The organism is Sphingomonas sp. 2SG (genome assembly GCF_005503285.1).
GTDB lineage: Bacteria > Pseudomonadota > Alphaproteobacteria > Sphingomonadales > Sphingomonadaceae > Sphingomonas > Sphingomonas taxi.
The window spans coordinates 1-55,983 of record NZ_SCMZ01000019.1 but is presented as its reverse complement, the minus strand read 5'-3'; the positions used below and the strand labels follow the sequence as shown (position 1 = coordinate 55,983).

The following is a 55,983-nucleotide window of genomic DNA, read 5'->3' as shown; positions in this document are numbered from 1 at the left end:
GCGGCTTCAGGATGACGAAAGTGTCGGTCGCGTTCGGCGGCATCGGGTCCGAGGCGATCTCCGACGTCCCCGTCCGCGAGAAAGCGAAGCGCACCTCGGGCTGGCGGGCGAGCATCTTCTCGATCCGAAACTGCATCGCCTGGCTCTGGTCGACCGAGGTGCCGGGGATGCGCACCGCCTGAACGAGGATGTTGCCCTCGTCGAGCTGCGGCAGGAATTCCTGTCCCAACGTGGTGAAGGCGACGCCGGCGAGCGCGAGCGTACCGATGGCGACGCCGAGCGTGGCCCCCGGTCGCCCCATCGCCTTGCCGAGGCCCGGCTCGTAGCGGCGACGCAGCCAGCCGATGATCCGGCTCTCCTTCTCGTCGACCGGTCGGCCGAGCAGACAAGCGATCGCCGCCGGTACGAAGGTCATCGACAGGATGAACGCGAAGACGAGCGCGATCATGACGGTGAGCGCCATCGGCTCGAACATCTTGCCCTCGACGCCGGTGAAGGTGAGCAGCGGCGCGTAGACGAGGATGATGATCGCCTGACCGTAGACGGACGGGCGGATCATCTCGCGCGCCGATGCCGCGACGAGGTCGAGGCGCTGCCGGAGCGGCAGCGGCGCGGGGCGGCCGTGCTGGGCATCGCCGAGCCGTCGCAGCGCGTTCTCGACGATGATGACGGCGCCGTCGACGATCAGGCCGAAGTCGAGCGCGCCGAGGCTCATCAGATTGGCCGAGACGCCGGCGCGCAGCATGCCGACGCTGGTCAGCAGCATGGTGATCGGGATCACCAGCGCCGCGATCAGCGCCGCGCGGACATTGCCGAGCAGCGCGAACAGCACGACGATGACGAGCAGCGCGCCCTCCGCCAGGTTGCGGGCGACGGTGGCGATGGTCGAATTGACCAACTCGGTGCGGTCGAGCACCGGCTTGACGACAACATCGACGGGCAGCGCCCGGCCGATCTGCTTCAGCCGTTCGCCGACCCCGGTGGAGACGGTGCGGCTGTTCTCGCCGATCCGCATCACCGCGGTGCCGACGACGACCTCGTGGCCGTTCTCGGATGCGGACCCCATGCGGAGCGCCTGTCCGGTACGAACTGTGGCGATCTGGCTGAGCAGGATCGGCACGCTTTCGCGCGTGGCGATCACCGTGCGCGCCAGTTCGTCGGCGTTGCGGACGCGCCCGTCCACGCGAACGGCAAGGCCTTCGCCGTTGCGGTTCACGACGCCAGCACCGGCGCTGCTGTTGTTGCGCTCCAGCGCGGTGGCGAGATCCTGCAGCGTGATCCGCATCGCCGCCATCCGCTGGATGTCGGGGACGACGAGATATTGCTTGGTGTAGCCGCCGAGACTGTCGACCCCGGCGAGGCCGGCGCTGCTCTTCAACTGCGGCGTGACGATCCAGTCCTGGACGGTGCGCAGATAGGTCGCCTTGTCGGCGGCCGTGACGAGGTGGTCGCCCTCGGGGGTGATGTAGCTGCCGTCCTTCTGGAGCCCGGGTTCGCCGTTGCGGTGATTGACCTCGTCGAGCTCGCGATACTCGACCGTCCACATGACGATGTCGCCGAGTCCGGTGGCGATCGGTCCCATCTCCGGGTTCACCCCGTCGGGCAGGGTCTCCGCGGCGGTGCGCAACCGCTCGGCGACCTGCGCCCTCGCGAAATAGATGTCGGTCCCCTCGTCGAAGACGGCGGTGACCTGCGCGAAACCATTGCGGCTGAGCGACCGGGTGTATGCGAGGCCGGGAATGCCGGCGAGCGCGGTCTCGACGGTGAAGGCGACCTGCTTCTCGATCTGGTCGGGCGAGAGGGCGGGCGCGACGACGTTGATCTGTACCTGATTGTTGGTGATGTCGGGGACGGCGTCGATCGGCAGCCGCTGGATCGCGAACACCCCGGCGAGTGCCGCGGCGACGGTCAGCAGCAGGACGAGCCAGCGCTTTTCGACGGCGAAGGTGACGATGCCGGCGAGGACGGGGCGGGCGACCATGGCCTAGTCCTCGTCCTTCGCTTGCGCCTTGCCGAGTTCGGCCTTGAGCGTGAACGAGTTGGTCGAGGCGATGCGCTCCTCCCCGGTCAGCCCGGCGGTGACGCTGACCGAGCCGCCGTTGGTGCGGCCGAGCGTCACCGGCATCGCCTTGAATCCGGACGGGGTCCGCACGAAGACGTGCGGCCTGTCGCCGATCATCTGCACCGAGGCCGACGGCACGGCGACGCTGCGATCGCTTTTGGCGGGCAGCAGCACGGAGACGCCGACGGTCTCGCCGACGCGCCAGGTGCCACCGACGTTGTCGATGGTGGCGATCACCGGCACGAGACGGGTGGTCTCGTCGAGGATCGGCGAGACGAAGGTCACACGGCCGTCCTGACGCCGTCCGGCAGACGTGACCTCGACGCGGGTGCCCGGCGCGACGTGACCGGCATCGGCCGGTACCAGCGACATGGTCACCGACACTCTGGCCAGGTCGGCGACCCGGAAGATCTCGGCGTCGGCGGCGATCTGCTGGCCGAGCGTCGCGGAGCGGGCGATCACCCGGCCGGAGATCGGCGAGCGCACCGTGATGCGGTTGAGGGCGTCACCACCCCCGCCGGTGGCCGACAGCTGCTGATTGGCGAGACGCAGCGCGATGTCCGCCTCGGTCGCGGCGGTGCGGGCGGCGACGAGGTCCTGTTCGGGCGATACGCGTTCGGCGAACAGCCGTTGCTCGCGGCGCAGATTCGATCGTGCGAGGGCGGAGCGAGCCCGCGCGGCTGCCACTTCGGCGTTGAGGCTTGCTGCCTCCCGGCTCTCGATGACGGCCAGCGTCTCGCCGCGGCGAACTGGCTGGCCAAGGTTGCGGGTCAGCGCGACCAGGCGGCCGCCGATCGCGGCCGACACGACCTGCACGCCTTGCGGGTCGCCCTCGATGGTTGCGGGAAGCTCGATCGCCCCGGCGACGCCGCCGACGGTCGGACGGGTGACCTCGATGCCGGCGTCGGCGATCTGCTGCGCCGAGAGTGTGGCGGTCGTCGGATCGCCGCTGGCCGCTCCCTTCGTCTCGCCTGCCTCACTGGCGTTCTCGGCGGGCTCGGCCGAGCGGCCGCAGCCGATGACGGCGAGGGTCAGGACCGCCGGCATCGCGGTCTTCAGGATGCGGTTCATCGGTGATCGTCCTTGGAAAGCGGCGCGGCGGCGGTCAGCCGTTCCAGCCGTGCCTGCGCATCGTGATGGGCGGAGAGCGCGTCGATCGCGGCCGTGCGGGTTTCGAGCAGCGTGCGCTCGGCATCGAGCAGGTCGAGCTGTCCGAACTTGCCCTCACGGTAGCCGATGCGAGCGATCCGGGCGGCCTCGGTCGCGGCGGCGAGCGCGGGTCCGGCGGCGTTGCGTGCCGTCGTCGCAGCGTTCTCCGCCTCGGCCTGGGCCGTGGCCACGTCCTGCTCGGCGTCGAGCAGCGCGACGCGCCGCCGTGCGTCCGACTGCTCGCGCTGCGCCTCGGCAAGGGCGATGCTCGCTCGCCCGTTGTTGAAGACGTTCAGCGGGATGGAGATGCCGAACACGGCCGCGACGTCGTTGGTCTGCTCCAGCCGGCGGGCACTGGCACTGACCGTCAGATCGGGCACGCGCTGGCTGCGCGCGAGGCGGACCTGCGCCGTGGCCGTGTCGAGGTCGGCACGCGCCGCGGCGACGGTCAGCGATGCCGACGGCGTCATGGACCGCGACGGGCCGACCGAAGGCACCGCGTCGAACCAGCCGCCATCGAGCCGGCCCACCGGCACGCCGACCAGTCGGGCGAGATTGTCGGAGGCCACCGCCGCCGACCGGCGTGCCCGTTCGAGCGTCCCCGCGGCGGCGATGCGCGCCACGTCGGCGCGCTGCTCCTCGAGCGGTGATGCGCGACCGGCCTGCACCCGGACGCGGGCGGCGCGCAGGACCTCGGCGGCGATGCCGACCTGATCCTCCGCAATGGAAACCCGACGCTGGGCGGCGGCGGCGGCGGTGTAGGTCTGCGTCACCCGCAACCGCAAATCGGCGCGCGCGATCTCGGCCTGCAGGCCGGCGCGTCCGATCTGCGCGTCGGCGACGGCGATGCGGGCGCCACGCTTGCCGCCGCGCTCCACCGGCAGCGCGAGGCCGAGCGTCGTCTCCGACGAGCGCAGTCCCCGATAGAGGCCGGTGCCCGCGACGTTCTCCGCCTCGCCGACGATCGACGGATTGGGTCGAAGGCCGGCGAGGCGGCGCTGCGCTTCGGCGGCGCGGATACCCGCCGCGGCCACGTCCCGGAACGGCGACGACGCGCCCGACCGGTCGATCGCTTCGGCTAGCGTGAGGACCGGCATTGCGGCGGCGGTCTGTTCGGTCTGGGCCTGCGACGACGATGCGCAGGCGCCGGCGGCCAGAACGGCCGCGATGATGCGATGCATGAATTGCTCCCGACGGTAGTGACCCGGACGCGCATGCGCGCGCGCTCGATCGACGCGTCAGGCCTGCGGCGGTCGGAGGCCGGCTTCCGTGTCGTGTCCGCTCAGCGCACGGTTGCGCACTGCGGGCGGTATCGTCGATGCGACGAGCGTCCGGCCGATCATCGTCCCGACGACGGGCGTGTCCACGTGGTGCTCGTGGCAGCTGGCGTGATGGTGGGGGTAGGCCTTGTCCGCGTCGGCAGGAACCTCGTCGCCATCGCCCGGTGCGTGGACGGCCGTCTCGGTCCTGCTCATCTCGATGCCGCCTGTTTCCGCGGCATGCGCCATCCCGGCCCAGGCCGCCAGGACCAGCATCAGGCACGCCAGGAGGGGCACGAGCTTGCGCATGGCTGTGCCTAGCATTCTGCCGGCACCGTGTAACCCCGTCCGGCAGCCACCCTCTCGTCCGAGGTTCTGCCGCAACCGCCGCAAGCCATGGCCGTCGTCCTTCGCGAAGTGCGTCCGACAGGCTATATGCACCCTGTAGCAGCTACAGGGTCAAGCGAATGATGTGGTTCGTCGTGAAGTCGCTGCTCTCGGGTGTGATCGTCGCCACTGTATCCGAGGTGGCGCGTCGCAGCCCGGGGTTCGGCGCTCTCGTCGCCTCGTTGCCGCTCGTCTCGATCCTCGGCATGATGTGGCTGTGGCACGACACAGGTGATCCCGATCGTCTGGCAGCCCATGCGAGCGCGACCTTCTGGTATGTGCTGCCGTCGCTGCCGATGTTCCTCGTCATCCCGTTCCTGATCCGCAGCGGCGTGCCTGTCTGGTGGGCTCTGGCCGCCGGGTGCGCGGTGACGGTGCTGCTCTACACGGCGATGACGGTGTCCGCCTCGAAGCTGGGGATCGCGCTGTGACCCATTTGACGATCGGCAAGCTCGCGAGGGAGACCGGTACGACGGTCGAGACGATCCGCTATTACGAGCGGGTCGGGCTGATCGCCGCCCCGGCGCGGACCGACGGAAACTATCGGTCCTTCCGTCCCGCTGATCTGGAGCGGCTCCGCTTTATCCGGCGGACACGGGACCTCGGCTTCTCGCTCGATGAAGTCCGCGCATTGCTGGACATGGCGATAGAGCGGGATCGGGATTGTGGCGAGGTCGACGAACTGGCCAAACGGCATCTGAACGCGATCGACCAAAAGATCGCGGACCTCGTCGCGTTGCGACGCGACCTCGCCAGCGTCATCGCGCGCTGCGCCGGGGGCACGGTGGCGGATTGCCAGATCCTCCAGACCTTCTTGCCACGGCTTCCCGGCAAGAGCGGGCCGGGCACGGCGAGTTGACCGTCGACTGTCCTGACATCTGTCGGAATATCGCCCGATCTCGAAACACCCTAACGCTTCGCCACGCCGGTCGATTGCCGGATGATGAGCTCGTGGCGATGGCTCCGACATAGGATCGGGGGCGTGTCCTTGAGCTGGGCTACGACCATATCGGCGGCGGCGACCGCCATGTCGAAAACCGGCTGGCGGACGGTCGTGATCGCCGGCCAGGCGATGCGCGCGACTTCCGAGTCATCGAAGCCGGTGATCGACACGTCGCCCGGCACCGTCAGCCCGGCCTCCAGCGCCGCGATCAACGCGCCGACCGCCATGTCGTCGTTCTGCGCGAGGATCGCGGTCGGCCGATCGGCGCGGGCGAGCAGCGTCGTCGCGGCGGCATGGCCGCTTTCATAGGTGTAGAAGCCCGTCGCGATCCGCTCCGGGGCGATGGTGATGCCGGCCGCGGCGAATGCCGCGGCGAAGCCCTGCATGCGCGCGTCGGCGGAGGCATGGGTGGGATCGCCGGTGATGATCGCGATGTCGCGATGGCCGAGGCCGATGACATGGGCGGCGATCTCGCGCGCGGCGGTGACGTCGTCGATCAGGTTGCTTGGTCCCGCCTCGATCAGGCGGGTGGGCGCGATCCGCGCGAAGCGGATGCTCGCCGCGGTCAGATCGGCCATGATCCGTTCGCTGTCGGAGGCCGGCGGCGCCAGCACGACGCCATCGAGCGCCGCCGAGCGGAGCAGCCCGACCACGTCCGCTTCGTGCGCCGAGATCGATGCGATCGGAATGACGACGAGCCGGTAATGTTCGTCACGCAACCGCTCGAGGACGCCCTTCTGCAGATCGACGACGTAACTGGGCGAGGGGTTTTCGTAGACAAGGCCGATCAGGTGCGAACGGCGCTGAACCAGCGCGCGGGCGAGCATGTTGGGATGGTAGTTGACCGCCGCCGCGGCTTCCTTGACCCGGCGGATGATGTCTTCGGTCACGTGCGGCTGGCCGTTTAGCACGCGCGATACCGTCTTGATCGACACGCCGGCGTGGCGGGCGACGTCGACGATCGTCGTGCGGTGATGTCCCTTGACCATGAGGCGGTGTACGTAGCGTCGTCGCTTTGGTCCACTCTGGATGGCGCCGCTTGATTAGCGGCATGCTGTTGACAACGTCGGACAAATTGTATCGAATTGTCTCTGCCGCCAACGAGCGGGACGGGGAGAGAGACCATCCACTACGTCGACTTGCAGACGTTGCAGCGGACGCCGACGCTCGGCGCGACCTGGTATGAGGAAGTCGTCCGCCGCAACCCGATCGTATGAGGCGTGGTATGGCATTCGCCATCGCGGACGACGCGCGGCTGACCGCCTCGGCGATCGGCGCAGAGCGCGAACCGCTGCTCGATGCCGCGGGACTGCTCGCCGATCCCGCCGCGCTGGTCGATGTCGCGGCGGCGAGCCGCTTCACCCCGGCTTATGGCCCGACCGGCGGCTATCCCGGCCTGCGGGCGGCATTGCCTGATGCCTATATCCAGTCGGTCGTCGACGTGCTGGTCGGCCCGATCGCCGAGGCGTTCGGGCTCGGGGCGGTTCGTCCGAACCGCGCACAGGGGGCGTTCTCGCTGGTGACGCTGGCGCCGACGGCCCTGGCACCACCGCAGCGTTCGCCGCACGTCGACTCGGTCGACCCGGCGCAATTCGCGATCCTCCACTATCTGTGCGACGCCGGCGCCGGTGGCACCGCCTTTTATCGCCATAAGGCGACGGGGTTCGAGCGGCTCGATGACTGCCGGCTTGCCTCCTATCGGGCGGCACGCGCGACCGAGGCCGCCCCGCACGGCTATGTCGACGACGGCGCACCCTGGTTCGAGCGGACGATGCAGGTCGGCGCCACGTTCAACCGAGTGATCGTCTATCGCAGCTGCATCCTCCATTCGGGAACGGTGCCGACGCCGGATCGGTTGACCGCCGATCCACGCAGCGGAAGGCTCACCGCCAACATCTTTTTGACTCTGGCTTCGGGCTGATCCGTCCGCGAGCCGATGACGCCCAATGTTGTTTTGTCGCACATAACAAAAGCGCAACAAAACGTCGCAATTTGGTATACTTTTATTGCTATTGACAACGTAGGACACGACAGTAGGTCTTGGCCCCGAGGCAAGCCAGGGTCGCCGACGACAGGCGGCTGCTTGACCATAAGGGGAGGAAGCATGAGGGGATTTTCGCCATTGAGGGCGCTCGTCTGCACGACATCGGTCGGCGCGATCGCATTGTGTCTCACCACGCCCGCATCGGCCCAGGTCGTCGGCGGCGGTGACGACAGCAATGCGCCCGCCACCAATGCGCAGCCGGGGTCAGAAGACGCGCCACGCGCCGCGCAGGACGGTGCCACCACCGCCACCGCGGAAGGGTCGGGCGAGGACATCGTCGTCACCGGTATCCGCGCGTCGCTCAATCGCGCGATCGACATCAAGCGCAACTCGAACGGCATCGTCGACGCGATCTCGGCCGAGGACATCGGCAAGTTCCCGGACACTAACCTCGCCGAATCCCTGCAGCGGGTCAGCGGCGTGTCGATCAACCGCGTCAACGGCGAGGGCGCCGAGGTGACCGCCCGCGGCTTCGGCGGTGGCTTCAACCTCGTGACGCTCAACGGCCGGCAGTTGCCCGCGACCAATTTGCAGGGGGTCGGCGGCGACCAGAGCGTCGACTTCGCCACCGCGACCGGCCGTTCGTTCGACTTCGGCAACCTCGCGTCGGAAGGCGTCAGCACGCTCGAAGTCTACAAGACCGGGCGCGCCGCCATCCCGACCGGCGGTATCGGCGCGACGATCAACGTCATCACCCGCAAGCCGCTCGATTCGCGGCAGTCGGGCCTGTCGGGATCGATCGGCGCCAAGGCGTCGTACGATACCAGCATCTCCAAGGACGAAGACGGCCTGGCGAAAGTCACGCCGGAAGTGTCCGGTCTTCTGAACTGGAAAAATGATAGCGATACCTTCGGTGTCGCGCTGTTCGGAAGCTACCAGAAGCGCAACTCCGCCGCCGCCAGCTCGACGTCGAACGCCTGGAACATCCGGACGATCGACAATCCCGGCGACATCTTCGGCGCCAATACGGTGATCAACAACCGCCCGCCCGCGGGCAGCCTGATCGCCTTCCCGAACGATGCGCGCTACCATTTCTCCGAATCGACTCGCGAGCGCATCAACGCCTCGGGCGTCATGCAATTCCGCCCGGTGGAAAGCCTGCTGCTGACCGCGGATGTGCTGTGGGCGCAGAACCGCCAGAACGAGGCGCGGCAGGATCAGACGAACTGGCTCAACCGGCCGTTCGGCACCGTCACCTTCGACAACAGCCCGGTGCCGACCGCGACGGTCATCTCGCAGGCGGTGCCCGATCCCAAGGACACCGGCTACGAGCAGCAGTTCCGCGCCACCAAGGACAAGCTGGAGGAATATGGCCTCAACGCGGCGTGGGACGTCAGCGACAAGTTCAAGCTGGTCGCCGACATCCAGCATTCCAAGTCGCAGGCGCTGCCCGACGCGTCGAACGGCGCGAGCTCGACCCTGTTCTCGATGGGGGCGAACGTCGTCAATGGGCAGACGATCGACTGGTCGCGCGGCTTCCCGCAGGTCAGCGAGACGATAAACGACTGTAACGCATTGTCCTCGAACGCCGGACCGGGCCGCGTGATCGGCAATTGCAACGGCCAGCTCGACGCCGGCGATCTCGGCACCCAGGTCGCCCGCACCAACTCCGCGCGGCAGATCCAGACGATCAATCAGGCGCAGCTCGGCCTCGGCTGGGATCTCGGCGGCGGCAGCAAGGCCGAATTCGGTGGCAGCTACATCGATTCGAAGCTTCGTTCGACGCGGACCCAGACCACGCAGACGCTGGGTGACTGGAGCATCAGCAATCCCGGCGAGGTCGAGGCGCAGGCCGCAGGCCTGATCAAGACCTTCTGCCTCGTCTGCAAGTTCGATCACTTCAAGCCCGGCGTCACCGGCCCCGGCCTCAATGCCTTCCGCGGCAATGCAGTGGCGCTGAACAACATTTTCTCGCCGCTTTATGCCGCGCGCGGCAATCCCGTCACCGCCGGCTCGGCGAATGACGACAGGATCGAGGAGAAGATCGCCTCGGCCTATGGCCAGCTGACCTGGAAGGGCCAGATCGCCGGTGCGGATGCGACCATGGTCGTCGGCGCACGCTACGAAGTCACCAAGGTGAGGGCGTTCTCGCTGGTCAACGGACCGTCGGCGATCATCTGGACGTCGGACAACGACTTCAACGTGCCGGGCTCGTCGGCGGCGACGCCGCTGTCCGGCCGCGGCAGCTACGACAATCTGTTGCCCGCGATCGATTTCCAGATCTCGCCGTTCGAGAACGTCATCACCCGCGTCTCGTTCAGCAAGACGATCGCACGCCCGTCCTACGGCGATCAGTTCGTCAGCTCGACCGCCGCTGCCGGCAGCCGCGCGACGCTGTTCGGCGGCCAGCCGAATGGCACGACGGGCAACCCGAACCTGCGCCCGCTCGTGTCGGACAATTTCGACATATCCGCGGAATGGTACTTCAAGTCGTCGAGCTACCTGTCGGCGGGCTTCTTCGACAAACGGGTGCGCAACTTCGTCGGAACGGGCTTGTCGAACGGCAATCTGTTCGGCCTGCGCGACGCCACCACCGGAGCGGCAGGCTCGCGATCCGGCACGGCGGCCGAGGCGCTCGGCCGGCTCGGCCTCGACCGGACCGACATCAACCTGTTCAGCTATACGGCCCGGCTGGTCCAGAACGGCGGCAACGTCGCGCAAACCGACGCCGATATCCGCGCCAACAGTTCGGGCACCTCGGTCAACGGCGGCTATTTCGACCAGCTGTCGCGCTCGGTCGACATCACGCCCGACGCCAACGATCCGCTGGCGATCTTCTCGATCGCCTCGCCGATCAACAACCGCGACGCGGAAATCTACGGTGCCGAGTTCGCCGGCCAGTATTTCTTCGGCCGGACCGGTATCGGCGTCGCGGCGTCCTACACGTTGGTGCGCGGCAATGTCGGCATCGACGTGCTGGCGGCGCCGACCGCGGATCAGTTCGCCTTGCTCGGCCTGTCCGACACGGCGAACGCCTCGCTGATCTACGACAAGAATGGTCTGTCGGCACGCCTGACGTACAATTGGCGTGCCAAATACCTGTCGGAGATCGGCCGTGGCGGCACCACCGATCGCAATCCCGTCTTCTTCGCGCCGTATAGCAGCGTCGATGTCAACGTCAGCTGGGACATCAATCAACAGATCGCCGTCTCGCTCGAAGGTATCAACCTGACCAGCGAATCGGTGCGCAGCTACGGACGCTCGGAAAACCAGACCTTCTTCGCGCAGGAAAACAAACCGAGACTATTGCTCGGCGCGCGCTATCGGTTCTGAACTTATCATCGATTACGTCTCCCCTTGGGGTCGCTCTTCGGAGCGGCCCATTTTTTTGGAAGACGCTTGCTGACCCGGACGATGCACGGTACGCCATCGGCAGGGACAGGATCACGATTTACCAAGAGAGATGCTGACGGCGATGAACCGCGTGCTGCTCAACAATATCGATCATGCCGATCTGCGCGTCGCGATCCGCGCTGGCGCGGCGTTCGGCGATGGCGTCAACCAACTGCCGATCTTCCCGTCCGAATTCGAGGAGGCGCAGCGCGTCTTCCCGATCATCTTCCGCGAGGAGAACGGGTCTCTCCAGCCCTATGCGCTGCTGGGTCTCGACCGTGACGAAAACCTGTTCCTCGCGGGTGATCGCTGGACGAGCGACTATGTCCCCGTCTTCCAGCGCCGCGGGCCGTTCTCGATCGCCGTCGGCAAGACGGCCACGGGCGGCGACGACGAACCGATGGTGCATGTCGACCTGGACGATCCGCGGGTCGGCGCACCCGACGGCCTGCCCCTTTTCAAGGAGCATGGCGGCAACGCGCCGCTGCTCGACCATATGACCGACGTGCTGCGGACGATCTTCCAGGGTATGGAAACGACCGCGGCGATCTGCGCGGCGTGGCGCGACGCGGGACTGTTGCGCGCGATCACGCTGCAGATCTCGCTCGACGAGGATCGGACTTATGAGGTGCCCGATATCCTCACCGTCGACCGTCAGGCGCTTGCCGGTCTGTCCGGTGAAACGCTGGAGCGTCTGCACCGTCACGGCCTGCTCGAAGGCGCGATATTCGCCGCGGCATCGCTCGGCAACGTCCAGCGGCTGATCGCGCTGAAGGCCGCGCGGCAGGCGGGCCGGTGAGCGCCGGCGCCATCACCGACCGGCGCGTGGCGGAGGTGGCGGCCACGGACGCCGCCTTTGATCCGGACGCCCTCGTCCGGCGCGGCGAGCCGGTGATCGTTCGCGGCCTGGTGCGCGACTGGCCGCTCGTCGCCGCCGGCCGCCAGGGCAATGCGGCGGCGGCGGACTATCTGCTGTCCTTCTACAGCGGTCGACCGGGTGTCGGCTACACCGCGCCGGTGGAAGCGGGCGGCCGCTATTTCTACGACGAGAGCCTGACCCGCCTCGATTTCGCGGCGGAGCGCGTCGATCTCGCCGCCTATCTCCGTCGCATGCTCGCCGGCACGGAGGCGGGCGCCGCATTCTATGTCGGCTCGACCGATCTCGGCCAGTTCTTTCCCGGCCTCGCAGCGGCCGGCAACGACCTGGCGCTGGACGAGGCGGCGTTCGGGCAGGCGTTGCGCAGCATCTGGATCGGCACGCGCACGACCGCCTCGGCGCATTACGACATGTCGAACAACATCGCCTGCGTCGCCGTCGGCAGGCGGCGGTTCACGCTCTTCCCTCCCGACCAGATCGCGAACCTCTATCCCGGTCCGCTCGAGCCCACGCCGGGCGGGCAGGTTGTCTCGCTGGTCGACTTTCGCGCGCCCGATCTCGATCGCTTTCCGGCCTTTGCCGAAGCGCGGCGGCATGCCCGCGTCGCCGAGCTGGAGCCGGGTGACGCGGTCGTCTACCCCGCTTTGTGGTGGCATCACGTCGAGGCGCTGTCCGACTTCAACGTCATGATCAATTATTGGTGGAATACGGCGCCGGCTTTCATGGATTCGCCGATGACGACGATCCTGCACGCGATGCTAAGCCTGCGCGACCGCCCTGCGCCCGAAAAGGCGGCCTGGGCGGCGATGTTCGACTATTACGTCTTCGGTGAATCCGGTCGTGCCGCCGCACATCTGCCCGCGCCGGCGCAAGGTGCGCTCGCCCCGCTCGACGCGCGTGCGGCGCGCCTGCTGCGCGCCCAATTGCTGCAACGGATCAACCGATGAACGGGCCGGCGACGCCCCGCCGCATCGTCATCGCCGGCGGCGGCACCGCGGGCTGGCTGGCGGCCGCGATCCTGACCCGCCAGCTCGGTCCGTTCGCCGACGTCACGCTGGTCGAATCGGACGAGATCGGCACCGTCGGGGTCGGTGAATCGACCATCCCGACCGTCCGCGCCTTCCACGCGCTGATCGGCGTCGACGAACGCGAATTCATGCAGGCGACCGGCGCCAGCTTCAAACTGGGGATCTCGTTCGAAAATTGGGCGCGCGAGGGGGACCGCTACATCCATTCGTTCGGCGATGTCGGCCAATCGACATGGATGAGCGATTTCCACCATTTCTGGCTGGAGGCGCAGGCGCGCGGCGTCGCCGAACCGTTCGGGTCCTATTGCTACGAGCATGAGGCCGCCGCGGCCGACCGCTTCGCCATCGGCGGGACGCCGGCGCTCAACTACGCCTATCATTTCGATGCCGGCCGCTATGCGCGCTTCCTCCGCGGCAAGGCGGAGGCAAACGGCCTGCGCCGGCTCGAAGGCAAGATCGACCGGGTCGTCCGCGATACTGAAAGCGGCGATATCACCACGCTGATCCTCGACGACGGCACGGCCGTCGCCGGCGATCTGTTCTTCGATTGCACCGGCTTCCGCGCGCTGCTGATCGGCGAGGCGCTCGGCGTCGGGTTCGAGGATTGGGGCGACTGGCTGCCGACGAACCGCGCGCTGGCGATGCAGACCGAGGCGACCGGCCCGGCGTGCCCCTACACGCGGGCGATCGCGCACGATGCCGGCTGGCGGTGGAAGATCCCGCTGCACCATCGCGTCGGCAACGGGCTGGTCTATTGCGCCGACTATCTCAGCGACGATGCCGCGCACGCGCGCCTGTTGGCGACGGTCGAGGGCGCGGCGCTGATCGAGCCACGGCTGATCCGCTTCCGCACCGGCCGGCGCAAGGCGGCGTGGCAGCACAATTGCGTCGCGCTCAGCCTGGCGAGCGGGTTCGTCGAACCGCTCGAATCGACGAGCATCCACCTCATCATGATCGCGCTGACGCGCTTCCTGCAATTGCTGCCGAGCGAGCGGCCAAGCGCCTCGGCCATCGCCCGCTTCAACGTTCAGGCCGCCCAAGAGATCGAGGGCGTGCGCGACTTCATCATCCTCCACTATCATCTCACCGACCGCGACGAGCCTTTCTGGCGCGACCGGAGAGCGATGGCGATCCCTGACAGTCTGTACGACCGCATCGCGCTCTTCCGCGACAGCGCCAACGCCTATCAGGCTGATCACGACCTCTTCCGCGTCGCGTCGTGGCTGCAGGTGATGCTCGGCCAGCGCCTTGCCGCCGCGAGCCACCACCCGCTGGTCCGATTGATGCCGTCCGATCAACTGCGATCCGCCTTGCGGGATATGCGCACGAGGATCGCGCGGTCCGTCGACGGTTTGCCATCGCATCAGGTTTTTCTGGATGGCTACGTTCGACCAGCAGCCAATTGATGTGAAAAACACCTAATCGGCTCGATGCAACTCGAGACAATTAGATGCGCTGGGTGGTGGGTGTCCGATCTGGATCGTCGCGGCATCCGACCCCTCTGCGGGGTCGGATGCAAGTCGACATACAGGGCGCAGCAATTAACCGTGCGGGCGCATCACCACTTTGATGACGCCATCTTCCTTGTCGCGGAACTTGGCGTACATTTCGGGTGCGTCCTCCAGACTGGCGGGATGGGTCACGACGAAGCTCGGGTCGATCTCGCCGGCCACGATCTTCTCCAGCAGCGGCTTGGTGTAGCGCTGCACGTGGGTCTGGCCGAGCTTGATGGTCAGACCCTTGTTCATCGCCGCACCGATCGGCAGCTTGTCGCCCATGCCGACATAGACGCCGGGCACCGAAACGGTGCCACCCTTGCGGCAGCTCATGATCGCCTGGCGCAGGACGTGAACGCGATCGGTGGCGAGCATCATGCTGGCCTTGACCTTGTCCATGACGGCATCGGCTGCGCCATGTCCCGCCGCCTCGCAGCCGACCGCATCGATGCAGCTGTCGGGGCCGCGTCCCTTAGTCCGTGCCTGCAGTTCGTCGTAAACGTCGGTCTCGACGAAGTTGATCGTCTCGGCACCGCCAGCTTCCGCCATGGCGAGGCGTTCGGGCAGTTCGTCGATCGCGATCACGCGACCCGCGCCCATCATCAGTGCAGAGCGGATGGCGAACTGGCCGACCGGGCCGCAGCCCCAGATGGCGACGGTGTCGCCCGGTTCGATCTGCGCATTCTCGGCGGCCATGTAGCCGGTCGGGAAGATGTCCGAGAGGAACAGCGCCTGATCGTCGGTGACGTTGTCGGGGATCTTGATCGGGCCGATGTCCGCCATGGGTACCCGGAGGTATTCGGCCTGACCACCGCAATAACCGCCCAGCATGTGGCTGAAGCCGAACAGGCCGGCGGGCGAATGGCCCATCGCCTTGGCGGCCATCTCGGCATTGGGGTTGGTCCGGTCGCAGGCGGCGAACAGACCCTTGCGGCAGAACCAGCAGTCACCGCAGCTGATCGTGAACGGCACCACGACGCGGTCGCCGATCCTGAGATTGGTGACTTCCGAGCCCAATGCGACGACCTCGCCCATATTCTCGTGGCCGAGGATGTCGCCGGCTTCCATCGTGGGCTGATAGCCGTCGAGCAGGTGGAGGTCCGACCCGCAGATCGCACAGGCCGTGACCTTGATGATCGCATCGCGCGGATGTTTGATCTCGGGGTCCGCGACGGTGTCGACGCGGACATCGCCCTTACCGTGCCAGCATAATGCGCGCATGATTTCTCTCCGTATGACCAGGAGCTCCGCCCGGATCGGAAAAGCGACTGTATAAACCCAACGCGCTGCTTCGCGGAATGGACCCGGAAGTAATGTCCGTGGGAAGGAACGTCCGCCTTTCCGGTCGAGGCCGACGTCTTCGCGCGCGCTGAACGCCGTCAAGGAGCATCTGGGCCGGACTTAAAACTCCGTCTCTCTGATACGAACGGTCAAAGCCAGTTCGTCGTGTGCCGTCAGGACTTTCAACAGCCTCGCCGGCCGCACGAGGTGGCCGTTTTGCCGCCGCAACCGGGGCAAGCCGCGCATGCGCTGCCGTCCAGAACCCGACTGGGGTCAGCATGGCGGACCGTAACAAGGCCCGGCGCGTGTCTTGAAAGTGTAGGTCAGCCCCCTGTCGCGGATACAGATCGTCCTTAAAAGGCGGGGCATTCCATGTCGATCGATCCGCCCAGCCCATTCCACGCTTGTCGCTACACGTCGGGAAACAGGGAGATGGGCGTGCGGCCCCGAAATGCTGCGGGGGTCACGTTGACCGCCTTGGGGGCAGATTGCACAGCATGACCTGACGAGTAGGAAAGGGCGGCCTCGTGCATCCAGCGGCGAACTTCGAGCTGATCATCGGCATGTTCCTGGTGGTGGTCGGGCTTCACTATCTGGCTCGGCGCGTGTCGCTGCCGCCGGCAGCCGCACTGATCGTCGGCGGATGCGCGGTGGCCTTCGTTCCGGGCGTGCAAGGGATCGCGATCGACCCGGAGCTGGTCCTCGTCCTGTTTCTTCCACCCCTGCTGATGGACGGTGCGTGGTTCACCGCCATCGCGCCGTTCCGAAGGCACATGGCCGGCATCCTGTCGCTCGCGGTCGGTGCGGTCTTCTTCACGACCGCGGTCGTGGCCATCGTGACCAAGGTGCTGATGCCCCAATTGCCATGGGCCGCCTGCGTCGCTTTGGGTGCGATCCTGTCGCCTCCCGACGCGGTATCGGCACGCGCCGTGTTGCAGCGGGTCAGGCTGCCGCGGCGGCTGACCACGCTGCTCGAAGGCGAAAGCCTGTTGAACGATGCCGCCGGGCTGGTCCTGTTTCGGTTCGCAGTGGCGGCGGTGCTGACCGGCGGCTTCCATCTGGGGGCGGCGACCGGGACCTTCTTCCTGCTGGTCGCAGGCGGCATCGCGGTGGGGGCGGCGATCGGCGGGTTGTGGGTGGCCCTGCTTCGCCGGCTCGGCGACGATACGCTGATGATCGCGGCGACCGTGCTGGTCTGCTGGAGCGCCTATATCGCGGCCGAACGGCTGCACGTCTCCGGTGTCATCGCGGTCGTCACCGCGGGCCTGACCTGCGGCTGGTTCCAGCACGTCGTCTTCGACGCGCGTGTGCGCATCCGGGCGCTGGCGTTCTGGCAGGTGCTCGTGTTTCTTCTCGAAGCTGCCGTCTTTCTGCTTATCGGCCTGTCGTTCCGGGGCTTGCTCGACCGCGTGGGCGGGCTCGGCATGGTGGTGGATACGATGGCACGGCCCGTGCTGCTCATCGTCGCGGCGGTGATCGTCGCGCGCTTCCTGTGGATCTTCGGTGTCGATGCCGGCCTCACGATCCTTCGTCGCATCGGGTGGACGCGCCGGCAACCGCTCGGGCCACGCGCGGCGGTGGTGATGAGCTGGGCGGGAATGCGCGGCGTGGTGACGTTGGCGGTCGCGCTGTCGCTGCCCGAGGCGATGCCGGCGCGGGATTTGATGCTCGTCACCGCCTTTGCCGTGATCCTGGTCACCGTGCTGGTGCAGGGCACCTCGCTCGGCTGGATCATCCGGACGATGAAGCCGGCGGAAGACGGCAGCACGCGACCGCCGCTCGATCTTCATGCCGCCGAGACGATGCTGTTTCGGGCGCAACTGGCCGTCGTGGAACGCGAGGCGGTGGCGGCCGATGGCACGGTCATCCACCCGCAGCTGTTGCGGCGCTACCGGACCCGCGCGACGGCAGCGGATGCGTTCGACGGCACGGCCGAGGAGCGCGACGTGGCGATCGCGAGCCATTTCGACGTCATCATCGCCGCCGTCACCGCAGGCCGCGCCGAACTGGTCCGGCTGCACCGCGCCGGGCGTATCGACGACGAGACGCTCCACGACCTCGAACATGACCTCGATCTCGAGGAACTCGCCGCCGCCGCCGCGAAGGGCTGATCGAACGACGGACGCTGCGCGGCGATCCTCGCGGCAGACGGGATCCCGTTTACTTGCGGATCGTGACCATGGCGACCGGGTTATCCTTGGTGGACGCGTTGGCGGCGATCGTCTTGACCTTCACGGCCTTGGGTTTGCGGGCTTCCTTATTCGACTTGTGCTGGCTTTTGGCCATTGTCATCATCCTTCGGGCGAGGCGCCCGGTCCTGCGGTACACCCTTCCACCTGGATCGTTGCACGCCATTTCGGTTCGCCCTCGGGATCGGCTGCCGAATCCATGCCTTGGACGTTGGAGAGCGGAACAGGAGAGCCTTATGCCCGACGACAAGCAGACGATTGGAAGCGCGAAGGCGGACGACCGCGGCGAGGCTATCGACAAGGCCGCACCTCGTTCGGAACACCGCACGAGCGCCGGCAAGGCGGATGATGGCAGGGGGCAGAGTGATACCGGCCGTGCCGACCAGACGGACGACAAGGCCGAAGCAAGCGACGAGGCGGCTCGGAAGGCCTTCGATCCGGACGCGGAACAGGCGTAGGCACGTCATCATCTTGCAGGGGCCGGCAGAATGGGTAGGTTCCGCCGATGGCTGATTTCGACGACACGTTCGATCCGGAACTGGGTGCGGCATGCAACCGCCTGGCCGCCTTCGTCGAGCCTCTGCCCGAGGGTGCGGTGATCGATCCCGTATCGCACCTCACCGAGCGCGACCTCGCTCTGATCCTCCGCCGTCTGTACGCCACGCGTCATGGCGAGGCGGTCGACGCCGGTGCGACGCATGCCAGGCCGCGGCGGGAAGGCCGCGTATCCGTGCCCATCACCGCCAAGACTTGACCCGATACGGATGCGTGGGCTGCCCGGTTTTATGGGTCGGTAGAGAAGCATCGCATCGATGCGATCTTGGGTCTATTTGACGGATTTGAGCGGTATCGATCATCAAAGTGGCTATTTAACCACTGGATAATCTCGATCATCAACGATGCATGCGTCACCGGGAGAGACGTGTGCCAAGCGAAGAATCGAGAGCCCTTCGGATCTATCACGAAACGCGGTGCGCACAGGAGAAGGCGCATATGCGTCGCGCGCGTTGCGCCAGGTCCGCGATCGCCCACGCGCATCTCTTCAGCCTGCACCGGATGCGAAGCATCGATCTGACGTATCGTGATCCAGACCGTCGCGACGATGGATGACAACGGGCATGCCGCCCATAGCGGACGCAAGTTGTTTCTCGTGCCTCCGCCGCGCGTGATCCGGTGATCGTCGCAATCGCCGCGTTCAATGTAGCCGGCGATAGAGATTACGGCGGTCCGGCATCCTCTTCTGGACTTCCCAAGGCTGCGGCGGCGGGCGAACTAGGTATATCCGCTGACACCTATAGTGCTTCTCGATCATTGATGGCGGTCGTTGCAGCGATCATCATCACGTCGGCTGCGCGATTCCCCCTAATGAGCCGTAGCCCGCGTCCTGTTGCTCTTTTGACCCAGCGTGGCAGGACGCGTCCTTCCATTGCCATGACCCGAACAGCCCGCGCTCGAGGCGAAGCTGAACCGCGTCCGTCCGGCACGTTCACGACCGATGCAATCGTCAGCGGTCATGAAGTGGCATGGCTCGCCGACCAACCAGCAACCGCGCGCGGCGCAACACCGAACAAAAGCGTGAGCCCAAGCACGAACGCCCCAAGTGGAGACAACGGCTCAGACGCTGGTGGCGGATCATCATCGGTGGCTTCTGACGGGCTAAGATCGGTCGTATCGAACACCGCTTCTTCGCGTAATCTTAATCCGACGATGCGATGAGAGCGATCCGGAGCGCAGACTCCCTGTTGCGTACTGGAGAGTGTGCCGGCGCTTCGTCCGTTTCCCCACCTGACAGGCGGACGGAGCGCCACGCGCCGGCTTGGGTGCCTCCTGCCCGGGCAAGCCCGCACCACCGACGGTCAGGTCAGATTGCGAGATCCTTGTCGCCGATCGGCCATAAGATGTTGCGGGGCCTCGATCGTAGCTGGCGCACGCAGCGCAAGGCGGATAGGCGCGAGCAATGGGTGAGATCGAGAGGCTGGTCCCGTCAGGGGTCATCGAGCAATGGGTGTTTCACCTGCGGCGGCAACGTTCGCGGGCGCAGGATGCCTTATGGTTGCTCGATCAGGGCTTCACGATCCACGACGGCCGCGACGGTGTCCCGACGGCGGACGTGAGCGAGCGCTGGCGGCGTGAGCAGGCGACGGTGATCGACGAGGTCAATCACCTGCTGGAACTGTACGACCGCATCAACCTGCGATCGTCGGAGTTCGTCGCGGCCGAGCGCAAAGCGGGCCGCAGGTCGACCGATGCGCAACGCTTGCAGACCGAGCCAACCATTTGACCGACCTATTGGGGATAAGCGACCAGGGCCTATGAACAGGGACAATGAGATCGGCACCATCGAGCGCGCCTTCCAGCTGGCCCGATCCGGGGCCTGCCATTCGGTCGCCGACATCCGCGCGCAGTTGAGCGCGGAAGGACGGGATGGCGTCCACGGCCACCTCAACGGGGCAAGTATCCAGCGACAGCTGCGCGAGGCGCTGGCTGCGCGCGGCATCGACGCCAAATCGGACGATGAAGACTAAAGGGCTGCGGCACGAGCTGAGATCCTCTGAGCGTCTGGTCGTGGGGCAGCGTATCCGGCCAGAGCCATAACGCAGGGTAAGCGGCGCTGCCGGCGCCGAAATCGTCGATCTTGGTAGATGAACGACTGCTCGACATTGGCAGGATTGTCGGTAGCCTTTCCGCAGGGTGCATGCGCGACGCGATCGCCGTGCTCGTAAGGGAGCCGGTCTCGGACATCCGTCCCACTGGTCCCGCATGCGGAGAGAGCCATGGTTTCCCGCCGATCTGTTCTATTGGGCATGTCGATGTTGCCGGCCTGGCCTGCGCTCGCCCGGGAGGCGCAGGATCGGATCGACGACCTCATCGGGCGCATGACCATCGAGGAGAAGGCGGGGCAGTTGTCCTGCTTCTCCGATACCATCCGGCCGCTCGGACGCCCGACCAACCCGGGTGAGGCTGCGCGCGACGCCGCTGCGATGCTGACGGCGATCCGCGCGGGGCAGATCGGCATGCTGTTCAACGGCCATGGCGTCGCGGGTGCCCGCAAGGCGCAACGGGCGGCGTTGCAGAGCCGGCTCGGCATTCCACTGGTCTTCGCGGCCGACGTCATCCACGGCTATGAGACGATCTTCCCGATCCCGCTGGGGGAGGCGGCGGCGTTTGATGCTGCCTTGTCGGAGCGGATCGCACGGGCGGTGGCATCCGAGGCGACCGCGGGCGGCCTCCACTGGACGTTCGCACCGATGGTCGACGTTGCCCGCGATCAGCGCTGGGGCCGGGTTGCCGAAGGCGCCGGCGAAGACGTCCATCTCGGCTGCGTGCTGGCCGCGGCGCGCGTACGAGGGTTCCAGGGCGACGATCTGTCGGCGGACGATGCGCTTTGCGCCACCCCCAAGCATTTCGCGGGTTATGGCGCCGTCGGTGGAGGCATGGAATATGGCGCGGTGGACGTGTCGCCCGCGACGCTACGAGCCGTCCATGTCCCGCCGTTCGCCGCGGCGTTTGCAGCCGGTGCCGGCGCGGTGATGGCGAGCTTTACCGACGTGAACGGCATACCCGCCACCGCCAACCGCCCGTTGCTGACCGGTTTGCTGCGCGACGAACTGGCGTTCCGCGGGCCGTGCGTCTCCGACTATCAGGCGGATCTCGAGCTGATCGCGCATGGCGCCGCCAGCGACGAAGCCGACGCGGCGCGGCGGGCGATTCTGGCGGGTACGGACGTGAGCATGCAAAGCGGCCTCTACAATGCGCATCTGCCGGCATTGGTGGCGGCGGGGCGGGTGCCGATGGCGCGGGTCGATGAGGCGGTGCGACGCGTGCTGGGGCTGAAGATGCGGTTGGGGCTGTTCGATCGACCATTTCGCTCGCTCGACCGTACCGCGGAACGGACCCGGATCGGCACGTCGGCGACACGCGCGCTGGCACGGGAAGCCGCCACACGTGCGGTCGTTCTGCTCCGCAACGACGGCGACCTGCTGCCGCTGTCGTCCGCAACCAAGCGTATCGCATTGATCGGACCGTTCGGTGACGACCCGGCGCAACTCGACGGCCCGTGGAGCTTCGCCGGCTACCGGCGCACGGGCATCGATCTGGCCACCGCGCTGCGCGGCAGGATCACCGCCCCGACACGCTTGATCGTGGAGCCGGGCAGCGGGATCGAGGCGCCGATCCCCGGCGGGATCGATCGCGCCGTCGCGGCTGCGCGGGGCGCCGATATCGTGTTGCTCGCGATCGGCGAAGGCGGTGACATGTCGGGGGAGGCGAACAGCCGCACATCGATCACCATACCGGTCGCCCAACAGGCGCTGGCCGATGCCGTCGCCGCGACGGACAGACCCATCGTCGTGCTGCTGCGCCACGGCCGGGCGCTCGCGCTGCAGGGAGCGGTGGCGGCAGCGCCTGCGATTCTGGCGACCTGGTTTCTCGGCTGCGAGACAGGGCCGGCGCTGGCCGACATCCTGTTCGGCGACGTCGAGCCTACCGGCCGGCTGCCGGTGAGTTTCCCGTTCGCAACCGGTCAGGAGCCCTGGTCCTACGATCGGCTCCCCACGGGGCGGCCGCCACCAGCCGAACCGCAGCCACAGGGTGGTACGGGCAGGTGGCGCGATGCACCGGATGCCGCGCGTTATGCGTTCGGCCATGGCCTCGGTTACACGCGCTTCGCGCTCGAGACCGTCATCGCCCCGCCCGTGCTGGCGGACGTGAGCGACGTGGTCGTCACCGTCCGCAACATCGGCGCACGGCGAGGGACGCATCTCGTGCAGCTGTACGTGCGTCAGCGCGTCGCCAGTCTCGCCCGGCCGGTGCGGCAGTTGAAGCGCTTCGCCCATGTGACCCTCGACGCAGGCGAAAGCCGGGCCGTCGCCTTGCCCCTCGGCCCGGCGGATCTGGCGATAGTGGATGGCACGGGCGCGCGACGGATCGAGCCCGGTGATGTCGACATCTGGATTGCGTCCAGCTCTGTCGATCCGGGTTTGCACGCGGTGACACGGCTGGTGTGACAGACGACCGTGCCATATCGCGCGCGGGTCATTGTACGGCGTCGTCAGCCGGCCGCCTTCGGTGGTGCCGTCGAGCCGCGGACGGCCAGCCCGACCGGGACGATGGTCGGGCCGTCCGGCAGCGTGCGGCCGGCCTGTTCGGCGATGATCAGTTCCACCGCGCGCGCCGTCACGTCGGCGATCGGCTGGACGACCGCGGTCAGCGCCGGATGGGTGAAGCGGACGATCGGCGTGTCGTCGAAGCTGACGATCGACACGTCGGAGGGAACGTCGAGGCGACGCTCGCGCAGCAGCTCCAGCGTCGCGAGCGACATCTGATCGTTGCTCGCGATGATCGCGGTGGGAGGCAGCGGCGCGTCGAGCAAGGCGGCGGCGGCGCGGCGGCCTGAGGCGAAGCTGAAATCGCCCTCGGCGAGCAGGTCGCCGATCGGCAGACCGGCGGCAGCCATCGCGCTGCGCCAACCGGTGACCCGCCAGCCGCTGAGTTCGTATTCGGCCGGGCCGGCGATGAAGCCGATCCGCGCGTGGCCGAGTGCGATCAGATGTTCGGTGGCGAGGCGCGCCGCGCCCTCGTCGTCCATGGTCAATGCGAAGCCGCCGCCCGGCCTGAGCGAACCGATGCGGGCGAAGCTGATGCCATGATCCTCGAGCAGGCGGGTGATCAGCAGGTTTTCCGAATGCGGCGGCGTCAGGATGACGCCATCGGGTTGCAGCGCGGCGATCGCCGCCAGCAATTCGCGCTCGATATGGTCGCTGTGGGTGTCGACCAGTTCGACGATCATGCGATAGCCGTGTTTGGCGCAGGTCAGCATGCCGCCCAATAGCATCTGATCGACCCAATCCGCGCCCTCGCGGCTGCGCCAGTCGGCGATCGTCCGTTCGCGGTCGTTGAGCGCCAGGATCAGATGCGAGCGCGATCCCGCCATGCGCTGCGCGGCGATCGAGGGCACGTAGCCGAGCTTGGCGATCGACGCCTGCACGCGCTGCGTCATCTCGGGCCGGACGTTCGGTTCCTTGTTGATGACGCGGCTGACGGTCTGCAACGAGACGCCCGCGTCGGCCGCGACGTGGCGGATCGTGACGGCCTGGCGACGGCGGACCATCAGGCGGCGTCGGGCGCCACGCCGCAATATTGCGCGACGTAGGCGGCATGGGGCGGCAGGCCGCGGACCGTGGTCGCGACGTTCTGGCGCAACGTCGAGAGCAAGCGCGTCATATCGTCGTCGCCGAGCTTGGCGGCGATCGGGTGGTGGCTGCGCGGCACGATACCCTGGCCCAGCATCACCTGCACCCAGCTGTTCTCGGCGAACAATTCCTCGTTCTTGCGGAAGACGCGGCCGGTCTCGCGGAACAGCTCGATCTTCTGCGCGAGACTGTCCGGAATCTCCATCGTCGCGCACTGCCGCCAGAACGGACTGTCCCGGCGCTCGGTCACCTTATAGTGGAGGATCAGGAAGTCGCGGATCTGCAGCATGTCGGTATGCTGCTGGTCGTTGAATTCGGCGATGTCGCGGGGGCTGACGTCGCCTGCCGGCATCATCCGGATCAGCCGCAGGATCGCCCGCTGGATCAGGTGGATGCTGGTCGATTCCAGCGGCTCCATGAACCCGCCCGACAGGCCCAGCGCGATACAATTGCGATGCCATTGCTTGCGTCGCGCGCCGGTGACGAAGCGGATGCGGTTGGGCTGGGTCAGCACGCGCCCCTCGACATTGCCGAGCAGGCGGTCGAGCGCGGCGTCGTGATCGAGATAGCGGCTGCAATAAACGATGCCGTTGCCGACGCGATGCTGGAGCGGGATGCGCCATTGCCAGCCGGCATCGTGCGCCATCGCGCGGGTGAACGGCACCGCCGGGGCGACGCTTTCGGTCTGCACCGCGATCGCGGCGTCGCAGGGCAGGTAATGCGTCCAGTCGTCGAAGCCGGTGTGCAAAGCCTGTTCGATCAGCAGCGCGCGAAAGCCGGTGCAGTCGAGGAACAGGTCGCCCTCGATCCGCGTGCCCGACTCGAGCCGCAACGCCGCGATGTCGCCGCTGGCACCGTCGAGCTCGACCTGCGCGATCTTGCCCTCGATGCGGCGGGCGCCGTCTGCCTCGGCCATCCGGCGCAGGAAGCGGCCGTACAGCGCGGAATCGAGCTGATAGGCGTAGTTCATGCGCTCGTCGGGCAGATGCGCGAACTTGCCCTCGCGCGCGGCGATCAGTTCGAGGCAGTAATCGTCATAGGGCTGGCCGTGGCCGCGGGTCTGGCCGTCGAGCCAATAATGCTGGAAGCCCGCGGCCCAATGGTCGGTGCCGGTCAGGCCGAAGGAATGGAAATAGCTGTCGCCGGCCCGCTTCCATCCGTCGAAGGCGATGCCGAGTTTGAACGTCGCCTGCGTCGCGCGCATGAACTCGGCTTCGTTGATGCCGAGCAGGCGGTTGAAGGTGATGAGCGGCGGGATCGTCGATTCGCCGACGCCGACGGTGCCGATCGCGTCGGATTCGACCAGAGTGACCTCGGCGGCGCGGCCCATGACGCGGGCGATCGCGGCGGCGGCCATCCAGCCCGCGGTGCCGCCGCCGGCGATGACGATGCGGCGCGCCTTCATCGCCCCAGCGCCCGCAGCAGGAAGGCGCGCAGCCGTCCGGCGGTGTCGGGGGTCAGCGGCGCGAGGATGCTGCGCGCGCCTTCCGGGATATGCGCCGAGACGGCCGCGTCATCCTCGAAAACATAATGGTCGAACATGTCGCGCCAATGCCTCTTCTGGTCTTCGGGAAGGTCGCGGATCGCGAGGATCGCATGGTTGAGCGCGTCCTGCGGCTGGCCGAGCCAGCGCGGGCTCGACCGCCACCAGTAATTGACCAGCACATTGAACGACGCCAGCCCCTCGACGTGGTGCCACCACATCGCGGGCACGTAGAGCGCGTCGCCGGCGTCAAGGTCGGCGACCATCGCATGGTTGAGCGCGTCGCGGAACCGCGGATGTGCGGCGAAATCGGGCGCGTGGAAATCGACCATACTGACCGCGCGGCCCGCGGGCGTATTGTCGATCGGACCGAGATACAGATTGCGGAACTGCTCGCGCGGGAAGAGCGTGAAGCGGCGGCGACCGACAGCGACACAGGCGAGATTGTCGGGTACGTCGTTATGCGCCGCGATGCGCGTCCGCGTTCCCATCCAGATGCTGACGAGCGGGTCGCGGGTGCCGAGGTCGACGTGGTTCGCCTCGTGCAGTCCGTGAAAGAAGTTGAGCAGGTCGATCGACGCGAGATAGATGGTGCGGGCGTCGTCGTTGGCGTCGATATGCGCGAAGATCTCGTCGAGCTTCGACTGGAAGGTCGCGAAGTTCATCCCCATCGCATCGTCGTAGAACAGCCGGCCGTCGCTGCCCGGTGCGCCGACCGACACGGTGAACGGCACGTCGCGGCGGTGCGCGAGGATATAGCGGCGCGCGTCCTGCGCGGAGCGGCGACCGGCCTGGACCAACGGCCAGTCGCCAACCAGATTGCGGACGACGAACGGCCGGTCGGCGGCGCGCAGCCTCGCGTCGAGGTCGGCGGCATCGACCACCGCCACCTCGGGGACGCGGGGCAGCGCCGCGAAGATGTCAGCCATGCGCCAGCGTCGCATTCTTGCGGGCGATCAGTGCCGGCAGATTGCCCTGCGACGCCAACGCCATGAAGATCGGCAGCAGATGCCCGTCGCGATGCAGATCGTCGAGCGCCGACCCCGACAGGCCGCGCAGCCGATCCTCGTCGATGACGTGGAAGCCGACCAGCCGGTTGATCGATCCGTCGTCGAGCGGGACCTCGAGGGTCAGCGGCTCGAGCAGCTCGTGGCGATCGAGCGCGGCGAAGAAGCCGGCGCTCTCGCGATAACCGGCGTCGAGCGCGCCCAACTGCTCGATCATCGCGGCGAGGCGGGGGGAGGGCTGGCCATCGGCGTCGAACAGCAGATCGCCGTCGCCGATCCGCGGGCTGGCCATGTCGATATGGACCTGCGGCCCCTGTGCGCTCGCGCCGATCAGCAGCGGCTGGATCGCCATCGCCAAGGGCACGTAGCGCGCATCCCAGCGGCCATCGGCGAGGTAGAGGTTCTCGTCATTCTCGAACCCGAACATGGCGAGCGCGAGCGTGCTGCCGTCGGCGAGGTTGCGGCGGAAGAGGATGAGATAGTCGTTCTGCACGCGGCGGAATTCGTCGGGGACGATCAGGCAGCTCATCTGCGCATCGCCCAGCGCAGCGCTGCGTTCGCGGCGGATGCGGGTGCCGGCATGCGTGGCGGCGGTAAGGATGGCATGGTCGGGCATAATCGATCCAATCCCGTGAAACAGGCGCCTTGGCGGCGCGGGCGCGCACGCTTCGTCCTATCTGTCGACGCGGCGCCGACAAGACGAAAAGAGCCACCTCTTCACAGAGATGGCTCTTTCCTTCAGCACCGGTCGATCAGAAGTTGAACCGGACGCCGCCCGAGTAGCGCGCGTCCTGCTTCGCCACGAAGGTGACGTTGCGGTCCGAGCGGCGATGCCCGCGGCGATCGGCGCCGGTCAGGTTGATCGCCTCGGCGAAGACGGTCAGGCCGGGCACGAACTGCCAGCTGATCGTGCCGTCGAGCTGGCCGTAGCCTTCCGTATAATACGGGTTGATGCCGCCGCCCGACAGGAATTCCGCCCGCCAGTTGTACGACGCGCGCGCCTGGAAGCCGTTCTTGTCGTAATAGAGCGTCGCATTGGCGCTGTCGGACAGGCCGTTGATCGCGAATTGCGACGTGCTCGCCGGCAGCAGGTTGTTGTAGTCGCGATTGCCGTTGACGATCGTATAGTTGAGCTGCGTGCCGAAGCCGGTCTGCCAGAAGCTGTGCTGGATCGCGAATTCGAAGCCGTTGATCGTCGCGGTCTCGTCGCTGTTGAACGGCGTCGAGATGACGAAATTGACCGGTGCATCCGCGGCGGTGCCAAGGATCGTGCCGTTGACCACGCTGCCCGGGTAGTTGGTGCCGATATAGTTGCGGATGTCGGCGAAGGTCGCATTGGCGCCGAGCGCAGCGATCGCGGCCTGATAGCGCGGGCCGTTGGCCGGGTTGGTCAGGTTGAACGCCGGGCCGTTGAGCTGGGTGACGCCGATATAGTTCGACACCTGTTTGCGGAAATAGCCGACCGACATGTAGCTTTCGGGCGTGTAATACCATTCCGCCGACAGATCGATGTTCTTCGACTTGTAGGGCACGAGGTTGGGATTGCCCTGCGCACCGGTGCCGCCGCCGACGCGGAACAACTGGTCGAGCGTCAGGCCGCCCTGCAGCGAGCCGTAATCGGCACGCGTGATCGTATGGCTGTACGAGGCGCGCAGCTTGACGTTGCGGATCGGCTGGACGTCGAAGTCGATCGACGGCAACCATTCGTCATAGCCGCCCGAGAAGGTGGTGAAGGCGCTGTCGCCCGAATAGACGATGTTGAATTCGTTCTGCGAATTCTGCCGCGTCCCGGTCGGGATCGGCACCAGCGCCGACGATTTCACCGTCGTATTCTCGTAGCGCAGGCCGGCGATCAGATGCGCCGGGTTCGAGAACAGATCGAACTTGTTGTTGATCTGCAGATAGGGCGCGACGGTCTTTTCACGGATGCGGCGATCGGTGGTGTAGGGGGTGAGGCAATTGCCGTCGCCGCCGCAGATGCCATAGGTCGAATCGAGCAGGCCGACGACCTGTTCGAAATTGTAGCCGTAGAATTGCTTGGCGATGTCCGAGCTGCCGACGCCGCCGATGCCCTTGAACTTGCTGGGGATGTCGATCAGCTTGAAGATGTCGTCGGGCAGCAGCGCCGCCGCCGCCGCGCGCTGCGCCGCGCTGTCGCCGCCGGTGCCGCCCCAGGTGTCGTTCTGCAACACGCCATAGGCCGAGCGCACCTTGTTGTCGGTGAAGGTGAAGCCGAAATCGATCGAATCGAGGAAGCTGCCCTCGTGGTCGTAATGCCCCTTGAGCTGCGCCTGGTTGATCCGGTCGCGGAAGTAGGAATTGCGGAAGGCGTTGCCGGTCGGCACGATCAGCGACGCGTTCAGCGGGTTGATCCCGGGCTGCATCTGGTAGGAGATCACCGGCAGATCGTTGTCGAAGTTGATCGTCTGGTTGGCGACGCCGAAGATCGCGGTGCCCAGCGAATTGCTGTTGCCGTATTTGTTGGTCGGCTTCGATTCGGCGGTCGAATGATGCGCGTCGAGGCCGACGGTGACGCCGCCGGGCGCTTCCCAGGTGAGGTTGGCGCCGAGCGACTTGTTCTCGGTCCGGTACGCAGTCAGCGCGCTGGAATAGGACAGGTCCTTGGCTTCCGCCGCGGTGAAGCGCTCGGTGTAGAAGCGCGGGCCGGCGACCGGGCCGTCGGTCCATGCCGACGAGGTGTCATTGTGGTTGAACCAGATGCCGACGTTGGCGTTGCGCGTCTTCACCTCGTTGCGCGAATAGGTGTAGTCGATCGTCGCGACCAGCGTGTCGGTCGGCTTCGCCTGCAGCACCAACTGGCCGTTGATGCGCTCGCGGCTGATGTCGTTGACGTCGTAGGAGGCGTTCTGCGGCACTTCGTAGACGCTGGTGGCGCTCGGGCGGTTGGTGATGTTCGCCGCACGCGGATCGCCGGGCTGCGCGAGCGAGCCCCAATTGTTCTCCGAGCCGAGATAGCCGTCGCGCCAGCCGACGTTGGCCTGGTTCACCGATGCGCGGCGCTTCTGGTAGACGCCGTTCGCCAGGATGCCGATCCGGTCGTCGGCGAAGGTGGTCGAGAAGATGCCCGACACTTCGGGCGTGATGTCGTTCTTGCCGTTCTGCGAGGTGTCGATGACGCCGCGCGCCGCGACCGAGCCGCGCGTGCCGACCTTGTCGAACGGACGCGGCGTCCGGATGTTGATCGTCGCACCGATGCCGCCCGACGGCACGCTGGCGCGGCCCGACTTGTAGACCTCGAGCGCGGCGATGCCTTCGGAGGCGAGGTTGGCGAAGTCGAACGCGCGCGAGCCCGGCGCGCTGTTGCCGTCGCCGATCACCGCGGTCGGCAGCTGACGGCCGTTGAGGACGACGAGATTGTATTCGGGGCCGAGGCCGCGGACGGTGACGAACGAGCCCTCGCCGTTCGACCGGTCGATCGACACGCCGGTGATGCGCTGGAGCGATTCGGCGAGGTTGGTATCGGGGAACTTGCCGATATCCTCCGCCGAGATCGCGTCGACGATACCCTGGCCGTCGCGCTTGATGTCCGCGGAGGCGCGCAGCGAGGCGCGGATGCCGGTCACGACGATGTCGCCGGTGGTATCCGGTGCGTCCGACGGCGTCGCGGCCTGCGGTTCGATCTGCGCGGGGCCGGTGTTGCCGAGCGTGGCGGCGGCGTCCTGCGCGGCGGCGGCACCCGGCAGGGTGACGAGAGCGGCGGTCGAAACCCCGATGGCGAATTGCGAAAGCAGGCGAGCCCTGACGCGGCGCATGGTAATCCTCCCCGATGACAGGCGCGGCGATCCCGCGCTCTTGAGAACGTTCACTTCACGGATAAGCCGTTGTCTGTCAAGCGCATCCTGTCGAACGACCGTCGCCGTTGTGAACGTTCTCTTAATATGCTTTGAAGAGCGTCATGCCTGCAAAGGGCGACAGGCCGGCGCGGCGAATGCGTCGGCGACGGGAGGATTGCATGAAGCGGTTTTGGAAGACGTGTGCCTCGGCGACGGTATTGGCGACGGTCGCGCTGACGGCCGGCGCACCCGCCGCGGGCGGTCGCGTGGACGGGGCGGCACCGGCGTCGGCGCAGGCGACGGCGGCGCGGGCCCGTGCCGATGCGATCGTTGCGCGGATGACGATCGACGAGAAGATCGCGCTGCTCCACGGGCTGTTCCCGCCGATGGCGGCGGGCAAGTCGGCCAACGAGCTGATCCCGTCGGCGGGCCATATCGACGGCATCGCGCGGCTCGGCGTACCGCTGGTGCGCGAGAGCGACGCCTCGCTCGGCGTCGCCAACCAGGTCGAGCAGCGTAAGGGCGACGTCGCCACCGCGCTGCCGTCCGGCCTCGCCACCGCGGCGAGCTTCGATCCCGCCATCGCCCGGGCCGGCGGCACGATGATCGGTGCCGAGGCGCGCGCGAAGCGGTTCAACGTGCTGCTCGCCGGTGGCGTCAACCTGACGCGCGACCCGTGGAACGGGCGCAATTTCGAATATCTCGGCGAGGACCCGCTGCTCGCGGGGACGCTGGCCGGCGAGCATATCGCGGGGGTGCAGAGCAACCGCATCGTCTCCACCGTCAAGCATTTCGCGCTCAACGCGCAGGAGACCGGGCGCACCGTCGTCGATGCGCGGATCGGCGAGGCGGCGTTCCGGATGAGCGACCTGCTCGCCTTCGAGATCGCGATCGAGAAGGGCCAGCCGGGATCGGTGATGTGCGCCTACAACAAGGTCGGCGGCGACTGGGCGTGCGAGAACGGCCATCTGCTCAACGACGTGCTGAAGCGCGACTGGGGCTATCACGGCTGGGTGATGAGCGACTGGGGGGCGGTGCATTCGACGGTGAAGGCGGCGAACGGCGGGCTCGATCAGCAATCCGGGCAGGAGCTGGACAAGGCGATCTATTTCGGGGCGCCGCTCAAGGCGGCGGTGGCGGCGGGGCAGGTGTCGGGCAAGCGGCTCGACGACATGGTCGCGCGCTATCTGACCGGGCTGATCGCGACCGGCGCCTATGACACGCCGGTCCCCGCCACCGCGCAGACCCCGCCCTATGCCGCGCACGCCGAGGTCGCGCAGCGCGCCGCCGAGGCGGGCATCGTACTGCTCAAGAACGAGGGCGCCGTGCTGCCGATCGCGCGGAGTGCGAAGCGGATCGTGGTGATCGGCGGCAATGCCGACGTCGGCGTGCTGTCGGGTGGCGGCTCGTCGCAGGTGCGCTCGGTCGGCGGCGCGCCGGTCGAGATCCCGCTCGCCACCGGCGGATCGGCGTCGTTCGCGCGGATCACCTATCACGCCTCCTCGCCGCTCGCCGCCTTGCGCAAGGCGCTGCCGGGGGCGCAGGTGACGTGGGTGGACGGCCGCAACTTCAACGCGACGATCGACGCGGCGAAGGGCGCCGATCTGGCGATCGTCTTCGCCACGCAATGGACGACCGAGGCGGAGGACGTGCCCGACCTGCGCCTGCCCAACCAGCAGGACGCGCTGATCGCCGCGATCGCCGCGGCGCAGCCGCATACCGTCGCGGTGATGGAGACCGGCGGCCCCGTGCTGATGCCGTGGATCAAGGCGGTGCCCGCGGTGGTACAGGCCTGGTATCCCGGCCAGCGCGGCGGCGAGGCGCTGGCGGCGATCCTGACCGGCGCGGTCAACCCGTCGGGGCGGTTGCCGATCACCTTCCCCGCCGACGCCTCGCAGCCGCCGCGCCCGCGGCCCGTCGGGCTCGACCGCCTGACCGGGCTGGAGGCGGAGGCCGCGGCCAATCCGGCGGTGGCATCGCAGAAGACGCTGGAAAGCTTTCCGGCGGACTATGTCGAGGGCGCCGACGTCGGCTATCGCTGGTATGAGAAGAAGGGGCTGACGCCGCTGTTCCGCTTCGGCCACGGGCTGAGCTACACCAGCTTCGCCTATCGCAATCCGGTGGTCACCGGCGGCGCGCGGCTGAGCGTGACGTTCGACGTCGTCAATACCGGCCAGCGGGCCGGTGCCGACGTGCCGCAGATGTACGTGGCGCGCGAGGGCGGAGGGGCGCGCGAGGACGGGGGCACGCCGATGCGGCTCGCGGCGTTCACCCGCGTGACGCTGAAGCCGGGCGAGACGCGCCGCGTGACGCTGACCGCCGAGCCGCGCATCGTCGCCGACTATGACACGAAGCTGCCGGGCTGGCGGATCGCGGCGGGGCGCTATCGCGTGGCGCTGGCCCGCGACGCGGGCGACCGCACGATCGTGTCGAGCGCGACGCTGCAGGCGACGACGATGAAGCCGTAGGGAAACAACGAGGCAAAGCATAAGGTTGTCGCCGGGAGGCATCGCGGGCAGGATCGCCGCGCCACGATGCCCGACGCCACCGCCACCTTGCCCCGCCGCCTGTTCCTGATCGTCTTCGCGCTGGCGAACGTCGGCGGGGTGATCGCCTATCTGCCGCTGCTGACGCTGCTGCTGCCGCTCAAGGTGGAGGCACTGAGCGGTGCGGCACGGATCGGGGTGTTCACCGCCTGCATCACCGCGGGCGCATTGTCGGCGAGCGGCGCCAACGTGCTGTTCGGCTGGCTGAGCGATCGCTCGCTGCGCCGCGGCGGCGGCCGGCGGCGGTGGATGGTCGGCGGCATCGTCGCCACCGCGGCGAGCTATGCCGCGGTGGCGTTCGCCCAGACGCCGGTCGCGCTCGTCGCCGCGATCGTCGTCTTCCAGTTCGCCGTCAACGCACTGCTCGCCCCGATGATGGCGATCATGGCGGAGGAGGTGCCCGACGCGCAGAAGGGCATCGCCGGCGGGATGCTGTCGCTCGGCAGCCCGGTGGCGTCGGCCTTCTCGGCGATGCTGGTCGGCAGCGCGGTCCTGCCGGAGGCGGCGCGGCTTGCGCTGGTGCCGGCGGTCGTCGCCGCCTGCGTGCTGCCGCTGCTGCTCGTGCGCGGCGCGCCCTCGGCGGCGGTCGTGGTGCGCACGCCGGTGCCGTCGTCGCGGCGCGACCTGGTGATCGCCGGCCTGTCGCGCTTGCTGGTGCAGGTCGCCGCAGTCGTGACGCAGGCCTATCTGCTTTATTATTTCGAGAGCATCGTCGACGGTGCGGCGCGCGTCGATCTGCCGGCGCGGATCGGCGGCCTGCTGGTCCTCGTCTTCGTGATCCCGTTGCCGATCGCCGTGCTGCTCGGCCGCCTCTCGGACCTGACGGCGCGGCGCAAGCCGTTCCTGCTGATCGCCGCCGCCGTCGCGGTCGCGGGGCTGCTCGGCATGGCGGCGGCGCGGGACTGGACCGGCGGTGCGATCGCCTTCGGCGTCTACGTCACCGGTTCGTCGGTGTTCGTCGCGCTCCACGCCGCCTTCGCGATGCAGCTGCTGCCCAACCCGGCGCACCGCGGACGCGACCTCGGCCTCTTCAACCTCGCCAATACGCTGCCATCGCTGCTCGGCCCGCCGCTGACCTGGATGCTCGCGGCACCGCACGATTTCACCGCCGTCCTGCTGCTGCTCGCCTTCCTCGCCGGTTGCGGCGGGCTCGGAATGCTGCGCGTGCGGGCATGGCAGTGACCGTCGTCGCACGTCATCCGCGCGTGCCGAAGCCCCGTTGGCGACGCGCTGGACGGCGTGATACGTCGCCGATACGCTGCGATCGCATGTCCCGCTTCTCCTCCCTCGTCGTGGTGGCGACGCTCGCCGGTTGCTCGCCGACCGCAGCGGTCGAGGGGCCGGTCGCGCTCGGCCAGACCGCGCTGGTCGGCGGGCCGCGGGTACGGCCCGATCATGTCGTCGAGGACAGCCGCTGCCCGATCGGCACCCGCTGCGTCTGGGCGGGCCGGGTGGTGGTACGCGCCACCGTGTCGGGCGGCGCCTGGTCGAAGAGCGTCGACCTGATCCTGGGCGTGCCGGTCGATGTCGCCGACGGCAAGCTGACGCTCGCCGCCGTGACGCCGGCGCGCAGGGCGGGCCAATCGGCGAAGACGACGCCGTCGCGCTTCACCTTCGCCTTCCAGGGCGGGCTGTAGCGGGTAACGCCCGTTAACTAGGTCATTTTACCGGATAATCAGTTCCCTGCGCCTATCCTTCGCGCGACGGACATGCCGTCGAGGGGGATCTTCATGCGGTGCTTGCACATCTTGGCGCTCGGCTGCGCCTTGCCGACGATCGCGGCGGCGCAGACTGCGCCCGCCGACGTGGTGATGGTGCCGGCGCATACCCAGATCGCCTTCCGCCTCGACGAGGAGGTCAGCTCGCAGCGCGCCCGCGTCGGGCAGCTCGTGCCGGTGTCGGTCGCGCGCGACGTGATCGTCGACGGTGCGGTGCTGATCCCGCACGGCGCGGCGGGCACCGGCCTGGTCACCGCACGCACCGGCAAGGGCGCGTTCGGCAAGTCGGGCAAGGTCGATATCGCGCTGCGCTCGGTGGAGATCGCCGGGCGGCAGGTCGCGGTCACCGGCCGCTTCCACGCCGCGGGCGAGGGCCGCGCCGGCGAGACGGTCGGCTCGATCCTCATCGGCGGCGTCGTCGCGGGCGCGTTCGTCACCGGACGGCACGCGGTGTTCGAGGCGGGTCGCGAGTTCGTCGCCTACACCACCGATGCCGCCAGCATCCCGAAATCCTCGGTCCGGCCGGTGCGGCCGGCGCCTGTCCTCGTCTATGCGAGCGCCCTGCCGGCGCGCGCGGGGGCGTATCAGACGCCGATGCCGGTGCAACTGGTCGACATGCCCGGCGACGCCGCCACCGGTTCGTCGCGCTTCGACACGATGCAGCAGCTCGATCGCCGCATCGCCCAGGCGCAGCCGATCCGCGGCCGCGACGCGCGGCAGGGCTGGACGATCAGCGACTGAGCCGGCGCGGCGTCACAGCCCGAGGCGCAGACCCAATGCGAAATAATGCGGCCCCGCGTTGCCCTTCAGGCTGATCGCCGGCAGCAGCGGCAGCGCCACCGTACCATAAGGGCGCAGGTCGTCGCCGGCGCGAATGCCGGCGCCGACGGTCGCGACGAGGGGAATCGCATAGGTCGCCTCGATCCGGCCATAGGGTTTGACCGCATCGTCGTCGCCGCGATCGACGAGCGCGCCGACCATCGGCGTCAGGCGGAAGCCCGCCGCCCCGAAGCCGTAGCCGGCGCCCAGTTCGCCGCCCCAGCGGCCATCCGCCCGCGCACCATTGGCTTCCAGCACGATCTGCGCCGACGCCGGCGCGGCGCTGGCGAGGGCGGCGGCGATGGCGCCGCCGATCAATGGGATTCGGGTCATACGCTCTCCGTACGGATCGCCGGACCGGCGACGTGGCGGGCGCTCTACGAACCGGCGGCGGCCGGCACAAGCCGCGACCATGGCCGCGCCCGCCGCATGTCGAGCCGGCAGAGGCCGTGCAGGCGATGGCGCCGCGCAAAAGCGGCGACGCGCGCGTCATAATCCGTCGCCAGCGGGCTGGCGAAATCCCAGTCGGGCGGGTTGAACGTGGAGATGCCATTGATCGTTGGCACCCGCCACAGTTCGGCGAGCAGCATCGCATCGGCGTTGTGCGGATAGAGGCCCTGCTTGAAGGCGCTGAGGTACAGCGGCTCGTCGCGCCGGGTGACCACGGTGTAGAAGCTGGCACAGGCGGCGGGCGGCGGCGGGATGGCCGACACGGCGGCCTGCTGTTCGTCGTGGTGCAGCTGGGCCGGCGTTTCGGCGCTCAGATTCTCGGCGACGAGCAGCACGGCGAAGGTCGCGGCGAGCCACGGCCGCGACCGGGCCAGCCGCGTCGCCCGCTGTCGCCAGACGGCGACGACGAGCAGCAGGAAGGGCAGCACCAGCCAGAGCTGATAGCGCGACACCACGCGCAGCCCCTTGCCGCCGGGTACCAGCGCGTACACCAGGCCCCAGGGCGACACCGACCAGAATTGCAGCGTGAGCAGCCAGCCGATGATCGTCGCGAGCGCGAAGGCGCGCAATTCGCGCGATACCGGCAGGCCGTCGATCCGGCGGCGGACGAGGATCTGCCATGCGGCGGTGACGACCAGCACGAACAGGATCGGCGGGATGCCCGTTTCATGCTCGCCGCCGAGCACGCGCCGGGGCAGCATCGGGTCGGCGGGCATTTCGGCGTGGATCAGCGCGAACAACGGCCGGAACAGCCAGCCCCACAGGTAATTGTCCGGCCCGACGTTGATCATGTCGATCAGCGGCGTGACGAGATAGCCCAGCATCTCCTCATAGGGGTGACCGCCGGTTTCGCCTGCCTTGGGAAGGTAGATGGCGAGGAACGGCAGGACGAGGATCGCGAACGCGCCCACGCCGCAGAGCAACGTCGCGGCATGGCGGCGGGCCAAAGCGAGGGCGGCGGCGGGACGCCAACGGTCGCTCAGCACGCACCAGCAGGCGACGAAGAGGGCGGCGGAAAAAATTGTGAACCAGGCCATGTAATAGGCCGTCAGCAGCCATGCCGCGATCAGCGCCGCCAGCGCGACGGCGAGCGTCCGCGCGCGACCGCGGCGCCCGTCCTGTTCGGCGCGCACGGCGGCGATCGCGAGCATCATCGCCACCGGCAGCAGGGCGACGCTTTGCAACTGCACGTGCACGGCCTGCAGCGAGATGCCGCTCGCCACCGTCCACAGCAGCGCGACCAGCGTCGCCGCAGCACGCCCCCAGCCGAGCGTGCGCGCGACCAGCAGATAGGCCGCGACGAAGCCGATCGTCTTGAAGGTGAGGACGTTGAGCGTGTCGGCATGGAAGGGATCGGCGAACAGCCGCCAGAAGGAATAGCTGAGCCCATACAGCAGATAGCCGTCGTTATAGCCGAGCGTGCCGCGATACGGATGGAAATAACCGGTGGTGTCCCAGGCGGCGGCGCCGTCCAGCACGTTGCGCCAGTGTTCGAGGATGCTGATCTCGATCACCGCATCGCCGCGATCGCCGAAGCCGAGATCGAAGCCGCTGAGGATCGGGACGCGGAAGAACAGCAGCATCGCGACGACGAACGCGCCGGCGACCATCGCCCCATGCGCCAGCCGATCGCGGCCGGACGACCGGTCGCGCGCATCCGTCACGGCATTGGTGTCGGCGACGTCGGCACGGTCCATCGCCTCCGCCTAATTGTGGCGGTGGGTGCTGTCCAGACGCGCGCGCCGGCACGTCCGGCGATCAGTAGGTGACGGCCTTCACCATCAACCCGGTCTTGACCTTGTAGGCGACGGGGCGGGCGGGATCGATCGTCTGCGACCAGGTCGCGCCCGCATAGAGCCGCTTGGCGGGGAGCGGGCGGCAGTCGCCGCCGGCGGCGGTGCATTGCCGGCCCTCGTACAGTTCGACGCTGGTGCTGCCGGTGTTGGTCAGGGCGAGCGTCGTGCCGTCGCGACGGCCGGCGACCTCGCCGGCCATCACCGCGGGGCGGACGATGACCAGCATGTCGTAGCCGACCAGGACCTTGAGCGCCGACCCCGCGGCCGAGACATCGCCCGCCACCGGCTTGACCGTGACGCGATAGACGCGATCGCGCGCTGCGCGCGGCGCCACCGCGGCGATGCGGATCAGCTTGCGCTCGCCCGGTTCGAGGATCATCTTCTGCGGCGTCACCAGCAGGCCGCTTTCGGCCGGATCGGCGCTGGCGACACGCCGCTCCGCCGGGGTGCCGGGATCGACGATGCTCGCGGGTTCGGCGACGACGTACATGCGCTCGGCCCCGGTGTTCCACGCCTCGACATCGGCGCGCGGCGGCCCGGCGGGTGTGAGGTCGACGACGACCTGGCTGAGCACGAGATTGGCGGCGGCGGGCTGGGCGCCCAGGCCGGCGACGGCGACGGCGGTGACGACGGTCGCGAGGCTCCGGCGCATCCGGGTCATGGTCATGATCCTCTCCTTCTTCACGGCCGCAGGTCGGCGATCTGGTTGACGAACGACGCGCCGACGCAGGCGAGCGTTCCGAGCGCGGCATAGCCGTCGGGCGTCGCCGCGGCGTGGACCGGCAATTGGCAGGACCGGCCGTCGGGCGCCTGGATCTTCAGTACGGCGTTGCGGATCGTCTCGATCTGGAAATAGCCCGCGGCATCGGTGTCGCCGATCGCGCCGGCGGCGTGGATCGCCGCATTGGCGACCGGCGTGCCGTCGTGCCACAGCAACCGCCCGAACATCGCGACGACGTGGCGCGTCTTCCATTCGAGCCGCGCGACGGTGCCGGGATAGACGCTCACCTTGCGCGTGCCGCCATCCAGATGCATCAGTTCTTCACCGGTCGAGCGCAGGCGTACGGCATATTGGCGATAGGCCGGCACCGACACCGCCAGCGTCTCGCCGAGCCGGACGGTGCCGCGCGTGCCATTGTCGACCAGCACCTCGAACGGGGCGCCGGCGGCGCCCTTGCGGCGGGGCTCGCCATCCTCCTGCACCGAGACGACGATGATCGCGTCGTTGCGCTCGCGGCCTTGCAGGACGAGCGCGCGATGCGTCGCCGCGGCGGTCGTCTGGAAGCCGAAACTATATTGGGTGGCGCCGTTGCTGCCCGCGAGCGGCTGCGCGACATCGGCATAGAGCGCGGCGGCGCGGGTGCGCAGATCGGCATGGCCGCGCGCCAGCGTGCCGCCGACCTCGCGCTCCACGCCGCCCGACAGCGCCAGCTCGCCGCCGAGCACGCGATCGCGCTGCCACGCCCCGGCGATGCCGCCGACCGCCGCGACGCCGCGCTGCGTGCCGCCGACATCGCTGGCGCGCAGGCCGGCGCTGGCGCTCCACGCGGCGGTGCCGCGCAGCCGCTGGAGGCTGATGCCGAGGAACGCCGCGCGCCCCTGGTTGGTGATCGTCGCGTCGCCACGCACCGTCACCTGCAAGCCGCCGCGCTGGATCAAGGGGATGGTGAGGCTCGGCCCGAGGCCGTAGGAGGCGCGCGCACGCTGATCCCGGCGGTAGAAACCCGACAGGGCGAACTGGCCGCGGGGCAGCGCATAGTTGATCGTGCCGTTGACCTGGGTGAAGCCGCCGGTCGAGACGCGCGCCGCCGGGTCGGCGCGGAGGATCATCGCGGTCGCGACGCTGTCGCCGAGCGGGATCAGCGGCCGTCCCCCCGGGCTCCACACCCGCCGCAGATCGACCGCATAATTGAGCCGCGCGGTGCCCGACGAGGTGGCCTGGGCCAGCACGCCGAACTGGCCGTGGAGGGAGGCGAGCCCGGCGGCGCGCCATTGCGCGGCGTGGCCGAGCCAATAGCCACCCAGTTCGATCAGCGCGTTGCGATCGGTGCCGAGCACGGTCGCGTCGAGCGCGAGCTGCGGCGTCAGCCGGCGCGCGATGCCCGCTTCGTAGAAGGGCGTGCGCGACGTTGCGATGAAGGTGCCGACGCGGTCGTTGGCGAGCAGCCCGGCATAAGCGAAGACGATGGGGTCGCCGATCGCCGCGATCGCGGCGTTCTTGGTGAAGAAGCGCCGCTCGTCGCGCACCGCGCCGCCGGCCTCGGTGACGTGCAGTACCAGTTCGTAGGCGCCGTCCGGCAGGCTGGAAGTGTCGAGCGCCTGATTGCCCGCGTCATAGGTCCGCGAGGTCAGCAGCCGGCCGTCGCGCAGCACGTCGACGCGCGCCCGCGCCGCCAGCGAGACGACGAGCGGACTGCCGGCGATCAGCGTACGGTCGAGCCGGGTATCGATCTGGCTCTGCACGCCGACGCCGAGGATACGCCGCCGGCCGGTGAGGTCGATCCCCGGCGTCCATTGCACGCCCGCCGCATAGCGATAGCCGGGCGTGTCGAGCTCGGCCGCGAGCGTATCGGCGAGCAGGCCGTAGCGCGACGAATAGGACATTTCGCTGCGCACGCGGGCATGGCCGTAGCCAAGGATGGCGCGGTTGAGCACCGTGTAATCGACATAGCCGTCGCTGCCCGCGACGGTGCCGCCGATCTGGTCGACCAGCGACAGGCGCGCCTCGGGCGGCGGCAGATAGCGGCGCTCGCTCGCCGGATGTAACGCCAGCAGCCTGGGGTTGAAGAAGAGATCGATACGGAAGCGTGCCGCGTCGAGGATCACGCCGGCATCGGCGGGCGTCAGCGTCCGGCAGCTCGCCGGATCGGCATCGGCCGGGCAGACCAGCCCGGGATGCGCATCGAGCTCCGGCGCGGCGAGCGCCGCGCGCGCGGTGGCGATGTCGATCAGATCGGGGACGAGGGCGAGCAGCGCGTCGACCTCGAGAAGGGTGACCCGGCCCGAACCGTAGCGCAGCCGCGTCTGGCCGACCGCGCGGCCGCCGACGAAGACGTCGACCATCGCCTCCTGCGGCTTGAGCAACTGGTCGAAGCCCGCCGGCGCGCCGACGTGGAGCTGCGGCGCATCCGCCGGTCGATCCGCACGCGCGCCCGCGGAGCAGCACAGCGCCGCCGCCGCGGCCAGCGCCAGCCGCCAGCCCCTTCTGGGACGGCACTGGGGAACGGAAGCGCCGGACATGGCGTCGCGCCGCTATTCGGCCGCGATCAGCAGCGTCAGCGTGCCCGTATAGGGACCCGCCGTCGCCTTGCTCAGCTCGCTCGATCGCATCAGGACGATCAGGCTGGCGCTGTCGTTGCCGAGCACGCAGCCGAGATTGAGGCCGAGGCCGGTCGTCGTCAGTCCGGTGGTGGCCATCCCGGCGACCAGCGCAGTGCCGGTCGCCCGGCCCGGCGTGCCGCTCCATTGCACCTCATAGGCCAAAGGCGCACCGGCGCCGGCGAGCGTGAAGGCGCGGTTGGTGCCGCTGCCGCTCGCGACCACATTGTAGCGGCCGAGCACACCGGACGATGAGATGCACACGTCCTTGCTGCTGCTGATGTCCGCATCGACCCCAACCGTGCCGAAGGCGAAGTCGGCGAGCCGGGTGATCTGGACCTGCTGCGCGGCAGCGGGCGCGGCGCCGGCGAGCGCCACGGCCAGCATCATGCCGCCGGACAGGGCGCGCGGACATCCGATGGCCACGCTCCCGCCGTCCGTCAGAGCGGGTTGACGAGCAGCGTCAGCGTGCCTGTGTAGCTGGTCAGCGACGGCATCGCCTGCAACTGCGACTGCGCGATGGTGACGATCAGGCTCGACGTCGAGCTGGGCGTCGTCGCGCAGGTCGGCACCGCGGCGGTCGAGACGAAGCCGCTCGACGCGGTCGATGCGACCAGCGCAGTGCCGGACGTCTGGCCCGAGCTTTGGTTCCACTGCACGGCATAGGACACCGGCGTCAGCGCGCCCGAGGCGAGGGTGAACGCGCCGCCGGTGCCGCTGCCCGTCGCGGTGATCGTATAGCCCTTGGTCGCGGTGTTGCTCCACACGCAATTGTTCTGCGCGCTCAGCGCCTGGGCGTTGGGCTCGGCATTGGCGAAGCTGATGTCGCTGAGGCCGGTGATCTGCACGCGGCTCGGCACCGAGACGGTGATCTGGACGCTGCCCGTCGACGTCGCACCGAGCGCGCCGTTGGTCGCGGCCGCAGCCGGCGTCGCGGCGAGTGCGGTGAGGCCGAGCAAGGCCGCCGCGCGACCCGGCAGGAACTTTCCGAAAGCAATGATGTTGAGCTTCATGTTGCGCCACCCAAGTTGACCGACGATCAAAGTGCCGGTGAATGTGCCGCTGGACCGCTCGTTTACCCGAACCGTCCGAATAGTTCGGCGTTGATCCGCTGATCTCATGGCGCCGTTAACATTGCGTGTAACATTTTAACCACTTTGACATGGGTTATGGGCGATTAGAACCACAACTGCTCTATGGGAACGGCGGTTTTATCTATCGTATATGATATCGTGGTGCGGTTGTGGTCGGGTCGCGCCGTTCGGGCGGTCCGATCATGCCGGGAACCTCATCGGCGCTGCGGAATTGTGGGGGGCAGCGCGTGGGCGAACGCCCCGTGTCATCGATCTGAGGACATTATGAATCGTATCAAGCTGGGCCTGTTCGGGGCCGCCCGTCCGTCGAGCGTATCGGCCGATCTGCAAGCGCCGAGCGACGCGCGCACCATCGAAGCGCAGGACCGGCTCGCCGGCCTGACCCCGGTCGAAATCGCCACCGCGGAAGCCCTGTCGCGCAGCGACGGCGTCGCGCTCGCCGCGCGCTGACGCGAGGGCGGTTTAGGACGAGGCGACCTTCCAAAGTCCTCCCCCTGGCGGGGGAGGACTTCTTCTAAGCTCCGCGTGTCGCTCTGGCCGCACGTCGACCGCATCCGGTCATTCGACCAAGAAGCCCTCGGGTGGCGTGCGGGTGATGAAATGGCCCTTCACGCCCGCGGGCCATTGCTTGAACGCGACCTGCCCGGTGTCGCTGGCGGCGTAGAGCGCGGCATAATCGAGGATCGCGCGCGCCGCAGCTTCGTCCGGAGTGAAACGGCCGAGCACGTAGCCGACCTTGCCCGGCGCGCGCAGGTGGACGGTGCAGAAATCGGCGCAGGCGAACAGGCACGGCATCTCCTGTACCGCAACGCCGGCATAAGCGGGATCGGCGGCGCGTGCCGCATGGAGCGCCGCGACGAGCAGCGCGCCGCCGCGGCGGCCTTCGCCATCCTCGCGTGCGTCCGCGGTCAGGCGGCAGGTGCTGCATGCGACCACGGCGGGCCCGGCGGCGACGGGGGTGAGCTTCATCGCGCGACCCGGCGTTGTCCGTCCCGCACCGTCCGCTCCGCGGCACGGCCGAACAGATCGGCGGCGACCAGCCAGAACAGCGCCTGCGTGCCGATCGCGGCGAGGCGGAACTGCCAGAGCAGCGTCGCCGGGAAGCGTGCCGGCACCTCGTCGATCACCGGCAGCAGCCGCTGCACCAGCGCCACCGTCCCCACATAGATGCCGATCGCGATCAGCAGCCGGTCGAGGCCGGCGATGCGGCCGGCGAGGCGGCGATAGCTCCACAGTGCCAGGGTCGCCGCCGCCACCGACAGCGCGAGCATCGCGAAATAAGCGGCGGTGCGCAGCCGCACCGTCTCGTGCAGCCCGACCGCGGGCGGGGTCGGCGGATATTTGATCGCCGGCACCAGCACGATCGCGACGAAGGCGGCGACCGCGAGCAGCAGCGCGAGGCTGCGCGGCCCGACCCGCGCGACCCGGCCGTACAGCCCGGCGAAGACGATCGCGAGCAGCCCGCCGAGGGCGGTGCCGTACAGGCCCATCGCCGTGTAGAGCCCCCAGGTCTTCTGCGTCGCGCGGCTGACCAGTTCCTCGTCCGCCATCGCATGCACGGCGTTATGCGCCTCCAGCGCGACCGCGGCGTCGATCTGCGGCTCGGCGAACAGCAGCGCGAAGGTGGCGGCGACCAGCGCGCCGATCAGTCCGGCGAGCATCCCCCGCCAGAGCAAATTCCTCATCATGACCGTGCGTCCGTCGGGATCAGTGACAGGGGAAGCCGAGCAGGTGGCGGCCGTCGTGGACATATTCGTGGACGTACATGCCGTCGAACAGCGCGAAGGCGCCCTGTTCGGTGCTGACGAAATACAGCAGGATCAGCGCGACGACCGCGGCGAACACCGCCCAGGGGGCGATATCGACGAGCGGGATGTGCGTGGTGCCGACGGGAAGAAACGCGTCGTCGAAGGCGGCGGTGGTGCCGGACATCAGTCAGTCTCCTGCCGGGAAAGCGCGCCCGGATGGGGTGGAGGCGCCGGGCGGGGTCTGACTCTCGACAGGCTGGCGCCCGGCGATCACAGTGGCGCGACCGCGCCGGATTTCCACCGGCTTCCCGCCCGGCTCCGATCCGCCATGCTGTGGACGCGGGGCGGGGATGCGTCAACCGATCAGGAGATCCCGCCCGATGCCGACCCGCCTCGTCCTGCTCTGCGCCGGTGCCACCGCGGCGACGCGCGCGGCGCGCTTCGCCGATCCGGCCGAGCCGCTCGACGCCGGCGGCCGCGCCAAGGTGTTGGCGCTCGATCTTGCCGGGGCGGCGGCCGCGCAATGCTGGGTCAGCCCGGCGGCGGCGGCGCGCGAGACCGCCGCACTGATCGGTGTCGCCGCCGAGGAGGCACCGGCGCTCCGCGACATCGATGCCGGCGCATGGACGGGCCGCAGCGTCGAGTCGCTCGCGCCCGCGGCGGTCGCGGCGTGGCTGGCGGCACCCGAGGCGGGCGCGCCGGGCGGCGAAAGCATGGCGGCGGTACGCGCGCGGGTCGGGCCGTGGCTCGAAGGGCTGGGCGAGGGGCGTGTGCTGGCGATCAGCCATGCCGCGGTGCTGCGCGCGGCAATCGCGCACGCGCTTGACGTGCCGGTGGCGGCGACGCTGGCGATCGACGTCGCGCCACTGTCGATGGTGGTGCTGTCGCGGCACGGCCGCTGGCGGGTGCAGGAGCTGCGCCGCGGCTGAAACGTCAGCGCTCGACGATGCGGTCGGCGAGCGGTTCGCGCGCCTGCCAGCCGCGGCGCGCCAGTTCGGGGGTGGCGGCGGGTGCCTCGGGATAGCCGATGCAGAGCAGAGCGATCAGCGTCCACTCCGCCGGTACGTCGAGCAGGGTGGTGACATAGGTCGGATCGAGGATCGAAACCCAGCCGAGGCCGATGCCGTGCGCGCGAGCGGCGAGCCACAGCGTGTGGATCGCCATGACGGTGGAATAGCGCAGCATCTCCGGCATCGTCGCGCGGCCGAGGCCGTGGCCGGCGGCGGGCGCCTCGTCGCTGAACACCGCGAGCAATTCGGGCGCCTCGCGCAGCCCGTGCAGCTTGAGCCGGGCATATCGCGCGCGGCGCTCGGCATCGGGCAGCCGGTCGGCCGCCGCGGCGCTGGCGCTGTCGACATGCGCGGCGAGCGTCTCGCGCAGGCCGGGCGAGCGCAGCCGCACGAAGCGCCACGGCTGGGCGTTGCCGACCGAGGGCGCCAGCGCGGCGGCGGCGAACAGCGCCTGCATCGCCTCCTCCGCCACCGGATCGCGGCGGAAATGGCGCACGTCGCGGCGCCAGTGGAGCAACAGGTCGAGCCGGTCGCGGAACGCCGCGTCGAAAGCGGGTGCGGTCACGCGGCCGTCCGGCGCAGGAGGTAGGTGTCCATGATCCAGCCGTGGTCCGCACGCAGCGCCGCGCGCCGCGCGACGATCGCCGCACCGGTGTCGGCGAGCGGCCCGGCGGCGAGCGCCTGCTGCGGCATGCCGAGATAGGCGCCCCACCAGATCGTCACGCCGGCGGGGTCGAGCGTCGTGAACGCGCAATCGCCGTCGAGCATCACCGCCAGCGTGTCGACGTCCGCCGGCCAGCCGCTCGCGCGCAGCCGGCGGCCGGTGGTGACGAGCACCGGCGCGGCGAGCGTGTTGAGCGGGATGGCATGCGCGGCGGTCAGCGCCTGCAGGCTGGTGATGCCGGGCACCACCGTGACCGTCAGCGCCATGCCGCCGCGGCGCAGGCGCGCGGCGATCCGCAGGCTGCTGTCGTAGAGCGAGGGGTCGCCCCAGACGAGCAAGGCGAGCCGCCCGCCGGCGGGCAGATTGGTGGCGATCGCCCCGGCCCAGGCGGCGGCGATGGCGTCGTGCCAGTCGCGCACCGCCCCAAGATATGGGCCGAGATAGGGGCCGTCCGCGGCGCGTTCGGGCAAATCGAAGACCACGACGCGCGTCGTGTCGGTCAGCACCTCGGCGCAGAGCGCGCGGCGCAGATCGAGGAGATCGGCGGCGTCGGCGCGCTTGCGCGGCAGCAGGATCAGGTCGGCGGCGCGCATCGCGCGTTCGGCGGCGCGGGTGAGATGATCGGGATTGCCGGTGCCGATGCCGATGAGGTCGAGGTGGATCACGCCTCCTCCATCAACGGGCCGTAGAGGATCAATGCCGGTGCCTCCGACACGGTCGCGCGCAGGCGGTCGGCGAGCGCGGCGACGGTGGTGCGGGTCAGCCGCTGGTCGGAGTGGCCGACGTTCTCGGCAAACAGCGCCGGCGTATGGGGTGGCAGGCCGTGCGCGACGAGATCGTCGGCGAGCGTCGGGAAGGTGCGTTTGGGCATGAAGACGACGGTGGTCGCGTCGGGATCGGCGAGCGCCGCCATGTTGCGCGCCTGCGGCAGCGTGCCGGTGACGTCGTGGCCGGTGACGAACTGGACGCGCCGCGCCGACAGCCGCCGGGTCAGCGGGATCGCCGCCGCCGCCGCCGCGGCGCTCGCCGAACTGATGCCGGGGACGATCTCGAAGCCGATCCCCGCGTCGCGCAGCGCGACGATCTCTTCCTCGAGCCGGCCGAAGATGGCGGGATCACCCGATTTGAGGCGGACGACGCGCGCGCCGGTCGCCGCATGCGCGACGAGCAGCGCCGAGACGTGGCTTTGGCTCGGCGAGGGGCGGCCGGCGCGCTTGCCCACCGCGACCAGATCGGCGTCGGCGCGGACGTGACGCAGCACCGGACCGGCCGACAGATCGTCGAACAGCACGATGTCCGCGGCGCGCAGCCGGTCGACCGCTTTCAGCGTCAGCAGCTCGGGGTCGCCCGGTCCCGAGCCGACGAAGGAGACGAAGCCGGTCATCCTACCGCCGCGATCAGGTGGAAGAAGGTGCCCGACACGCGGCCACGGTACGAACCGGTATCGGCGAGCTCGGTCCCCTCCGCATCGGTGACCCGCGCCAGCGCGGCGTCGGGCTGGTCGAGGATCGTCGAATAATGGAATTCGTGCCCGGCAAGCGTCGTCCCCGCCGGCAGCGCGGCAAGCGGCGCGTGCAGCGCGGCGCGGCGATAGCCGAGGTGCATCCGCCGCCGTTCGTAGCTGGTGACGAGGCCGAGCAGCCCGGCCATGCGGTGGCGCACGCCGGCGGCATCGATCAGCCCCTCGCCTAGCGCCATATAGCCGCCGCACTCGCCGTGGACCGGCCGCGTTTCGGCATGGAGGTGGAGCGCGGCCCGGAACCGCTCCGCCGCGGCGAGGCGGCCGGCGTGGAGTTCGGGATAGCCGCCGGGCAGCCAGACCAGATCGGCGGCGGCATCCGGCGCCTCGTCGGCGAGCGGCGAGAAGGGCAGGATCTCGGCACCGGCGGCGTGCCAGCCGTCGAGCAGATGCGGATAGGTGAAGGAGAAGGCCGCGTCGCGGGCCAGCGCGATGCGTTGCGCGGGCGGCACCAGCCGCGTCGATGGGACCGGCAGGCGCGTGTCGGCGCCGGCGGCGGCACGGAGCGCGTCGAGATCGAGGTGCTCCGCCAGGAAGGCGGCATAGGCAGCGATGCGCGCGTCGAGATCGGGATGTTCGGCGGCCTGTACCAGGCCGAGGTGGCGTTCGGGCAATTGCAGGTCGGCGCGGCGCGGCAGGCTGCCGAAGACGCGGAGGCCGATCGCCGCCATCCCGACCCGCGCGAGCCGTTCGTGGCGCGGGCTGGCGACGCGGTTGAGGATGACCCCGGCGATCCGCACCGCGGGATCGAAGCGCGCGAAGCCCAAGGCGGTGGCGGCGGCGGATTGCGCCTGACCCGATATGTCGAGCACCAGCACCACCGGCCAGCCCATCCGTGCGGCGATGTCGGCGCTCGCGCCATTGCCGGTCGCGCCGGCGCGGGCGACGCCGTCGAACAGCCCCATCGATCCCTCGGCGAGCACCAGATCGGCATCACCGGCGCGGTCGGCCAGCCCGTCGAGCATCGCCGCCGGCATCGCCCAGCTGTCGAGGTTGAACGACGGGCGCCCGCTCGCGGCGTGGTGGAAGGCGGGATCGATATAATCGGGGCCGCTCTTGAACGGCTGCACGGTCAGCCCGGCGTCGGTGAAGGCGCGGAGCAGGCCGAGCATCACCGTCGTCTTGCCGGCGCCCGAGGCGGGCGCGGCGATCATCAGGCCGGGAATGGGGCGGGGCGTCATGCCGCATCGCCTCCGGCGAAGCGCGAGTCCGCCGATTGCGGGCGGAAGCGGCGATCGTAACCGGGCGCGTAGAGGCTGCTGTCGGCGAACCCCTCGGCGGCGAGGACGCGGCCGACGAGGATCAGCGCGGTGCGCTCGGGGCCGCCCTCCGCCGCCGCGACGATCGTGGCGAGCGTGGCGCGGATGATGCGCTCGTCGGGCCAGCTCGCCCGCCAGACGATCGCCGCCGGGCAGTCCGCGCCATAATGGTCCGCGAGCTGGTCGGCGATCTCGGCGAGGCGGTGGATCGACAGATGGATGGCGAGCGTCGCGCCGGTCGCGCCGAAGGCCGCGAGCGTCTCCGCCGCCGGCATCGCGCTGGCGCGACCGGAGGTGCGGGTCAGCACCACCGACTGGGCGAGGCCGGGCAGCGTCAGTTCGGCCTCCAGCGCCGCCGCGGCGGCGGCGAAGGCGGGCACGCCGGGGGTGATCGTCACCGGGATGCCGAGCGCGCGCAGCCGGCGGAGCTGTTCGCCCATCGCCGACCAGATCGACAGATCGCCCGAATGGAGGCGCGCGACGTCCTGACCCGCCTCGTGCGCCGCGACGATCGCGGCAACGATCTCGTCGAGCGACAGCGACGCGGTGTTCACGATCCGCGCGCCGGGCGGGCAATGGTCGAGCAGCGCGGCGGGCACCAGCGATCCGGCGTAGAGGCAGACCGGCGAGGCGGCGATGCGGTCGCGGCCGCGCAGCGTCAGCAGATCGGGTGCGCCGGGGCCGGCGCCGATGAAATGGACGGTCATGCGGGGATATCCTGTGAGATGGCGAGCGCGCAGGTCGCCATACGGTCCGGCGAGATGCGGCGGGATGCGAGCAGCCGCGCGCCGCGACCGGCGGCGGCGAGCGCGGCGGCCTCGGCGACGCTGCCCGTGCCGCGTGCGGCGAGGCTGGCGGTCGAGCGGGTCGGCGTGGCGATGGCGGCGAGCGCATCGGCGGCGATGCCGACCAGCGGCAGGTCGAGCGCGTCGGCCAGCGGCCGGGCGATCGCGAGCCGGTCGGCGGGGATGGCGAGCATCGTCGCGCCATGGTCTTCGCTCGCGACGACGAGCGCGGCGTGCAGCGATGCGGCGGTGGCGCCGGCGCGGCACCCGAAGCCGGCGACGATCATAGCGTCACGCTCCACTGGACCAGCGGATAGCTCGACCGCCAGCCGCGGCGGCTGCCGAGCGGCACCGCTTCGGCGAGTTCGATGCGCAGCAATTGCCCGCCGCGCCGCCCGTGCCAGCTAGCAAGCAACGCTTCGGATTCGAGCGTCACGGCGTTGGAGACCAGCCGCGTGCCGGCGGGCAGGTCGGCGTACAGGCGATCGAGCAAAGCCTCGCCGAGCCCGCCGCCGACGAACACCGCATCCGGCGGCGACCGGCCGGCGAGCACCGCGGGGGCGACGCCTTCGACGACGTCGAGCCGGTCGACGCCGAGCGCGGCGGCGTTGGCGCGCGCGCGGGCGGCGCGGGCGGGGTCGCGCTCGAAGCCGATCGCCCGGGTCGAGGGGCAGGCGAGCAGCCATTCGATCGCGATCGATCCCGATCCGCTGCCGATGTCCCACAGCGTCTCGCCGGGCCGCGGCGCGAGTGCCGAGAGCGTCAGCGCGCGCGCCGGGCGCTTGGTGATCTGGCCGTCATGCGCGAACCAGTCGTCGGCAAGGCCGGCGGTGCAAGGCAGGACCGCGCCGTCGCCGGCGAAGGCGATGCCCAGCGCGACGGGATGCGCGATGTCGTCCAGCGCGAGATCCACCGCGGCGGCGTGGCGGATGCGTTCGCGTGGACCGCCGAGCGCTTCGAGGACGGCGATCCGCGATGCGCCGAAGCCGTGGTCGCTCACATAGCGCGCGGCGGCCAGCGCCGCCTCGCCGTCGCGGACCAGCACGATCGCGCGGACACCCGGCGCCAGATGCGGGCGCAGCCGCGTCGGCGGCGCGGCGTGCAGGCCGAGGCAGGCGGTCTCCTCCAGTCGCCAGCCGAGCCGCGCCGCGGCGAGCGCGAAGGTCGAGGGGGCGGGATGGGCGACCCATTCGCCGGGTGCGAGATGGCGGGCGAGCGTGCCGCCCGCGCCGAACCAGAACGGATCGCCCGACGCCAGCATCACCACGCGCTGCCCGCGCCGCGCGAGCAATGGCGCGATCCCCGCCTCGAACGGCACGGGCCATGGTTCGACCGGGCAGGCGAGCGGCGGCAGCAGCGCGAGATGACGGCGCGCGCCGGTGACCCATTGCGCCGCGTCGAGCGCGGCACGGCTTGCCGCGGACAGGCACGCGGGTCCATCCTCGCCGATCCCGACGATCGTCAGCCACGGATTGCCCTCAGCCATGCCCCATCTCCTGATCCTCGGCGGGACGACCGAGGCGAGCGCGCTCGCCGCCGCCTGTGCGGCGCGCGGGGTGGCTGCGACGCTGAGCTATGCCGGACGTACCGCGGCCCCTGCGGCACAGCCGGTGCCGGTGCGGATCGGCGGTTTCGGCGGGGTGGCCGGGCTGACCGCGCATCTCCGCCGGGAGGGCGTCACGCATCTGGTCGATGCCACCCATCCCTTCGCCGCGCAGATGAGCGGCCATGCCGTCGCCGCCGCCACCGCCGCGGGCGTGCCGCTGCTCGCGCTGACCCGCCCGGCCTGGGTGGCGCAGGCCGGCGACCGCTGGACGCACGTGCCCGACATCGCCGGCGCGGTGGCGGCGCTCGACGGACCGGCGCGGCGGGTGATGCTCGCGCTCGGGCGGATGCACGTCGAGACCTTCGCCGCGCAGTCGCAGCATCATTATTTGCTCCGCTTCGTCGACCGGCCGGACGCGGCGCCGCCGCTGCCGCGATACGATCTGGTGGTCGATCGCGGGCCGTTCACCGTCGCTGGCGACCGCGCGCTGATCGAGCGGCACGGCATCGACCTGGTCGTCGCCAAGAATGCCGGCGGCAGCGGCGCGGCTGCGAAGCTGGCGGCGGCGCGCGAGCTTAGCCTGCCGGTGCTGCTGATCGACCGGCCGATGCTGCCGGCGCGCGCCGAGGTGCACGACGTCGCCGCGGTGCTGGCGTGGCTGGGTCATGCCGAGCGCGGCGTATAGAGGATCGGCGCACCGGCGCGCGCGATCAGCCGGGTGCGGCTCGATCCGACGATCACCATCGTGCGCATGTCGGCCATCGCGCCGCGCGCCGCGGGCAGCGGCACGATGCGCAGCGCTTCCTCCGCGGTGGTGACGGCGCGGGCGAAGAGCACCGGGCGATCGTCGCCGCATGCCTCGCGCAGGATAGCGAAGGCGGCGTCGAGGGTGTCGGGCCGCGCGCGCGAGCGCGGATTGTAGAAGGCGATGGCGAAATCCGCTTCGGCGGCGAGCGCGATCCGGCGTGCGATCAGCGGCCAGGGCTTGAGATTATCGGAGAGGTTGATCGCGCAGAAATCATGGCCGAGCGGTGCGCCGGCGCGGGCGCTGGCGGCGAGCATCGCGGTGATGCCGGGCAGCACGCGGATGTCGAGGTTGCGCCAGTCGGGCGGCCCCGCCTCCAGCGCCTCGAACACCGCCGCTGCCATTGCGAACACGCCGGGATCGCCCGACGACACCACGACGACGCGTCCCCCCGCCGCCGCCAGCCGCAGCGCGTGGCCGGCACGATCGATCTCGACGCGATTGTCGCTGGCGTGCAGCCGCAGGCCCGGCCGCGGCGCGATCCGCGCGACATAGGGGATATAGCCGACCACGTCGGTCGCGCGGGTTAGCGCGTCGGTCACCTCGGGCGTGATCAGCGCCGAATCGCCCGGTCCCAGTCCCGCGATCGCCAGCCAGCCGCTGTCGCTCATGGCCGCCGCCCCTGGCCGTGGATCAGCAGGATCGCGAAATAGGGTGCGGTTTCGCCTGCCTCGGCAAGCGGGGTGACGCGTTCTTCCGGCATCGCGGCATATTCGACCAGCCAGGCCGCGTCGGTGCGCCCGGCGGCGGCGACCGCGCGGCGCAGCTTGGCGAGGTGGCGGCCGATCTTCATCACCACCAGCGCATCGGTATCGCGGATGCGGCGGGTCAGCTCCTCTTCGGGCAACGTCGCGGTGGCGATGGTCAGCACGTCGTCGCCCCAGGTGATCGGCCGGTCGGTCGCGGTCCAGGCGCCCGACATGCCGGTGATCCCCGGCACGATCCGCACCGGCACGCGGCCGGCGAGCCGCGCATGCAGGTGCATGAACGATCCGTAGAAGAACGGATCTCCCTCGCACAGGACCACCACGTCCTCGCCTGCCTCCGCCAGCGTGGCGAGATGCGCGGTGCAGTCCGCGTAGAAGGCGGCGAGGCAGGCGTTATAGGCGGGGTCGGCGACGGCGATCTCGGTGGTGACCGGATAGTCCATCGCATATTCGACCACATCGGTACGCAACAGGCCGTCGACCAGCCGGCGGGCACGGCCGGCGCGACCCCGTTTGCGGAAATAGGCGAGGTGGCGCGCGCCGCGCACCAGCCGGTCGGCGCGCACGCTCATCAGGTCGGCGGCGCCGGGGCCGAGGCCGACGCCATGGACGGTGCCGGTCGTCATTCGGCGTGGCTCGCCAGCGCGTTGACCGCGGCGACGGTGATCGCGCTGCCGCCGAGCCGCCCGGCGACGATCGCGCAAGGCACCGGCTGCTCGGCCCAGAGCGCGTCCTTCGACTCGCATGCGCCGACGAAGCCGACCGGGCAGCCGATGATCGCCGCCGGGCGCGGGCAGGCGGGGTCGGCGAGCATGTCGAGCAGGTGAAACAAGGCGGTCGGCGCGTTGCCGATCGCCACCACCGCGCCGGCGAGATGCGGCCGCCACAATTCCAGCGCGGCGGCGGAGCGGGTGTTGGCCATCGCCGCGGCGCGCGCCGGTACCTGCGGATCGTGCAGCGTGCAGATCACCGCATTGCCGGCGGGCAGGCGGGCGCGGGTGATGCCCTCGCTGACCATGCGCGCGTCGCACAGGATCGGCGCCCCGTCGGCGAGCGCGGCGCGGGCGCGGGTCGCGAAGCCGGGCGAGAAGCGGATCGCGGCGGCGAGCTCGACCAGTCCGGCGGCATGGATCATCCGCACCGCGACCGGTTCCTCCTCGGGCGGAAAGCGGGCGAGATCGGCCTCGGCGCGGATGATGGCGAACGAGCGGCGATAGATTGCGGCGCCGTCGGTTTCGTAGCTATGCGACACGGGAAGGGCTTTCGAGCAGGGCGATGAGGTCGTCGGGCGACAGGCCGGTGACGGCGGCGGGATCGCCGGCACGGGCGTGGAAGGCGAGATCGAAGCGGCCGTCGCGGCCGGTGGCGACGACGTCGGCAGGGGCGGCGCGGGCGCAGCCCTTGGCGCATCCGGAGACGTGCAGCCGTCCGGCAACATGCGGCGCGAGACGCAGCGCGAGCGCGCGCGTCGCGACGGTCGCCTGCGGACAGGCGGGTGCGCCGACGCAGGCGTCGACGGCGAGGTCCGCAGCCGCGCAGGCGGGGAGGCCGGCGGCGGCGGGATCGAGCCCCTCGACCAGCAAATTGCGCCACGGCGTCACGCGGATGCCGGTGACGCCGGGCCGGTCGGCGAGATCGGCGAGCATCGCCGCGTCGGTCCGGCCGAAGGGGAGGCCGATCGTGGTGCCTTGGGTGGGTCGTAGCGGATGCGTCTTGTGGTCCCCGGCGGAGGCGAGATCTTCGCGCAAGCCGACGCCATCCCCCGTTCTCCCGCGAAGGTGGGAGCCCAGGGCCCCCACTCCAAGACGGTGTCCTGCTTGGTCCAGTGTTCCCGCTTTGGCGGGAACACTGGGGGTGGTGGCACCCCCCGCGAGGTTCGCCGGCAACGGGGCGACATGCCGCGCCATTCGTCCCGCCGCGACGCCGCCGCTGGCGACGAACCACTCCGCCAGCGCGATCAGCGCGGTCGTTTCCTTACCCGGCGCCAGCGCGTACCCACCGGCGCGGCCGTCTGCGCGCAGGATCAGCCCACCGGTCGCATCGCGTTCGATCCGGAAGTCGGCGGGGCTGTCGATCAGGACCGGTTCGCGCCCCGCATCGATCGCGATGCCGATCTTGCCGGGCAGCGGCGGCAGCGCGTCGAGCCGGTCGAGCAGCGCGCAGGCGATGCGATGCGTGTCGTCGCCCTCCCGCCAGTCGGGCGCGACCAGCAGCGCGCGGGCCTCGCGGACCGGATCGGGATCGACCAGCCCGGCGGCGACCAATGCGCCGAGCGCGACCGGCCAGTCCGCCTCGCGCAAGCCGCGCAACTGGAGCGCGGCGCGGTTGGTGAGGTCGATCAGGCCGTTGCCATGCGTGCGGGCCACCGCGGCGATCGTCCGCGCCTGCGCCGGCGTCAGCCGGGCGAGCCGCGGGCGGACGCGCAGGATCAGCCCGTCGCCCGCCGCCATCGGCCGCCATGCGGTCGGGCACCAGCCACGAACGACACTCATGCCAGCGACGCCAGAATCGCGTTGCGCCGCGTCGGCCACAGGCCCGAGCGATGCAGCGCGGCGAAGCGCGCCTCCATCGCGGCGAGCGCGGCGGGATTGGCGGCGGCGAGGAAGGCGCGCACCGCGTCGCGGCCGAGCGTCGCGTCGTGATAGAGGTCGATCAGCTCCGGCGTCACGACGCGCGCGAGATGCGCGAAGGCGCCGAGATGGTCGAGCGTCGCGGCGATCTCGGCGGCGCCGCGGAAGCCGTGGCGCATCATGCCGTCGATCCACGCCGGCTGCGTCGCCCGGCCGCGGACGACGCGGGCGATCTCCTCGCGCAGGCTGCGCGCGCGCAGCCGCTCGGGATCGCGCGCATCGAGATGATAAAGCGCCGCCCGGCCGCCCGCGACCGCCTGCGCGGCGGCGAACCCCCCTTCGTGCGCGGCATAATCGGCGGCGAGCAGCAGGTCGCTTTCGGGCAGGTCCTGCAGATGGACGAAGGCGTCGGCGGCGGCGACGCGCGCACGCAGGCCGGTCGCATCGGCGCGCGCGTCGGTGTCGTCGAAGGCGAAGGACGATGCCGCCAGCCATGCCTCGCCCGCCGCAGCGCGTGCGGCGTCGGTATAGGTGTCTGCAGCGTCGCCCAAGCCGAGGCCGTACAACCCGGGCGCGGGACCGTAGACGCGCGGCGCTGCGGCACGGCCGACGAACGGATTCCAATCGGCGGGCTCGTCGCGCGCCGCCAGCGCCCGCACCGCTTGGCCGAACAGCGTACAGAGCGGCGCGAACGTGTCGCGGAACAGGCCGGAGATGCGCAAGGTCACGTCGATCCGCGGCCGATCGAGCAGCGCGAGCGGCAGGATGTCGACGCCGGTGACGCGATCGGAGCCGGTATCCCAGATCGGCGCGGCGCCGAGCAGGTGCAGCGCCATCGCGAATTCCTCGCCGGCGGTGCGCATCGTCGCCGATCCCCACAGATCGACCACCAAGCCGCGCGGATAGTCGCCGTGATCCTGCAGATGGCGGCGGATCAATTCGTCGGCGAGTCGCTGGCCCTGCAGATGCGCCGAGCGCGACGGCACCGCGCGCGGATCGACCGCGAACAGGTTGCGCCCGGTCGGCAGCACGTCGGTACGGCCGCGATGCGGCGATCCCGCCGGGCCGGCGGCGACGCGGCGGCCGGCGAGCGCGGCGAGCAGGCC

At 69.5% G+C, this 55,983-nt stretch carries 54 protein-coding genes (1 of these 54 only partly in view); 21 read left to right on the top strand and 33 right to left on the bottom strand.

Features of this window, described 5'->3' with window-relative positions:
- The 4 genes in view from FFS23_RS09940 to FFS23_RS09925 are tightly spaced (at most 57 nt apart) and all read right to left on the bottom strand, a layout consistent with a single transcriptional unit that may run on beyond the window.
- Window positions 1-1,981, bottom strand: partial view of an efflux RND transporter permease subunit gene (locus FFS23_RS09940; RefSeq protein ID WP_137898486.1) — the 5' portion only. 1,253 nt of this gene lie to the left of the window's left edge; 1,981 of the gene's 3,234 nt are visible here — the first part of the coding sequence; its start codon is at window positions 1,979-1,981; its stop codon lies off the left edge, out of view.
- A 3-nt stretch (window positions 1,982-1,984) separates the two neighbouring features.
- Window positions 1,985-3,133 (bottom strand): efflux RND transporter periplasmic adaptor subunit, encoded by a 1,149-nt coding sequence (locus tag FFS23_RS09935; protein WP_137898485.1) that lies wholly within the window; start codon window positions 3,131-3,133, stop codon window positions 1,985-1,987.
- Window positions 3,130-4,392, bottom strand: coding sequence for a TolC family protein (locus tag FFS23_RS09930; protein WP_137898484.1), 1,263 nt, complete (start codon window positions 4,390-4,392; stop codon window positions 3,130-3,132). The genes FFS23_RS09935 and FFS23_RS09930 overlap by 4 nt, the downstream gene beginning before the upstream one ends.
- A 57-nt stretch (window positions 4,393-4,449) precedes the next feature.
- On the bottom strand, window positions 4,450-4,779 hold the full coding sequence (locus FFS23_RS09925) for a hypothetical protein (RefSeq protein ID WP_137898483.1): 330 nt from the start codon (window positions 4,777-4,779) through the stop codon (window positions 4,450-4,452).
- 158 nt (window positions 4,780-4,937) lie between these two features.
- On the opposite strand from FFS23_RS09925, the gene FFS23_RS09920 reads away from it, so the two are divergent.
- Window positions 4,938-5,288 carry a DUF3147 family protein gene (locus FFS23_RS09920; RefSeq protein ID WP_137898482.1) on the top strand — a complete coding sequence of 117 codons (351 nt, stop codon included), beginning with the start codon at window positions 4,938-4,940 and terminating at the stop codon, window positions 5,286-5,288.
- Between the two features lie 5 nt (window positions 5,289-5,293).
- Complete coding sequence (locus FFS23_RS09915) at window positions 5,294-5,716, top strand: MerR family transcriptional regulator (RefSeq protein WP_212742935.1); 423 nt, start codon at window positions 5,294-5,296, stop codon at window positions 5,714-5,716.
- 50 nt (window positions 5,717-5,766) lie between these two features.
- On the opposite strand, the gene FFS23_RS09910 is transcribed toward FFS23_RS09915, so the two are convergent.
- A complete protein-coding gene (locus FFS23_RS09910; RefSeq protein ID WP_137898481.1) occupies window positions 5,767-6,789 on the bottom strand; it encodes a LacI family DNA-binding transcriptional regulator in 1,023 nt (340 codons plus the stop codon).
- 96 nt (window positions 6,790-6,885) lie between these two features.
- On the opposite strand from FFS23_RS09910, the gene FFS23_RS20595 reads away from it, so the two are divergent.
- The 6 genes from FFS23_RS20595 to FFS23_RS09885 all read left to right on the top strand — a co-directional run bounded on the left by FFS23_RS20595 (window position 6,886) and on the right by FFS23_RS09885 (window position 14,488).
- Window positions 6,886-7,017, top strand: coding sequence for a hypothetical protein (locus tag FFS23_RS20595; RefSeq protein WP_283214451.1), 132 nt, complete (start codon window positions 6,886-6,888; stop codon window positions 7,015-7,017).
- Between the two features lie 8 nt (window positions 7,018-7,025).
- Window positions 7,026-7,721: a DUF6445 family protein gene (locus tag FFS23_RS09905; RefSeq protein ID WP_137898480.1), complete on the top strand. Its 696-nt coding sequence runs from the start codon at window positions 7,026-7,028 to the stop codon at window positions 7,719-7,721.
- A gap of 183 nt (window positions 7,722-7,904) precedes the next feature.
- Window positions 7,905-11,117: a TonB-dependent receptor gene (locus tag FFS23_RS09900; protein WP_038665278.1), complete on the top strand. Its 3,213-nt coding sequence runs from the start codon at window positions 7,905-7,907 to the stop codon at window positions 11,115-11,117.
- A gap of 130 nt (window positions 11,118-11,247) precedes the next feature.
- Window positions 11,248-11,976, top strand: coding sequence for a SapC family protein (locus FFS23_RS09895; RefSeq protein ID WP_249340615.1), 729 nt, complete (start codon window positions 11,248-11,250; stop codon window positions 11,974-11,976).
- Entirely contained in the window at window positions 11,973-13,001 is a 1,029-nt protein-coding gene (locus FFS23_RS09890) for a cupin-like domain-containing protein (RefSeq protein ID WP_249340614.1), read from the top strand. The genes FFS23_RS09895 and FFS23_RS09890 overlap by 4 nt, the downstream gene beginning before the upstream one ends.
- Complete coding sequence (locus FFS23_RS09885) at window positions 12,998-14,488, top strand: tryptophan halogenase family protein (protein WP_137898479.1); 1,491 nt, start codon at window positions 12,998-13,000, stop codon at window positions 14,486-14,488. Before FFS23_RS09890 ends, FFS23_RS09885 begins: the two co-directional genes overlap by 4 nt.
- Before the next feature lie 135 nt (window positions 14,489-14,623).
- Here FFS23_RS09885 and FFS23_RS09880 read toward each other — a convergent pair whose 3' ends face one another.
- Entirely contained in the window at window positions 14,624-15,799 is a 1,176-nt protein-coding gene (locus FFS23_RS09880; protein ID WP_137898478.1) for a zinc-dependent alcohol dehydrogenase, read from the bottom strand.
- A gap of 587 nt (window positions 15,800-16,386) precedes the next feature.
- Between FFS23_RS09880 and FFS23_RS09875 the strand changes: the two genes are divergently transcribed.
- Window positions 16,387-17,970, top strand: coding sequence for a Na+/H+ antiporter (locus tag FFS23_RS09875; protein ID WP_137898477.1), 1,584 nt, complete (start codon window positions 16,387-16,389; stop codon window positions 17,968-17,970).
- A 49-nt stretch (window positions 17,971-18,019) separates the two neighbouring features.
- Here the strand turns inward: FFS23_RS09875 and FFS23_RS20590 are convergent, their stop codons facing one another.
- Window positions 18,020-18,145: a hypothetical protein gene (locus tag FFS23_RS20590; RefSeq protein ID WP_257015405.1), complete on the bottom strand. Its 126-nt coding sequence runs from the start codon at window positions 18,143-18,145 to the stop codon at window positions 18,020-18,022.
- Between the two features lie 139 nt (window positions 18,146-18,284).
- Here FFS23_RS20590 and FFS23_RS09870 point away from each other — a divergent pair, with 139 nt between their 5' ends.
- From FFS23_RS09870 to FFS23_RS09850, 5 genes are all read left to right on the top strand, one after another.
- A complete protein-coding gene (locus FFS23_RS09870) occupies window positions 18,285-18,506 on the top strand; it encodes a hypothetical protein (protein WP_038665293.1) in 222 nt (73 codons plus the stop codon).
- A 47-nt stretch (window positions 18,507-18,553) separates the two neighbouring features.
- Window positions 18,554-18,802 (top strand): hypothetical protein, encoded by a 249-nt coding sequence (locus tag FFS23_RS09865; protein ID WP_038665296.1) that lies wholly within the window; start codon window positions 18,554-18,556, stop codon window positions 18,800-18,802.
- Window positions 18,803-20,005: 1,203 nt separating this feature from the next.
- A complete protein-coding gene (locus FFS23_RS09860) occupies window positions 20,006-20,329 on the top strand; it encodes a hypothetical protein (protein ID WP_212742934.1) in 324 nt (107 codons plus the stop codon).
- A 31-nt stretch (window positions 20,330-20,360) separates the two neighbouring features.
- The gene (locus FFS23_RS09855; RefSeq protein WP_038665299.1) at window positions 20,361-20,573 is read left to right on the top strand and encodes a hypothetical protein; all 213 of its coding nucleotides are present in this window, start codon (window positions 20,361-20,363) and stop codon (window positions 20,571-20,573) included.
- A gap of 279 nt (window positions 20,574-20,852) precedes the next feature.
- On the top strand, window positions 20,853-23,054 hold the full coding sequence (locus FFS23_RS09850) for a glycoside hydrolase family 3 N-terminal domain-containing protein (protein ID WP_249340613.1): 2,202 nt from the start codon (window positions 20,853-20,855) through the stop codon (window positions 23,052-23,054).
- Window positions 23,055-23,098: 44 nt separating this feature from the next.
- Here the strand turns inward: FFS23_RS09850 and FFS23_RS09845 are convergent, their stop codons facing one another.
- From FFS23_RS09845 to FFS23_RS09825, 5 genes are all read right to left on the bottom strand, one after another.
- Window positions 23,099-24,157: a LacI family DNA-binding transcriptional regulator gene (locus tag FFS23_RS09845; RefSeq protein ID WP_171009443.1), complete on the bottom strand. Its 1,059-nt coding sequence runs from the start codon at window positions 24,155-24,157 to the stop codon at window positions 23,099-23,101.
- Window positions 24,157-25,644 carry a tryptophan halogenase family protein gene (locus tag FFS23_RS09840; RefSeq protein WP_137898474.1) on the bottom strand — a complete coding sequence of 496 codons (1,488 nt, stop codon included), beginning with the start codon at window positions 25,642-25,644 and terminating at the stop codon, window positions 24,157-24,159. The genes FFS23_RS09845 and FFS23_RS09840 overlap by 1 nt, the downstream gene beginning before the upstream one ends.
- Window positions 25,641-26,651: a cupin-like domain-containing protein gene (locus FFS23_RS09835; RefSeq protein ID WP_137898473.1), complete on the bottom strand. Its 1,011-nt coding sequence runs from the start codon at window positions 26,649-26,651 to the stop codon at window positions 25,641-25,643. The genes FFS23_RS09840 and FFS23_RS09835 overlap by 4 nt, the downstream gene beginning before the upstream one ends.
- Complete coding sequence (locus tag FFS23_RS09830) at window positions 26,644-27,345, bottom strand: SapC family protein (RefSeq protein ID WP_137898472.1); 702 nt, start codon at window positions 27,343-27,345, stop codon at window positions 26,644-26,646. Before FFS23_RS09830 ends, FFS23_RS09835 begins: the two co-directional genes overlap by 8 nt.
- Window positions 27,346-27,481: 136 nt before the next feature.
- On the bottom strand, window positions 27,482-30,502 hold the full coding sequence (locus FFS23_RS09825; protein WP_137898471.1) for a TonB-dependent receptor: 3,021 nt from the start codon (window positions 30,500-30,502) through the stop codon (window positions 27,482-27,484).
- Window positions 30,503-30,702: 200 nt separating this feature from the next.
- Between FFS23_RS09825 and FFS23_RS09820 the strand changes: the two genes are divergently transcribed.
- The 4 genes from FFS23_RS09820 to FFS23_RS09805 all read left to right on the top strand — a co-directional run bounded on the left by FFS23_RS09820 (window position 30,703) and on the right by FFS23_RS09805 (window position 35,528).
- Complete coding sequence (locus FFS23_RS09820) at window positions 30,703-32,991, top strand: beta-glucosidase (RefSeq protein WP_137898470.1); 2,289 nt, start codon at window positions 30,703-30,705, stop codon at window positions 32,989-32,991.
- Window positions 32,992-33,057: 66 nt separating this feature from the next.
- Entirely contained in the window at window positions 33,058-34,251 is a 1,194-nt protein-coding gene (locus FFS23_RS09815) for an MFS transporter (RefSeq protein WP_137898469.1), read from the top strand.
- Window positions 34,252-34,337: 86 nt separating this feature from the next.
- Complete coding sequence (locus tag FFS23_RS09810) at window positions 34,338-34,706, top strand: hypothetical protein (protein ID WP_137898468.1); 369 nt, start codon at window positions 34,338-34,340, stop codon at window positions 34,704-34,706.
- 93 nt (window positions 34,707-34,799) lie between these two features.
- The gene (locus tag FFS23_RS09805; RefSeq protein ID WP_137898467.1) at window positions 34,800-35,528 is read left to right on the top strand and encodes a hypothetical protein; all 729 of its coding nucleotides are present in this window, start codon (window positions 34,800-34,802) and stop codon (window positions 35,526-35,528) included.
- A gap of 12 nt (window positions 35,529-35,540) precedes the next feature.
- Here FFS23_RS09805 and FFS23_RS09800 read toward each other — a convergent pair whose 3' ends face one another.
- The 6 genes from FFS23_RS09800 to FFS23_RS09775 all read right to left on the bottom strand — a co-directional run bounded on the left by FFS23_RS09800 (window position 35,541) and on the right by FFS23_RS09775 (window position 42,183).
- Entirely contained in the window at window positions 35,541-35,939 is a 399-nt protein-coding gene (locus tag FFS23_RS09800; protein ID WP_137898466.1) for a hypothetical protein, read from the bottom strand.
- A 44-nt stretch (window positions 35,940-35,983) separates the two neighbouring features.
- The gene (locus FFS23_RS09795; protein WP_249340612.1) at window positions 35,984-37,753 is read right to left on the bottom strand and encodes a hypothetical protein; all 1,770 of its coding nucleotides are present in this window, start codon (window positions 37,751-37,753) and stop codon (window positions 35,984-35,986) included.
- A gap of 61 nt (window positions 37,754-37,814) precedes the next feature.
- Window positions 37,815-38,519 carry a fimbrial biogenesis chaperone gene (locus tag FFS23_RS09790; RefSeq protein WP_137898465.1) on the bottom strand — a complete coding sequence of 235 codons (705 nt, stop codon included), beginning with the start codon at window positions 38,517-38,519 and terminating at the stop codon, window positions 37,815-37,817.
- 14 nt (window positions 38,520-38,533) lie between these two features.
- Window positions 38,534-41,092 (bottom strand): TcfC E-set like domain-containing protein, encoded by a 2,559-nt coding sequence (locus tag FFS23_RS09785; RefSeq protein ID WP_137898464.1) that lies wholly within the window; start codon window positions 41,090-41,092, stop codon window positions 38,534-38,536.
- Window positions 41,093-41,104: 12 nt separating this feature from the next.
- Window positions 41,105-41,596 (bottom strand): hypothetical protein, encoded by a 492-nt coding sequence (locus FFS23_RS09780; RefSeq protein WP_171009442.1) that lies wholly within the window; start codon window positions 41,594-41,596, stop codon window positions 41,105-41,107.
- A 14-nt stretch (window positions 41,597-41,610) separates the two neighbouring features.
- A complete protein-coding gene (locus FFS23_RS09775; protein ID WP_137898462.1) occupies window positions 41,611-42,183 on the bottom strand; it encodes a hypothetical protein in 573 nt (190 codons plus the stop codon).
- Between the two features lie 345 nt (window positions 42,184-42,528).
- Here FFS23_RS09775 and FFS23_RS09770 point away from each other — a divergent pair, with 345 nt between their 5' ends.
- Complete coding sequence (locus FFS23_RS09770) at window positions 42,529-42,714, top strand: hypothetical protein (RefSeq protein WP_038665338.1); 186 nt, start codon at window positions 42,529-42,531, stop codon at window positions 42,712-42,714.
- Between the two features lie 108 nt (window positions 42,715-42,822).
- On the opposite strand, the gene FFS23_RS09765 is transcribed toward FFS23_RS09770, so the two are convergent.
- Genes FFS23_RS09765 through FFS23_RS09755 form a run of 3 tightly spaced genes read right to left on the bottom strand, consistent with a single transcriptional unit; the run spans window position 42,823 to window position 44,196 of the window.
- Window positions 42,823-43,233, bottom strand: a complete 411-nt coding sequence (locus FFS23_RS09765; RefSeq protein WP_137898461.1) for a DUF1636 domain-containing protein — start codon at window positions 43,231-43,233, stop codon at window positions 42,823-42,825.
- Window positions 43,230-43,952 (bottom strand): CbtA family protein, encoded by a 723-nt coding sequence (locus tag FFS23_RS09760; protein ID WP_249340611.1) that lies wholly within the window; start codon window positions 43,950-43,952, stop codon window positions 43,230-43,232. Before FFS23_RS09760 ends, FFS23_RS09765 begins: the two co-directional genes overlap by 4 nt.
- 19 nt (window positions 43,953-43,971) lie before the next feature.
- Window positions 43,972-44,196 (bottom strand): CbtB domain-containing protein, encoded by a 225-nt coding sequence (locus FFS23_RS09755; RefSeq protein WP_137898460.1) that lies wholly within the window; start codon window positions 44,194-44,196, stop codon window positions 43,972-43,974.
- Between the two features lie 196 nt (window positions 44,197-44,392).
- Here FFS23_RS09755 and FFS23_RS09750 point away from each other — a divergent pair, with 196 nt between their 5' ends.
- The gene (locus FFS23_RS09750; protein WP_137898459.1) at window positions 44,393-44,941 is read left to right on the top strand and encodes a histidine phosphatase family protein; all 549 of its coding nucleotides are present in this window, start codon (window positions 44,393-44,395) and stop codon (window positions 44,939-44,941) included.
- A gap of 4 nt (window positions 44,942-44,945) precedes the next feature.
- On the opposite strand, the gene bluB is transcribed toward FFS23_RS09750, so the two are convergent.
- Genes bluB through cbiE form a run of 7 tightly spaced genes read right to left on the bottom strand, consistent with a single transcriptional unit; the run spans window position 44,946 to window position 50,735 of the window.
- Window positions 44,946-45,587 carry a 5,6-dimethylbenzimidazole synthase gene (gene bluB, locus FFS23_RS09745; RefSeq protein WP_137898458.1) on the bottom strand — a complete coding sequence of 214 codons (642 nt, stop codon included), beginning with the start codon at window positions 45,585-45,587 and terminating at the stop codon, window positions 44,946-44,948.
- Window positions 45,584-46,351 (bottom strand): precorrin-6A synthase (deacetylating), encoded by a 768-nt coding sequence (gene cobF / locus FFS23_RS09740; RefSeq protein ID WP_137898457.1) that lies wholly within the window; start codon window positions 46,349-46,351, stop codon window positions 45,584-45,586. The genes bluB and cobF overlap by 4 nt, the downstream gene beginning before the upstream one ends.
- A complete protein-coding gene (gene cobA, locus FFS23_RS09735) occupies window positions 46,348-47,070 on the bottom strand; it encodes a uroporphyrinogen-III C-methyltransferase (RefSeq protein ID WP_137898456.1) in 723 nt (240 codons plus the stop codon). Before cobA ends, cobF begins: the two co-directional genes overlap by 4 nt.
- A complete protein-coding gene (locus FFS23_RS09730; RefSeq protein WP_137898455.1) occupies window positions 47,067-48,386 on the bottom strand; it encodes a cobyrinic acid a,c-diamide synthase CobB in 1,320 nt (439 codons plus the stop codon). The genes cobA and FFS23_RS09730 overlap by 4 nt, the downstream gene beginning before the upstream one ends.
- Window positions 48,383-49,171, bottom strand: a complete 789-nt coding sequence (gene cobM, locus FFS23_RS09725; RefSeq protein ID WP_137898454.1) for a precorrin-4 C(11)-methyltransferase — start codon at window positions 49,169-49,171, stop codon at window positions 48,383-48,385. The genes FFS23_RS09730 and cobM overlap by 4 nt, the downstream gene beginning before the upstream one ends.
- A complete protein-coding gene (locus FFS23_RS09720) occupies window positions 49,168-49,536 on the bottom strand; it encodes a cobalamin biosynthesis protein (RefSeq protein ID WP_137898498.1) in 369 nt (122 codons plus the stop codon). Before FFS23_RS09720 ends, cobM begins: the two co-directional genes overlap by 4 nt.
- Window positions 49,533-50,735, bottom strand: a complete 1,203-nt coding sequence (gene cbiE / locus FFS23_RS09715) for a precorrin-6y C5,15-methyltransferase (decarboxylating) subunit CbiE (protein ID WP_137898453.1) — start codon at window positions 50,733-50,735, stop codon at window positions 49,533-49,535. Before cbiE ends, FFS23_RS09720 begins: the two co-directional genes overlap by 4 nt.
- Between cbiE and FFS23_RS09710 the strand changes: the two genes are divergently transcribed.
- The gene (locus FFS23_RS09710; RefSeq protein ID WP_137898452.1) at window positions 50,734-51,480 is read left to right on the top strand and encodes a cobalt-precorrin-6A reductase; all 747 of its coding nucleotides are present in this window, start codon (window positions 50,734-50,736) and stop codon (window positions 51,478-51,480) included. The two genes, cbiE and FFS23_RS09710, sit on opposite strands and share 2 nt — an antisense overlap.
- Here FFS23_RS09710 and cobJ read toward each other — a convergent pair.
- The 5 genes from cobJ to FFS23_RS09685 all read right to left on the bottom strand — a co-directional run.
- Window positions 51,459-52,211 carry a precorrin-3B C(17)-methyltransferase gene (cobJ, locus tag FFS23_RS09705; RefSeq protein WP_137898451.1) on the bottom strand — a complete coding sequence of 251 codons (753 nt, stop codon included), beginning with the start codon at window positions 52,209-52,211 and terminating at the stop codon, window positions 51,459-51,461. The genes FFS23_RS09710 and cobJ overlap by 22 nt on opposite strands.
- Window positions 52,208-52,933: a precorrin-2 C(20)-methyltransferase gene (gene cobI / locus FFS23_RS09700; protein WP_137898450.1), complete on the bottom strand. Its 726-nt coding sequence runs from the start codon at window positions 52,931-52,933 to the stop codon at window positions 52,208-52,210. The genes cobJ and cobI overlap by 4 nt, the downstream gene beginning before the upstream one ends.
- Complete coding sequence (locus FFS23_RS09695; RefSeq protein ID WP_137898449.1) at window positions 52,930-53,559, bottom strand: precorrin-8X methylmutase; 630 nt, start codon at window positions 53,557-53,559, stop codon at window positions 52,930-52,932. The genes cobI and FFS23_RS09695 overlap by 4 nt, the downstream gene beginning before the upstream one ends.
- On the bottom strand, window positions 53,549-54,799 hold the full coding sequence (locus FFS23_RS09690; protein ID WP_249340610.1) for a ferredoxin-like domain-containing protein: 1,251 nt from the start codon (window positions 54,797-54,799) through the stop codon (window positions 53,549-53,551). Before FFS23_RS09690 ends, FFS23_RS09695 begins: the two co-directional genes overlap by 11 nt.
- Window positions 54,796-55,983: cobaltochelatase subunit CobN (locus FFS23_RS09685; protein WP_171009441.1), on the bottom strand; the 1,188-nt coding region annotated here is incomplete at its 5' end. The genes FFS23_RS09690 and FFS23_RS09685, both read right to left, overlap by 4 nt.

Coding starts and splice junctions, on each gene's coding strand:
- FFS23_RS09935 (WP_137898485.1), bottom strand. CDS start 3,133: ATGAACCGCATCCTGAAGACCGCGATGCCGGCGGTCCTGACCCTCGCC.
- FFS23_RS09930 (WP_137898484.1), bottom strand. CDS start 4,392: ATGCATCGCATCATCGCGGCCGTTCTGGCCGCCGGCGCCTGCGCATCG.
- FFS23_RS09925 (WP_137898483.1), bottom strand. CDS start 4,779: ATGCGCAAGCTCGTGCCCCTCCTGGCGTGCCTGATGCTGGTCCTGGCG.
- FFS23_RS09920 (WP_137898482.1), top strand. CDS start 4,938: ATGATGTGGTTCGTCGTGAAGTCGCTGCTCTCGGGTGTGATCGTCGCC.
- FFS23_RS09910 (WP_137898481.1), bottom strand. CDS start 6,789: ATGGTCAAGGGACATCACCGCACGACGATCGTCGACGTCGCCCGCCAC.
- FFS23_RS09905 (WP_137898480.1), top strand. CDS start 7,026: ATGGCATTCGCCATCGCGGACGACGCGCGGCTGACCGCCTCGGCGATC.
- FFS23_RS09900 (WP_038665278.1), top strand. CDS start 7,905: ATGAGGGGATTTTCGCCATTGAGGGCGCTCGTCTGCACGACATCGGTC.
- FFS23_RS09895 (WP_249340615.1), top strand. CDS start 11,248: ATGCTGACGGCGATGAACCGCGTGCTGCTCAACAATATCGATCATGCC.
- FFS23_RS09885 (WP_137898479.1), top strand. CDS start 12,998: ATGAACGGGCCGGCGACGCCCCGCCGCATCGTCATCGCCGGCGGCGGC.
- FFS23_RS09880 (WP_137898478.1), bottom strand. CDS start 15,799: ATGCGCGCATTATGCTGGCACGGTAAGGGCGATGTCCGCGTCGACACC.
- FFS23_RS20590 (WP_257015405.1), bottom strand. CDS start 18,145: ATGGCCAAAAGCCAGCACAAGTCGAATAAGGAAGCCCGCAAACCCAAG.
- FFS23_RS09870 (WP_038665293.1), top strand. CDS start 18,285: ATGCCCGACGACAAGCAGACGATTGGAAGCGCGAAGGCGGACGACCGC.
- FFS23_RS09865 (WP_038665296.1), top strand. CDS start 18,554: ATGGCTGATTTCGACGACACGTTCGATCCGGAACTGGGTGCGGCATGC.
- FFS23_RS09860 (WP_212742934.1), top strand. CDS start 20,006: ATGGGTGAGATCGAGAGGCTGGTCCCGTCAGGGGTCATCGAGCAATGG.
- FFS23_RS09855 (WP_038665299.1), top strand. CDS start 20,361: ATGAACAGGGACAATGAGATCGGCACCATCGAGCGCGCCTTCCAGCTG.
- FFS23_RS09850 (WP_249340613.1), top strand. CDS start 20,853: ATGTCGATGTTGCCGGCCTGGCCTGCGCTCGCCCGGGAGGCGCAGGAT.
- FFS23_RS09845 (WP_171009443.1), bottom strand. CDS start 24,157: ATGGTCCGCCGTCGCCAGGCCGTCACGATCCGCCACGTCGCGGCCGAC.
- FFS23_RS09840 (WP_137898474.1), bottom strand. CDS start 25,644: ATGAAGGCGCGCCGCATCGTCATCGCCGGCGGCGGCACCGCGGGCTGG.
- FFS23_RS09835 (WP_137898473.1), bottom strand. CDS start 26,651: ATGGCTGACATCTTCGCGGCGCTGCCCCGCGTCCCCGAGGTGGCGGTG.
- FFS23_RS09830 (WP_137898472.1), bottom strand. CDS start 27,345: ATGCCCGACCATGCCATCCTTACCGCCGCCACGCATGCCGGCACCCGC.
- FFS23_RS09825 (WP_137898471.1), bottom strand. CDS start 30,502: ATGCGCCGCGTCAGGGCTCGCCTGCTTTCGCAATTCGCCATCGGGGTT.
- FFS23_RS09820 (WP_137898470.1), top strand. CDS start 30,703: ATGAAGCGGTTTTGGAAGACGTGTGCCTCGGCGACGGTATTGGCGACG.
- FFS23_RS09815 (WP_137898469.1), top strand. CDS start 33,058: ATGCCCGACGCCACCGCCACCTTGCCCCGCCGCCTGTTCCTGATCGTC.
- FFS23_RS09810 (WP_137898468.1), top strand. CDS start 34,338: ATGTCCCGCTTCTCCTCCCTCGTCGTGGTGGCGACGCTCGCCGGTTGC.
- FFS23_RS09805 (WP_137898467.1), top strand. CDS start 34,800: ATGCGGTGCTTGCACATCTTGGCGCTCGGCTGCGCCTTGCCGACGATC.
- FFS23_RS09800 (WP_137898466.1), bottom strand. CDS start 35,939: ATGACCCGAATCCCATTGATCGGCGGCGCCATCGCCGCCGCCCTCGCC.
- FFS23_RS09795 (WP_249340612.1), bottom strand. CDS start 37,753: ATGGACCGTGCCGACGTCGCCGACACCAATGCCGTGACGGATGCGCGC.
- FFS23_RS09790 (WP_137898465.1), bottom strand. CDS start 38,519: ATGACCATGACCCGGATGCGCCGGAGCCTCGCGACCGTCGTCACCGCC.
- FFS23_RS09785 (WP_137898464.1), bottom strand. CDS start 41,092: ATGTCCGGCGCTTCCGTTCCCCAGTGCCGTCCCAGAAGGGGCTGGCGG.
- FFS23_RS09775 (WP_137898462.1), bottom strand. CDS start 42,183: ATGAAGCTCAACATCATTGCTTTCGGAAAGTTCCTGCCGGGTCGCGCG.
- FFS23_RS09770 (WP_038665338.1), top strand. CDS start 42,529: ATGAATCGTATCAAGCTGGGCCTGTTCGGGGCCGCCCGTCCGTCGAGC.
- FFS23_RS09765 (WP_137898461.1), bottom strand. CDS start 43,233: ATGAAGCTCACCCCCGTCGCCGCCGGGCCCGCCGTGGTCGCATGCAGC.
- FFS23_RS09760 (WP_249340611.1), bottom strand. CDS start 43,952: ATGATGAGGAATTTGCTCTGGCGGGGGATGCTCGCCGGACTGATCGGC.
- FFS23_RS09755 (WP_137898460.1), bottom strand. CDS start 44,196: ATGTCCGGCACCACCGCCGCCTTCGACGACGCGTTTCTTCCCGTCGGC.
- FFS23_RS09750 (WP_137898459.1), top strand. CDS start 44,393: ATGCCGACCCGCCTCGTCCTGCTCTGCGCCGGTGCCACCGCGGCGACG.
- cobA (WP_137898456.1), bottom strand. CDS start 47,070: ATGACCGGCTTCGTCTCCTTCGTCGGCTCGGGACCGGGCGACCCCGAG.
- FFS23_RS09730 (WP_137898455.1), bottom strand. CDS start 48,386: ATGACGCCCCGCCCCATTCCCGGCCTGATGATCGCCGCGCCCGCCTCG.
- cobM (WP_137898454.1), bottom strand. CDS start 49,171: ATGACCGTCCATTTCATCGGCGCCGGCCCCGGCGCACCCGATCTGCTG.
- FFS23_RS09720 (WP_137898498.1), bottom strand. CDS start 49,536: ATGATCGTCGCCGGCTTCGGGTGCCGCGCCGGCGCCACCGCCGCATCG.
- FFS23_RS09710 (WP_137898452.1), top strand. CDS start 50,734: ATGCCCCATCTCCTGATCCTCGGCGGGACGACCGAGGCGAGCGCGCTC.
- cbiE (WP_137898453.1), bottom strand. CDS start 50,735: ATGGCTGAGGGCAATCCGTGGCTGACGATCGTCGGGATCGGCGAGGAT.
- cobJ (WP_137898451.1), bottom strand. CDS start 52,211: ATGAGCGACAGCGGCTGGCTGGCGATCGCGGGACTGGGACCGGGCGAT.
- cobI (WP_137898450.1), bottom strand. CDS start 52,933: ATGACGACCGGCACCGTCCATGGCGTCGGCCTCGGCCCCGGCGCCGCC.
- FFS23_RS09690 (WP_249340610.1), bottom strand. CDS start 54,799: ATGAGTGTCGTTCGTGGCTGGTGCCCGACCGCATGGCGGCCGATGGCG.